The organism is Roseomonas rosulenta (assembly GCF_016106005.1).
In the GTDB taxonomy this organism is placed as follows: domain Bacteria; phylum Pseudomonadota; class Alphaproteobacteria; order Acetobacterales; family Acetobacteraceae; genus Neoroseomonas; species Neoroseomonas rosulenta.
On sequence record NZ_JACADR010000010.1, the window covers coordinates 1 to 41,698 of the forward strand.

Genomic DNA, 41,698 nt, shown 5'->3' on the forward strand with positions numbered 1-41,698 from the left:
CCGCGCTTGCCGCCGCGGCCGGACGCGCGGGGCTGCCGTTGGCGGCGACGCGGCGCGACCTGGCGCGCCAGCCGCTGAACGTCGCGGAGCTCGCCCCCTTCGCCGCGGTGGTGCTGGACCCGCCCTTCGCCGGCGCCCCCGAGCAGGCGGCACTGCTGGCGCGCAGCACGGTGCCCGTGGTGGTCTATGTTTCGTGCAACCCGGCGGCGCTGTCGCGCGACGCGCGGGCCTTCGCACAGGCGGGTTGGCAGGTATCGGCGGCCACGCCGGTCGACCAGTTCGTGCATTCCGCGCAGGTCGAGGCGGTGGTGGCCTTCACGCGGCCGCGGCGCTGAGCGGGCGGCTCAGCAGGGCTCGAGGTTCGACAGATACAGCGTGCTGACGCGCCGCGGCCCGAGCAGGTCGTCGATGGTGCAGGGCTTGGCGCGGGAATCGCCGTCGACGAAGCGCAGAGGGAAGCGCGCGGCGAGCGCGGCGAGCATCGGCCCCGCATCGCGGCAGCGATCGGCGTTGTGTTCCAACAGGATGCGCAGCTTCGGGCTGCGGTCGATCAGTTGCGGGATGCCGGCCACGATGGCATCGGCAGATGCCGCGCAGCCGATGCGCAGGAAGTCGACGCTGCCGGGCACGAGGTCCTGCAGGGCGGCGCCCGGTGCGATGCAGGTGCGGCTCGAATCCTCGACCTCGAAGCGGTCCGCGAAGGGACCATGCGCCGGGCCGCTCAGCAGCGCCGGCACCTTCACGGCGTCGCGCGCTGCCTCGGTGGCGGCGACGCGATGCACGGTCACGTTCGCGTCCAGCCCATTGACCACGACATTGCGCCGCAGCAGCCAGTGCAGCCAGGGGTTCGGCTCGAGCGCCTCGACCCGCCCGTCGGCCCCGACCAGGTCGGCCAGCAGGATGGTGTAGTAGCCATAGACGGCGCCCACATCCATCGCCGTCTCGCCACGCGCGACGTTGCGGCAGACGAATTCGGTGACCCAGTATTCCCAGTAGCCGTCCAGCAGGAGGTGCGGCGCGATGCCGCCATCGGCTGCGTCGGTGAACATCTTGAAGCGGCCGAGCGCGCGGCAGAGCACGCTGCCATCGGGCAGCGGCACGGTCTGGGTGCGGTCGCGGATCAGGGCCTCGACCTGGCGGCGGTTGCCGCCGCGCAGCAACTCATCGACGGTGGCGATGTCACGCCGGCCGACGACGCCATGGATCGCTTCGAGTTCGGCACGCAGCATGGCGAGTTCACCACGCATGCGGAACAGTTCCTCGTGCGTGCGGTGCAAGGTGCTGCGTGCAGGCCCCCCGCCGGTCGCGAACGGCCACGACACGAATCGCGGCACGAGGCCCGCCCGGCGCGGCGCCTGCTCGGACATGGGGAGATGTGTATCGTCCTTGGGCACCGGCACTCCTGGGCCAAACCGCGTTCACGTCGCGGCGTGGGCAAGTTCCCACCGGAGGGCACATGTTGCAACCCGTGGATCGAACGGGGCTTGAAGCGCCCGCCGTGATCACCACCCTGCCTGAGGCTCAACCGAATCGGAACACCGACGTCATGATCCATCGCCGCATCGCCCTACTGGCCGCCGGGAGCTCCATCGCGGCGCCGGCACTGCTGCGCCCCGCGGCCGCCCAGGCCCCCGCTGCGGCGGTGCCCGCGCAGGCGCCAGGCTTCTACCGGTTCCGCGTCGGTACGCTCACCGTCACGGTGGTGCATGACGGATTCTTCGTTTTCCCCAACCCTACGGAACGCTTCGTGCGCAATGCGACCCCGCCCCAAGTGGAAGAGGCGCTGCGGGGAGGGTTCCTCGACGCCGCGGGTATGCGGAGCCCCTTCAACGTGACCTTCATTGAGTCGCCGCGCGGACTGATTGCTTTCGATGTTGGCACGGGGGGCCAACTTTCTCCCCAGGCGGGCACGCTCGTCGCCAACATGCACGCGGCAGGGCTCGATCCCGCGCGCGTGAACATGGTGGCGTTCACGCATTTCCACGCCGACCACATCAGCGGGCTGACAACCGCGCAAAACGAGGTGGTGTTTCCCAATGCCGAGATCGTGGTACCGGAGGCCGAATGGGCCTTCTGGATGGATGACGGCGCAATGTCACGCGCACCGGAGGCCGTTCGCGGCGGTTTCATGAATACCCACCGTCGCTTCGGGCCGTATGCTGCGCGCATCCGTCGCCTACCGCCGAATGCCGAACTCATGCCCGGGATCGCGTCCATCGCGACTTTTGGCCATACACCCGGACATACATCCTACCTCGTGGCAGACGGCGCGGATCAGGTTCTGGTGATGGGCGACGTGACAAATCGACCCGAGATCAACCTGCGGCATCCGGACTGGCACATCGTTTTTGATATGGACCCGGCCACGGCAGTAGTGACACGCCGGCGTCTGCTGGACCGTGTGGTGGCAGACCGTATTCGGACGATCGGCTACCACTGGCCTTTCCCCGCGAACGGCTTCGTGGCGAAAGACGGCGAGGGCTACCGCTTCGCCCCGGCAGACTGGTCGCCGGTCGTGTGACCTTGTCGCTTGATGTCCGGGCCCGCGACACGATGTCTTGCGGGCCCAAGCCGGGCTGGGAGAGCACGCAATGACCCTGTCTCGTCGCGCCGCGATCGGCGCCGCCGCAACACTGTATGCCGCGCCGACGCTACTGCATGCGCGGCACGCCGCCGCGCAGGCCAGCGCACCGCCCGTTGTGGGTCCTGCGTTCCATCGCTTCGAGGTCGGTGCCCTGAAGGTCACCGTGGTGACCGACGGATCGAATGTCCGTCCCAACGCCACGCAGGGCCTGGTGGTGAACGCGACGCCCGAGCAGGTGGGCAGTGCGATGAGCGCGGCCGGCCTCCCGGGGCCGGCCATGCGGAACCCGTACAACGTGACCTTCGTCGAGACCCCGCGCGGGCTCGTCGCGCTCGATGTCGGCACGGGCGGGGCCGGCGGTCCGGGCACCGGCGCCCTTCAGGACAACATGCGCGCGGCCGGACTCGATCCGGCCCGGGTGCTGCTGATCGCGCATACGCATTTCCATGGCGACCACATCGGCGGGCTGACATCGAATGATGGGGCCGCGCTGTTCCCGCAGGCGATGGTGGTGGTGCCGGAGCGCGAATGGGCCTTCTGGACGGATGCCGGCGAGGAATCGCGCGCCACCGAGGCGCGGCGCCCGGGATTCGCCAATGTGCGCCGCCGCTTCGCGCCCTACCTCGATCGCATGACGCGCTTCGCGCCCGACGCGGAGGTCGCACCGGGCATCCGCGCCGTGGCGACGAACGGGCACAGCCCGGGCCACACCTCCTTCCTGATCGCCGATGGCACCGCACAGGCGCTGGTGATCGGCGACGCCATCACCGCGCCGGCCTTCTTTATGGTAAACCCGGACTGGTGCCCGGTGTTCGACATGGATCCGGCGATGGCGGTGGATACGCGCAAGCGCCTGCTGGATCGCGCCGCGACCGAGCGGATGCCCGTCGTGGGCTACCACTTCGACATGCCGGCGACCGGGCGCGTGGAGCGTGCCGGCACCGGCTATCGGCTGGTGCCCGGCGCGGCGTAACGCCGCCGGTCAGACGTGGAAGGATTCGCCGCAGCCGCAGCGGCCCTTCTCGTTCGGGTTGGTGAAGGTGAAGCCCGCGGTCATCGCCTTCACCTCGTAGTCCATCACCGTACCGATCAGGAACAGCGTGGCCTTGCGGTCGATCAGCACGGTCACGCCGCGGTCGGTGATGACCTCGTCCGAGGGCGCCGCCTCCTGCGTCCAGGACAGGTCGTAGGACAGGCCTGAGCAGCCCTTGGTCTTGACCGAGATGCGCAGAAGCTTCCCGTGCTCGCCCGTGGCGTAGAGCGCGCGCAGTCGATCGGCCGCACCCTCGGTCAGCGACATCAGCGGCGGCAGGGCGCGCTTCGTGCGCGGCGCTTCGGTGGTGGTGCTCATGGTCTGCCTCAGAACATGTTCAGGGCGAGGCGGGCGTCCTCGCTCATGCGCGAGGGATCCCAGGGCGGGTCCCAGACCACCTCGACGGTGACGTCGCTCACGCCGTCCACGGCGCGCACGGCGTCCTCGACCTGGGACGGCAGTTCCTGTGCGGAGGGGCAGGAGGGCGTGGTCAGCGTCATCTCGACGCGCACCTTGCCGTCATCCTCGATCTCGACGGCATAGACCAGGCCGAGCTGGTAGATGTCGACCGGGATCTCCGGGTCGTAGACGGTCGCGATGGCGGCGATGACGGCGTCCTCGCTCACGCGCGGCGCTGGGGGCGTGACTTCGCCGTCAGGGGTCCAGGCGGCGCGCGTCTCGGTGGGCGCGGTCTTGGTGGCGTCCTCACTCACTGCTCGCCTCCTTGGTGCCGTCCAGCGCGGCGTTCAGTGCGTGCCAGGCCAACGTCGCGCATTTCACGCGCGAGGGAAACTCGTGCACGCCCGAGAGCGGCGCGAGGCGCTCCATGTCCTCGGCCAGCGCCGCGCCGCAATCCGGGCAGGTGCCGGTCATCGCGAGTTCGCGGAACGCCGCGCCCAGCGCCCTGGCTTCCTCCGCCGTCTTGCCCTTCACCACCTCGGTCATCAGCGAGGCGGAGGCGGTGGAGATGGCGCAGCCGCGCCCCTGGAAGGCGGCGTCCTCGATGCGATGGTCGGGCGTGGTCCTGAGAAACAGCTCGATCCGGTCGCCGCACATCGGGTTGTCGCCGCGCGCGGTGGCGGTGGCGTCCTCGAGCCGGCGGAAGTTCCGCGGCTTGCGCCCGTGGTCCAGGATGACTTCCTGATACAGGTCACGCAGGTCGTCGAACAGGCCGCTCATTTGAAGAACTCCCGCGCCTCGGTCAGCGCCTGGGCCAGCAGGTCGATCTCGTCCTTGGTGGTATAGAGGCCGAAGGAAGCCCGCGTGGTGCCGTTCTCAAGGCCGAAGCGCGCATGCAGCGGCTCGGCGCAATGCCTGCCCGCGCGCACGGCGATGCCGGCGCGGTCGAGCAGCGTGGCGAGGTCATGCGGATGCGCGGCATCGAGCCCGAAGGCAAAGACGCCGCCGCGATCCTGCGCCGCACCCAGAAGCGTGAGGCCCGGCACCTGCGCGAGCCGCGCCGTGGCGTGGTCGACCAGCGCGCGTTCATGCGCCTCGATCGCGCCCATGCCGATGGCGGTGACGTAGTCGATCGCGGCATGCAGGCCGACCGCCTCGACGATGGCGGGCGTGCCGGCCTCGAACTTCGCCGGCGGCGGCGCCCATTCGGACTTCTCGAAGGTCACGACGCTGATCATGTCGCCGCCGCCGAGGAAGGGCGGCATGCGCTCCAGGTGCTCGAGGCGCGCCCAGAGCACGCCTATGCCGGTCGGCCCGTAGAGCTTGTGGCCGGTGAAGCAGTAGAAATCGCAGCCGATCGCCTGCACGTCCACGCGCCGATGCACCGCGGCCTGCGAACCATCCAGCAGCACCTTCGCACCATGCGCATGCGCGAGCGCGACGATGCGATCGACCGGCGTCACCGTGCCGAGTACGTTCGACATGTGCGCGACCGCGACAAGTCCGACCTTGCCGTCGGCCAGCTTCGCCTCGAGATCGTCCATGTCGAGCTCGCCGGCATCCGTCACGCGGCAGACACGGAGTTCGTTGCCGCGATCGTCACGCAGCATCTGCCAGGGCACGATGTTGGCGTGGTGCTCCAATTCGCTGATCAGCACCGCCTGGCCCGGCTGCAGCACGCCGCGGCCCCAGGAATGGGCGACCAGGTTCATCGCCTCGGTGCTGTTCTTCGTGAAGACGATCTCGCGCGGGTCGGCGGCGTTGAGGAAGCGGGCCGTGGCACCCCGAGCCGCCTCATACGCGTCGGTGGCGAGCTCGCTCAGCCGATAGGCTCCGCGATGCACGTTCGCGTAGGCCGTCTCCATGCAGCGGACCATGGCGTCGATAACGACGCGCGGCTTCTGCGCCGAGGCGCCCGAATCGAGGAACACCAGCGGCCTTCCGCGCGCCTGCGGCTGCGACAGGATCGGGAAATCCTGCCGGATGCGCGCGACGTCGAAGGGGGAAGCCGCCACGCCGTCCATCACGCCGCCGCCGCCTGGCGCGACCACCAGGCATCAAGGGCACGGGTCAGGGCGCCGCGCAGGGTTTCGTCTGTCACGGTGTCCACCGCCTCGTGCAGGAAGGCCTCCACCAGCATGGTCCTGGCCTGGGCCTCCGGGATGCCGCGGGCGCGCAGGTAGAACAGGCTGTCGGGGTCGAGCGCGCCGACCGTCGCACCATGGCTGCACTTCACGTCGTCGGCGTAGATCTCAAGCTGCGGCTTGCTGTCGATCTCGGCCTCCTCGCTCAGCAGCAGGGCCTGGTTCATCTGGTAGCCATCGGTCTTCTGCGCCACGCGATGCACATGGATGCGCCCCTGGAAGACCCCGCGCGAGCGGCCCGCCAGCACGGTCTTGTAGGTCTGGCGGGACGCACAGTCGGGGGCGGCGTGATCGAGCGAGGTGGTGGTGTCCACATGCTGGCCCTCGCCCGCCATCTGCGCGCCATTCATGTGGCAGGCGGCGCGCGGACCCACCAGCGCGGCGTGGATCTCGTTGCGCGTCAGCCGCGGGCCTGCGGCGACAGTGAAGTTGTCGTAGGTGCCCTCGGCGGCGATGCGCGCATAGATGGTCGAGAGGTGGAAGGCGCCCGACCCTTCCTGCAGCATCCGGCCATGCGTCAGCGAGGCGCGTTCCGCGACGTCGATCTCGAAGACCGGGTTGTGCAGGCAGGCGCCGCCGCCGGTCGCCGTCTCGATCAGCGTCAGGCGCGCGCCCTCGCCGAGCCGCACCAGGTGGCGCGGATGGAAGGCGAAGGGCCGGCCCGGATCGACCGCGACCGAGACGAGTTCCAGCAGCCCGCCATCGACACCGTCGGGCAGGTCGACCAGCAGCCCGTCCTCGAACAGCATGGTGTTAAGCGCGGCGAGCGGCTCGGCCTCGGGCTTCGCGAGGGAACCCAGATGGGATTCGGCATCGCCGAGATGCTGCGCGAGGCCGGTCGCGCGGAAGGCCAACCCGTCCAGCGTCGAGAGATCGGCACGGAAGCGGCCATCGACGAAGACCGCGCGATTCGGCGCATTGGCGGCCGGCAGGGCGATGGCGCCATCCACCATGGTCAGCGGTTCGGCGAAGCTCGCCTGCGCCACCGGCGCGAGGTCGGTGTACTTCCACTGTTCGACGCGCCGCGTGGGGAAGCCGCGTGCGGCGAAATGCGCCGCGGCGTCGGCGCGCAGCGCATTCAGCCACGGCTTGCGAGCGCCGGGCAGATGATCCTTCAGCCCCTCGTAGCGGGCGAGGAAGCCGGCCGCACCGGTCTGCGCGACGACCGTCATGCGGCCGCCTGGACGGCGCCGTAGCCCTGCGCCTCCAGCTCCTGCGCCAGTTCCGGCCCGCCCGACTTCACGATGCGCCCGCCGATCAGCACATGCACGCGGTCCGGCACGATGTAGTCGAGCAGCCGCTGGTAGTGGGTGATGACTAGCGCCGAGAAGCCCGGCCCGCGCATGGCGTTCACGCCATCGGCGACGATCTTGAGCGCATCGATGTCGAGGCCGGAATCCGTCTCGTCCAGGATTGCCATTGAGGGCTGCAGCAGCGCCATCTGCAGGATCTCGTTGCGCTTCTTCTCACCGCCGGAGAAGCCGACATTCACGCCGCGCTTCAGCATCTCGTCCGACATGGACAGCGCCTTCATGCGTTCGCGCGCCAACTTCAGGAACTGCATGGCGTCGAGTTCGTTCTCGCCGCGCCCCTTGCGCACGGCATTGAGCGCGGTGCGCAGGAAGGTGGCATTTCCCACGCCCGGCAGCTCCACCGGATACTGGAAGGCGAGGAACAGGCCCGCGGCGGCGCGTTCCTCCGGTTCCATCGCCAGGATGTCGAGGCCGTTCAGCGTGGCGGACCCGCCCGTCACCTCGTAGCCGTCGCGCCCGGAGAGCACATAGGACAGCGTCGACTTGCCCGAACCGTTCGGGCCCATGATGGCATGCACCTGGCCGGTCGGCACTTCGAGGTCGATCCCCTTCAGGATCTCCTTGCCATCGATTTCGGCGGTCAGTCCTTCGATCTTCAGCATGGTCAGCCCACGGACCCTTCAAGAGAAATCTGCAACAGCTTCTGCGCTTCCACCGCGAATTCCATCGGCAGTTCCTTCAGCACCTCGCGGCAGAAGCCATTGACGATGAGGCCCACCGCTTCCTCCTGCGTGAGGCCACGCTGGCGGCAGTAGAACAGCTGGTCCTCGGCGATGCGGCTGGTGGTGGCCTCGTGCTCGACCTTGGCGGTGGCGCAGCGGTTCTCGATGTAGGGCACGGTATGCGCGCCGCAGAGGTCGCCGATCAGTAGGCTGTCGCACTGGGTGAAGTTGCGCGCGCCGGCGGCCTTGGCACCGATGCGCACCAGGCCGCGATAGGTGTTCTGCCCATGCCCGGCGCTAATGCCCTTCGACACGATGGTCGACTTCGTGCGCGGACCGATGTGGAACATCTTCGTCCCGGTGTCGGCCTGCTGGTAGTTGTTGGTGATGGCGACGGAGTAGAACTCGCCGACCGACTCCTCACCCTGCAGGATGCAGGAGGGATACTTCCAGGTGATCGCCGAACCCGTCTCCACCTGCGTCCAGGAAATCTTGGACCGCGCGCCGCGGCAGGCACCGCGCTTGGTGACGAAGTTGTAGATGCCGCCCTTGCCCTCGGCATCGCCGGGGTACCAGTTCTGCACGGTGGAATACTTGATGGAGGCGTCGTCCATCGCGACCAGTTCCACCACCGCGGCGTGAAGCTGGTTCTCGTCGCGCATCGGGGCCGTGCAGCCTTCCAGATACGAGACCTGCGAACCCTCGTCGGCGATGATCAGCGTGCGCTCGAACTGCCCGGTCGACTTGGCGTTGATCCGGAAATAGGTCGACAGCTCCATCGGGCAGCGCACGCCCTTCGGGATGTAGACGAAGCTCCCATCGGTGAAGACAGCGCTGTTCAGCGCGGCGAAGAAATTGTCGCCCTGCGGGACGACTGAGCCAAGGTACTTCTTGATCAGCTCGGGATGCTCCTGCACCGCCTCGCTGATCGAGCAGAAAATGACGCCGTCCTTCGCCAGCCGCTCCTTGTAGGAGGTCGCGACGGAAACGCTGTCGAACACCGCATCCACCGCGATCGGCATGCGCCCGGCCGCCGGCGTGCTGCCCGCGCCTTCGACACCTGCCAGGATCTCCTGCTCACGCAGTGGAATGCCAAGCTTGGCGTAGGTCTTGAGAAGCTCGGGATCGACCTCATCGAGAGACTTCGGCCCGACCTTCTCCTTCGGCGCCGCGTAGTAGTAGCTGTCCTGGTAGTCGATCGGCGGGTACTTCACTGCGGCCCAGCGCGGCTCCGCCATGGTCTTCCAGAGCGCGAAGGCGCGCAGGCGCCATTCGAGCAGCCAGGCGGGCTCGTTCTTCTTGGCGCTGATGAAGCGGACGATGTCCTCGTTCAGCCCCTTGGGGGCGAACTCCATCTCGATGTCCGTCTCGAAGCCCCATTTGTAGCCGGACTCGGTGGCGGCCTGGACGGTCTCGATGGTTTCCGTGACGGCGGGCATGGTCTTCTGCGTCCTATTCGGCAGCGAGGTAGGCGCGCGGCTGCGCTTCGGGATGCGGGACGATCGCGGGCGCGCGAGCCAGTTCGGCGATCGAGATGCCCGACAGCGCGCGCCGGATCGCGTCGTTCACCGGATCCCAGCGGCCCCGCACCGGGCAGGTCGCCTCCGCGTCACACAGCCCGGCGGCATTGTCCACGCAGGCCGTGAGCGCGATCGGCCCGTCTATCGCGGTGATGACATCCGTCAATGGAATGTCGGCCAGGGCCCGCGCGAGGCGATAGCCGCCCGCCGCACCGCGACGTCCCTCGACCAGCCCGCCCTGCGCGAGGATCTTGAGCACCTTGGACACGGTGGGTTCCGCGAGCCCCGTCCGCGCCGCGAGGCCCGGTGCGGTCAGCACGCCCCCTTCGTCGGCCTCTTCGAGCCGGGTGAGGACGACCACCGCATAGTCGGTGAGCTTCGACAGCCGCAGCACGGCCGCATTCCTTTCCGCAATCAGGACCGATCTGGTCCGCTTTGAGATGCGCCTGCCCCCTGCCCGTGTCAAGGCGCCTGGACGTGATGGCGAAGCACTCCCATCCTGCGCCGGCAACGACAGGACTGAATGGCATGCCGATCCTTCGCACCGATGATGGCGTTGACCTCCATTACGAGGAGGCCGGCAGCGGCATACCCATGGTCTTCGTGCACGAATTCGCCGGCGACAGCCGCTCCTGGGAACCGCAGATGCGGTTCTTCTCCCGCCGTTACCGCTGCATCGCGTACAATGCGCGCGGCTATCCGCCCTCTGCCGTACCGTCCGATCCGCGCGCCTACTCGCAGGACCGCGCGACCGACGACATCGCGGCCGTGATCAAGGGGCTGGGCCTGGCGCCGGCGCATGTGGTCGGGCTGTCGATGGGCGCCTTCGCGACACTGCACCTGGGGCTGCGGCATCCCGCCCTGGCGCGCAGCCTGACCGCAGCGGGCGTGGGCTACGGCGCCGCGCCGGGCAAGCGCGAGCAGTTCCGCGCCGAGGTGGAAGCCACCGCCACCCGCATCCGCGCCGATGGCATGGAGACGATGGGCGCCGTCTATGCGCGCGGCCCGACACGCCTGGTGTTCGAGGAGAAGGACCCGCGCGGCTACGCCGAATTCCGCGCGCAGCTGATGGAGCATTCGGCGGAGGGCTCCGCCAACACGATGATGGGCGTGCAGCGCGAACGACCCGCGCTGGGCGATCTGGAGGCGCAGTTCTGCAACCTGACCGTGCCCACCCTCGTCATCGCCGGCGACGAGGACGACCCGACGCTGGAACCCTCGGTGTTCCTCAAGCGCACCATCCCGACCAGCGCTCTGCTGGTGATGCCGAAATGCGGGCACACCATGAACCTCGAGGATCCGGACGCCTTCAACCGCGCGGTGCTCGACTTCGTGACGCAGGTGGATGCGGGGGCATGGCGCACGCGCATCCCGGAGAGCAAGACCGGGGCGATCATCGCGGCGAAATCCTGAGCGGCATCAGTTCGGGAAGCGTGCCTGCCAGAGGCCGAAGGGCTCGGGCGGCAGCATGAAGACCGCGTAGTCGATCTCGTTCGGGCGCCAGCCGCTGGCCGTATAGACCGGGCGGATGCAGCAGAAGGTGCCGGGATTGGCGGCGGCGTAGCGCTCCATGCGCCGCCACAGCCCGCCGCGGTTCACGCTTGCCGCCTGGGGGAACAGGTTGATGTCCATGCCCCCGCCCATGGTGTGGGCGAAGAAATGGCCGCGGTCGTCGCCGGGATAGGTGTCGGACCAGACGCCGCCGAGGAAGCCTGCCATGCGCGACGTGTCGCGCGTCCCGGCGGGCTCGGCGCGGGAGACGCCCCAGACCGCGACGACGCGGTCCTCTGCGCCGTGGTCGAACATGGTGCGGATGAAGGCGCCGGAGCCGTCCGGGGCGTCGAAGCGCATGGTCAGCAACTCGCCCGGACTCCCCGGCATCGCGAGGTACTCGTTCGCGATCAGCGGCGGCAGGGTATTGTCCAGGTGGTCCAGCAGCGCGGCATACCCGGCCGGGTTCGGGATGCCGTTCGCGGCGTCGTCGAAGATGGTCACCGGGCCCTCCATCGCGCAGCGCGCACAGACTAGCGCGGCGGGCACCGCACCTCTGCTGAAAATGCGCCTCGCTCACGGCCGCAATGTGATCTTCATTCCTTCGTGGCTCGCGACGAAGCCGAGCGATTCATAGAAGCGCCGCGCCTCGGCGCGCGACTTGTCGGTGGTGAGCTGCACCAGGCGGCAGCCGCGGTCCCGGCATTGACCGATGGCCCAGTCGAGCATCCGGCGCCCCAGGCCGGATCCGCGCTGATCGGCGGCGATGCGCACGCTCTCGACCTGGCCGCGCCAGGCGCCGCGGTGCGACAGGCCCGGGATGAAGGAGAGCTGCAGGCAGCCCACCACGCGCCCGTCCTGTTCGGCCACGGCGAGGAACTGGTTCGGATCCGCCTCGATGGCGGCGAAGGCGGCGACATAGGCAGGATCGCCCGGCGCCTCGCGCGCCGTGCCCAGCATGTCGTCGGCAAGCAGCGCCACGATGGCCGGCAGGTCGGCCGCGGTAGCGCGGCGCAGGATCATGCGTAGAGGTCACCGCGCGTCGGCGGCAGGCCCGAGGCGCCGCGAACGCGCTTCGTCGCCACCGTCTGGAAGATGCCGATGGTGCCGCGCTCGAAGCCGAGGCATACGCCCGCCAGGTAGAGCAGCCACAGCCGCGTCCTTGCCGCGCCGACCTCGGCCTCGGCGGCGGCGCGATTGGCAAAGAGCCGCTCGGTCCAGAGCCGGCAGGTCCGGCCGTAATGCTCGCGCCAGCCCTCCACGTCGTGCACCTCGAAGCCGCCGGATTCCAGCGCATCCACCGTGCCGCCGATGTGGTCGAGCTCGCTGCCCGGGAAGACGTAATTGATGATGGCGCCGTATTCCGGCCGCTTCCTGCGGAAGTCACGCTCGGTGCGCTTCATCGGGCGCGTGATGGCATGGTGGAGGTAGACGCCGCGCGGCTTCAGAAGCGCGCGGATCTGCTGGAAATAGCCCGCGCGGTTGGCAAGGCCGACATGCTCGAACATGCCGATCGAGGCGATCTTGTCGAACTCGATTCCCTGCAGGTCGCGGAAGTCGCGCAATTCGATCGTGACGCGGTCCTGCAGGCCGAGCCGCTTCACCTTCTCCACCGCGAAATCATGCTGCGCCTGGGAAAGGGTGACCCCATGCGCGCGCACGCCGTGATGCTGCGCGGCATGACAGACAAGCCCGCCCCAGCCACAGCCGATATCGAGCATGTGTTCGCCAGGCTTGAGGCGCAGCTTGCGGCAGATCATCTCGAGCTTGGCGCGCTGCGCGGTCGCGATGTCGGCGTCCCAGTCGGGGAAGTAGGCGCAGGAATAGACCATCTCGGGGTCGAGGAAGAGCGCGTAGAAATCGTTCGACAGGTCGTAGTGGAATTGCACCAGCGCCTTGTCGTCGCGTCCCTGCCCGTGCTTCGCGGCCTGCGCGCCGGCATAGGCGTGGCCATCGCCGCCGCTGCCGGGACCGAACAGGAACGGCAGCAGGGTGCGCGCCGCAATCAGCTTGTCGATCCGCTTCGCGAGCCCGCGCGTCGATCCCCCGCCGAGCCGCGCCGAGAGGTCCAGCAGCGTGCCGCCTTCGAGATCGACCGCGCCTTCGGCGATCAGCTCCACGACGGTGGTCAGGCGCGGCCGACGCACCAGGCGCGTGAGGGCCGCCGGCGTCGCGATGGCCACCACCAGGTCGCTGCGCGCCGCGGGCGCGAGCGGCAGCAGCACCCCGTCCCACAGTCGCAGCGAGAGGTCGATGGGGGCGACCTGCGCCACATGCGCGGCGAGCCGCCGGAGAGGCGCGATCCGACGATCCGCCGCCATGGCGCTCAGATCTGCACGCGGTCGGGCGCGACCCAGCGCAGCGGGTCGGCCCAGATCACGTCGTTCGTCGTCACCGGCCGGTCGAGCCGGTTCATCCCGCGCAGCTGGTCGATGGCGAGCTGGATGTTCGCCACGCTGTCCGGCGTAAGGTTCATGCGGAACGCTACCTTGGTCATGAGCTCGGCGACCAGCGCGCGGTCCTGGCGGAGGAAGCGCGCGACCTGCTGCGCGGCCTGGTCGCGATTGCTCTCGATGAACTCCTGCGCTTGGATCAGGCTGCGCATCAGGCGTTCAGTGGTCGGGCGGTTCTGCTCGGCCCAGGCCTTGTTCATGTAGACGTAGTTGCGGACGATCTGGATCGCCTCGTTGTTGATCAGGATGTGCGTGTTGGGAATGGCGCGCTGGGCGCGGGTCGGCCAGGGCTCCCACACGGCGAAGGCGTCGATGTTGCCGCGTTCGAGTGCCGCGACCATCTCCGGCGCCTCGACATTCACGATGGTGTAGTCGGCGGGGTTGAGGTTGAGCTTCGCCACGACCGAGAGCCAGAAGGTCTCGGACCCCGTGCCACGAGCCACGCCCACGCGCTTGCCCTTCAGCTCCTCCATTGTGCGGATGTTGCGGCCCAGCACGCTGATCCAGCGCAGCAGCGCGGTACCTTCCGCCACCGCCACGACATTCGCGTCGCGCACATTGGCCGAGACGCCGGCCTGCTCCGCGCCATAGGCGGAGTTGATCTGGTTGCCGATCAGGAAGGCGATCATGGCGCTGCCCGACGGGCCGGTATTGACCGTGACGTCGAGCCCGTTGCGCTCGAAGAAGCCGCCTTCCTTCGCGACGTAATAGGGCGAGAAGGACGGATCGACGCCGGTGGCGATGGTGATGCGCGTCGGCGCCTGCGCCGAGGCCGGCAGGACATAGGCGCCCGCGGCCGCGGCCGGCAGCGCCAGGATGGAACGGCGGTTCATCTTGCTTCTCCCTGTTGCATCAAACAGTCGCGTCATGCCGAAGGTGTGCTCAAACAGTCGCATTGAAGCGCCCGGCGAAGGCGCGGATCAGTACGCGGAACACCCTGTCCGTGGTGAAGCCGAGCAGGCCGAGCGCCACGAGCGCGACAAAGATGTCCTCGATCTGCATGAACAGCCGCGCGTCCCACAGCAGCTTGCCCAGTCCGTCATTCGACGCGATGAGCTCCGCCGCGACGATGGTGACGAAGGCGTTTGCCATGGCGAGGCGCATGCCGGTCAGGATGTAGGGCACGGTCGCCGGCAGCGCGACCAGCGTGAACACCTGCAGGCGCGACGCACCCAGGCACTGCGCCGCGCGGATCTTGTCGCGCCCCACCGCGCCCACGCCGGCCGCCGTGGCGATGACGACGACGAAGACCGTGGTGTAGGCGATGAGGAAGATCTTGCTCTCCTCCCCGATGCCGAACCAGATCACCGCGACGGTGATCATCGCGACCGCCGGGATGAAGCGGAAGAACTCGGTCCAGGGTTCGAGCAGCCAGCGGACCGGCTTGAACGACCCGATCGCGAGGCCGATCGGGATGCCTATCGCGCTGCCCAGCAGGAATCCCTGCAGGATGCGCCGCATCGAGGCGATGATCTGCTCCTGCAGGATGTTGTCCTCGATCAGCACGATGGCGCGGGCCAGCACCGGCAGCGGCGGCGGGAACAGCACCGACTTCACCAGCAGCGTCGCCGCCAGGTGCCAGATGAGGAACAGCAGCGCGAAGCCCGCGACATAGCCTGCGACGGTGGCGAAGCGGTCAGTGCGCACCGTGGATCTCGTCGTGAATGAGGGCGTGCACCTGGCGGAAAGCCGCCATGAAAGTGTCCGACGTGCGTTCGCGCGGAAATGGCAGATCGACCGGGATCACGGCTTTCAGCGTGCCGCCCGGCCCGCGCTTCATCACGCCGACGCGCGTGGCGAGAGCCACCGCTTCCTCGATGTCGTGGGTGATGAACAGCACGGTCTTGCGGGTCTCGGCCCAGATGCGGCTCAACTCCCCCTGCAGCACCGCGCGGGTCATGGCATCGAGCGCGCCGAAGGGCTCGTCCATCAGCAGCATGCGCGGGTCGTTCGCCAGGGCGCGGGCGATCTGGATGCGCTGCTTCATGCCGCCCGAGAGCTCGGAGGGGTGCTTCGCACCCTGCCCCGTCAGGCCGACCATGTTCAGGTAGTGCTCCGCCTTCGCCCGCCGCTCGCCGCGCCCCAGCCCCCGCAGGCGCAACCCGAAAGCGATGTTGTCGAGCGCGGTCAGCCAGTCATACAGGCTGTCATGCCCCTGGAAGACCACGCCGCGATCCGCACCGGGGCGCTCCACGGGCCTGCCGTCGAGCAGGATCCGCCCGGCGGTCGGCTGCTCGAACCCCGCGACCATGTTCAGCACCGTGGTCTTTCCGCAGCCCGAGGTGCCGAGCAGGCAGAAGAACTCGCCCTCGGCCAGGTCAAGCGTGAAGTCGCGCACCGCTTCCCACGCCCCGGTACGGCCGCGATAGGTCTTGCCCACGCCCTCGAGCGTCACCAACGCCACGGAAGCCCCTTTCCCGAATGCCCCATGTATAGGCCCGTGCGCCGGACCGGCAACCCGGCTTCACGGCCCGCGGGGCCGGGTCTAGAACCTCCGGCGGCAAGAAACCGACGGAGGGAATGCCTGATGCCGAACATGCTCGAAGGCAAGGTCGCGATCGTGACGGGGGCCGGCAACGGCATCGGGCGCGAGATCGCCATCATGATGGCCGGCCAGGGGGCCAAGGTCATCATCAACGACGTCGGCGCCTCGGTGTCGGGCGAGGGCCAGGACGCCACGCCCGCGCAGCAGACCAAGGCGATCATCGCGCAGAATGGCGGCGTGTCGGAAATCTCCGCCGAGAGCGTCGCCACCTGGGCCAGCGCGCAGAAGATCGTGCAGGCGGCGATGGACCATTTCGGGCGCATCGACATCGTGGTGAACAACGCCGGCATCCTGCGCGACCAGATCTTCCACCGCATGACGCCGGAGGAATGGGACAGCGTGATTGCCGTCCATCTGTCGGGCTCCTTCTACGTCTCGCGCGCCGCGGCCACGCATTTCCGCCAGCAGCAGTCGGGCGCCTTCGTGCACATGTCCTCGACCTCCGGCCTGATCGGCAATTTCGGCCAGGCGAACTACTCGGCGGCCAAGATCGGCATCGTCGGGCTGTCGAAGTCGATCGCACTCGACATGGCGCGCTTCAACGTGCGGTCGAACTGCATCGCGCCCTTCGCCTGGTCGCGCATGACCGGCACCATCCCGGCCGAGACGCCCGAGCAGAAGCGCCGCGTCGAGCGCATCATGCAGATGACGCCGGACAAGAACGCGCCGCTGGCTGTATTCCTGGCCTCGGACGCGGCGAAGGACGTGACGGGGCAGATCTTCTCCCCGCGGATGAACGAGCTGTTCGTCTACAGCCAGATCCGCCCGATCAAGTCGGTGCATCGCGAGAATGGCTGGACACCCGAGGCGATCGCGGAATACGCACTGCCCTCACTGCAGCAGGGCTTCTCGAAGCTCGAGCGCTCCGGCGACGTCTTCTGCTGGGACCCGATCTGAGCCCCCCATGCGGCGGGTGCTGGCCCTGGCGCTCTGCGCCATCGCTGCACCCGCCGCAGCCCAGGCTCCGGCCGAGATCCGCGACGCCGTCCAGCGCCTGGGCGCGACGGCGGCGCTCGAGGCGCCACTGCGCGCCGCGCCCTGCGCCTTCGCACCCGTCGCGCGCCACCTCGACCGACTGCCGTCGAACCTGCCCTGGGCGCAGCCGGCGGCGATCGTGCTGTTCCACGGCCTGCCCGGCATGCCGCCCGGCCATCGCGCCGTTGTCCTGCGCCCGACAAGGGAATTGCTGGCACGCGCGGCAACGCGGGAGGTGATCGCCGCCGGCGGCGTCTCCCTGCACGCCTCCGATCTCTCGCCGCTGCCGGCGGATGCGCCCACGCCGTCCTTCCTGGCGCTGCACGTCGCTCCGCCCGCGACACCACCTGAAGGCTGCGTCGCGCAGCCAAACCGCTGAACCGGAACACTGCCCCGATGACCGCGCTCGCCCCCGCCCTGCTGAACCCCCGCCGCATCGCGCTGGTCGGCGCCTCGGCCGACCCCACCCGGCTTACGGCGCGCGCGCAGATCTACCTGCGCAAGCATGGCTTCGACGGCGAACTCTATCCGGTGAACCCGCGCGCCGAGACCATCCTCGGCGAGCGCGCCTATCCCTCCATCGCCGCCATCCCCGGGCCGGTCGACCTGGCCTACCTGCTGCTCGCGACCGAGCACGTGGAAGGTGTCATCGCCGATGTCGCGGCCAAGGGCATCCCGGTCGCCGCCATCCTGGCCGATGGCTTCGCCGAATCCGGCGGCGAAGGGCGTGCGCGCCAGGAACGGCTGCTCGCGACGGCACGTGCGGCAGGCGTGCGCATCCTCGGGCCGAACTCCATGGGCCTCGTCAACGTCAATGCGCGCAGCGCGTGCTCGGTGAATGCCGCGCTGGAGGCGGAGACGCTGCCGGCGGGCCGGCTCGCGCTGGTGTCGCAATCGGGTTCCATGCTGGGCGCGATCATGGCGCGCGGCGCCGCGCGCGGTCTCGGCTTCTCGCACCTCATCAGCACCGGCAACGAGGCCGACCTCAGCGCGAGCGAGATCGCCAGCCTGCTGGTGGACGACCCGGACACCGACGCCATCCTGCTGTTCCTGGAAGCGATCCGCCGCGCCGACCTGCTGGCCGAAGCCGCGCGCCGCGCGCATGCCGCCGGCAAGCCGATCATCGCCTTCAAGCTCGGGCGGTCATCCTTCGGGGCGGAACTTGCGAACAGCCACACCGGTGCGCTGGCGGGTTCCGACGCGGCGGCGGATGCCTTCTTCCGCGCCAACGGGATCGCCCGCGTCACGATGATCGAGGCGCTGCTCGAAGCCCCCGCGCTGTTCATCGGCCGCAAGCCGCTGGCAGCGTCCAGGCGCGCCGTCTCGGTGATGACCACGACCGGCGGCGGCGGCGCCATGGCGGTGGATGCGCTGGGTGTCGCCGGGATCGAGACGCGCGCGCCGCATCCGGTCGCGGTGGAAGGCCTGAAGGCCGCCGGCCTGCCGCATCATGGCCGCATGATCGACGTGACGCTGGCCGGCACGCGCGCCGACAAGGTGCAGGCCGCGATGGCCGCACTGTCCGCCGATCCGGATACCGACCTGGCGCTTTCGGTCATCGGCTCCTCGGCGCAGTTCCGCCCGGCGGATGCCGTCGCGGGACTGGTGGGCGCGGCCAAGGCCGGTCATGGCAAGCCGATCGCGGCCTTCCTGGTGCCGCAGGCGGATGTCTCGCTGCGCATGCTGGGCGAGGCCGGCATCCCGGCCTTCCGCACGCCGGAGTCCTGTGCGGATTCGATCCGCGCCTTCCTGGAATGGCAGGCGCCGCGCGCCGTGCCAGAGGCCGGCACCGTCACGCACACCCTGCCCGCGCGACCGGATGAGGCGGATGCCCGCCGGCTCTTCGCGGCGCTCGGCCTCGACAGCGGCGTCGCGGTGTTCGCAACGCCGGATGGCGTGCCCGATGGTCTGCGCTACCCGGTCGCGCTGAAGATCCTGTCGCCCGACCTGGCGCACAAGACCGAGGTGGGGGGCGTGGCGCTGAACATTCCTGACGCCGTGGCGCTTCGCGCGGAGGCCGCTGCCATGGCGGCGCGCGTCGCGGCGAAGGCGCCCGGCGCCGTCATCACCGGCTTCCTTGCCCAGCCCATGGCGAAGGGACTCGCGGAGGCGATCCTCGGCTTCCGGCGCGACCCCGAGACCGGCCCGGTCGTGCTGGTCGGCGCCGGCGGCGTCATGGCGGAGTTGCATCGCGACACCGCGCTGCGCTGCGCACCCGTCGGCCTCGCGGAAGCCCACGCCATGATCGCCGAGGTGAAAGGCCTGAAGCCGCTGGCTGGCTGGCGCGGGTTGCCGAAGGGCGACCTCGATGCGCTGGCGCGCGCCATCGTCGCGGTCTCGCGCCTCGCCGCCGTGACGGAGGTGGCGGAGGCCGAGATCAACCCGCTGATCATCCACGCCGAGGGCCAGGGCGTCACCGTCGCGGATGCCTGGGTGGTCCGTGCCTGACCTTCCCGCGCGCGCGCCGCGGTGCCACGCTGCCCCCATGTCCACGCACGACCTGATCACCGCCCGCTACGGCATCCTGCCCTTCGAGCCGCCGGCGGAGATCCCGCCCGCCCTCGCCGCCCTGCTCGACCGGCGCGTCACGCGCCGCTACGCCGCGCGCGGCATCGAGGACGCGCTGCTCGACACGGTGCTGGCCGCCGCGCAATCGGCGCCGTCGAAATCCGACCTGCAGCAGTATTCGATCATTGTCACGCGCGATGCGGCGAAGATCGCCAAGGTCGCCGACTGGATCGGGACCATGCCCTGGATCAAGGATGCGCCGGTCCTGCTGCTTTTCTGCGGCGACATGCGGCGCGGCCAGGCGGCCTGCACGCTGCATGGCCGCCAGCACGCCAACAACAACATGGACACCTTCCTCAACACCGCGGTGGATGCCGCGCTGGCCATGGGCATGGCAATTGCCGCCGCGGACGCTGCCGGGCTCGGCACCTGCCCGATCTCCTACGTGCGCAGCCATATCGAGAAGGTCGCGCCGCTGTTCCGCCTGCCGGAGGCGGTCTACCCCGTGGCCGGGCTCACGCTCGGCTGGCCGGAGGCACGCAACGAACCCACGCCGCGCCTGCCGCCTTCTGCCGTGATCCACCGCGAAGCCTATGACGACAGCGCCCTGCCCGCCGCGATCGAGGCCTATGACGCGCTGCGCCCGCGCCAGAAGCCGCGCTACCCCGAGGTGCATGGCCCGGCCCCCGAAGGCTGCACCTGGTCGGAGAACGCCGCGCGGCAGTTGAGCGTGCCCGAGCGCTTCGGCTTCCGCACCTGGCTGCGGCTGCGGGGCTTCGCGCTTGACTGAACCCGCGCGCGAGGACCCGGCGGCCGACAACCCCGGCGGCGCCGACGCCGAAGGCCAGACGCGGCGCACCGCCCGCCCGCGCGACGCCGCCAGCCTGATCGTCTGGCGCATCGGCCCCGCCGGGCCGGAAATCCTGATGGGCAAGCGCCACGCGCGCCACCGCTTCATGCCGGATGTCATGGTCTTCCCCGGCGGGCGCGTGGATGCCGACGACCATCGCCAGGCGGCGGTGCGGGAACTGGAACCTGTCACGCAACGCATGCTGGAACGCCGCGCGACACCTGCCCGGGCGCGCGCCATCGCCATCGCCGCGGTGCGCGAACTGCACGAGGAAACAGGCCTGGTGCTGGGGGAGCGGCGCGGCGGGGGTGTCGCGGCCGACCTCGGCGCGCTGCACTACATCTGCCGTGCCGTCACGCCGGGCCGGCGACCGATCCGCTTCAACGCCCGCTTCCTCGCCGCACCGGCCGAGGCGGTGCACGGCGACATCGCCGGGTCGGGCGAGCTCGAGCGCCTCGACTGGTACACGCCGGAAGCGGCGCATCGCCACCACGTGGCGGATATCACCGGCAAGGTGCTGGTGGAGTTCCTCGACTGGCTGGAGATGTCGCCCCGCGCGCGAAGGTCACGCCCGCTGATCGTCTTCCGCGGGATGGACAATCGCCATCAGGAACGGTGATCGAGCGGTTCCGGCCGGCGTGGTTCGAGCATACGCAACCCGCCCAGCATCAGCGCCCCGCCGCCGAGCGCGAGTGCGGCGGCCACCGCCAGCGGAATGCGCCCCGGCGCCGTCGCATCGCCGAGCAGCAGCACGACCAGAAGCAGGTTGCCCAGGAGTCCGGTGGCGATCAGCGCGATGGGTATGACTGGCATGGCGGTTGCTCCGTTCATCAGGAATAGAACACCGCCGCGGGGCGCCACCGGGACGCTCGCAAGGCAGATTTGTGGCGGTCCCTGCATGGACAGCGGGGCAGCCATCTGGAAATGTTGCAAGGCACCACGTGAACAGGAGATTTCCACCATGCGCAGGCTCCTCGCCGCCGCCCTGATTTCGGCCGCCGCCGCCGGCCCGGCCCTCGCTCAGGGGCAGCCGCCGCTGCGCTGCGGGGTGGACGGCACCTTCGCGCCCCACGCCTTCCCCTCGCTGCAGGGCGGCGTGCAGGGCTTCCAGATCGACCTGTTCCGCGAGGTCGCGCGCCGCATGGGCCGTGAGATCGTGATCGACAGCGCGGCCTTCTCCGGCCTCATTCCGGCGCTGAACGCCGGGCGCTACGACTTCCTCTGCGCGCCCACCACGGTCACGCGCGAACGCGCCGAGGCACTGCTGTTCACCGAGGGCTACCTCTGGACCGAGCTGCAGTTCGGCATCCGCCGCGGCACGCCGCCGATCCGCTCCGAGGAAGACCTGCGCGGCAAGACCATCAGCGTGAACAAGGGCACGCCTTACGAGCAGTGGGTGACGAACAACCGGGAGCGCCTGAACCTCACGCTGCTCGCCTTCGACAGCCAGGCCGATGCAGCCCAGGCCGTCATCCAGGGCCGCGCCTATGCCAATCTTTCGGGCAATACGGTGGTGCGGTATTCGGCGTCGCGCACACCGCAATACGTGGCGGACTTCGTGCTTCCGGGCTCGCGGCTGCACTGGGGCACGCCGTTCCGGCGCGACAGCGCGGCCCTGCGCAACCAGGTCGAGGATGTGCTCACCTGCATGAAGCGCGACGGCACCGTGGCACGCCTGTCCGAGCGCTGGTTCGGCGATGCCCCCGGCCCCGACCAGGCCGAGCGGGTCGAGTTCCCTGGGTACGGCCCGCCGGACATGCCGGGCTACGACCCGACGCCGCAGAACCCGAATTGCGGCTGATGCCCGACGCCCCGATCGTCGAGGCGCGTGGGATCCACAAGCACTTCGGCCATCTCCATGTGCTGAAGGGCGTGGACCTCGTGGTGGCCGAGAAGGAACTCGTGTTCCTGATCGGACCGTCGGGGTCGGGGAAGTCGACGCTGCTGCGCTGCCTGAACCGGCTTGAGGACCCGTCCTCCGGCTCGGTCATGGTGGACGGGATCGACATGCTCGACCCGCGCACCGACATCAACAGGGCGCGGCAGCGCATCGGGATGGTGTTCCAGTCCTTCAACCTCTACCCGCACATGACGGCGCTGGGGAACGTGGCGCTGGCGCTGCGCAAGGTGCAGGGGCTGGGGCGGGCCGAGGCCGAGGCGAAGGCAGCGGCGGCGCTCGACCGCGTGCACCTGGGCGACCGTGCGGACCACTACCCGCTGCAACTCTCAGGCGGGCAGCAGCAGCGCGTCGCCATCGCGCGCGCCATCGCGCTCGAACCCCGCGTGATGCTGTTCGACGAACCGACCAGCGCGCTCGATCCCGAACTGGTCGGCGGCGTGCTCGCGGTGATGCGAGAATTGCGCGAGGACGGCATGACCATGGTGGTGGTCAGCCACGAGATGGGCTTCGCCAAGGCCGCCGCCGACCGCGTGGTGTTCATGGCCGATGGCGCGATCGTCGAGACCGGCGCGCCGGAGGAGCTCTTCGCCGCCCCGCAGCACGAACGCACCCGCAGCTTCATCCGCCAGATCGAGCGGCATTGATGCCGCGCCATGGCTTCGGGGGCGAGGCGCCTCGCCCGTCCTCAGGTGTCGCGGCCCTCGCATTCCCGCGCCGGGCGTGTGAAGGCGATCCAACCCTGCGGCGTACGCAGGCAGCCATTCGTCCAGTCGCCTTCGACGACGCGGCCGCGGATGACCAGGCGCCCGCGGCCATTCGGATGCGCGATGCTCCAGCCGCCCTCGTAGACGATGCCCGTACCCGGGAATTCGACGCGGCCCAAGACGAAGTAGTCATCGCGGAAGGTGCCTTCCTGGCGCAGGCGGATCTCCTTGCCGGTGATCAGCGTGAGCGTGCCCTGGCCGTCGTTCTTGCCCCGCCGCAGGTCGCCCTCGTAGATCATCGCCCGCTCGACGCCGTCCTCCTGCCAGCGAACCTCGGCGCGGCCCTCGCCCTCCGCAGGCCCCTCCGGGCAAGGGCCAGTCCAGGAGGCGGTGAGGTTCTGCACGCCGGCGCGGATGCCGCTCGCCCAGAGCCAACAGCCATCGGCCCCGTCGCTGACGAAGCCGCCGCGCCCGCCGGGGACCATGCGCTCGGCCTCCGGCGGCGGTCCGGCGGCGGCGCAGAGCACGGCCAGCACGGCCAGGGCAGCGGTCTTGGGCAGGGTCATTCGGCGCGATCCTTCATCGGCACTGCGGCGCAGCATAGCGTAAGCCGTGGCAGGAGTGGCGCGCCATGACCGGCTGGGAGCGCTTCACCGACAGCTTCTTCAACGCGCGCGTCATGGCGCAGTACCTGCCCAAGATCATCGAGGGCTTTGGCCTGACCGTGATGCTGGCGCTGTGCATCATCGCCGCCGGGCTGGCGGCGGGTCTCGCGCTCGCGCTGCTGCGCGCCTTCGGAATCCGGCCGTTGAACTGGCTGATCATCTTCGTGGTGGACCTGTTCCGCGCGCTGCCGCCGCTGGTGATCATCGTGCTGCTGTTCTTCGGGCTGCCCAATGCGGGGGTGGAATTGTCGGGCTTCGTCGCCTCCTGGCTGGCGCTGACGCTGGTGCTGATGGCCTTCTCCGAGGAGGTCTTCTGGGCCGGCATCACCTCGGTGCCGAAGGGCCAGTGGGAGGCAGCGCGCTCCACGGGCCTCGGCTTCCTCCAGACCCTGTCCTACGTGGTGTTGCCGCAGGCGCTGCGCATCACCATCCCGCCGCTGACCAACCGGACCATCGCCATCACCAAGGGCACGGCGCTGGCTTCGGTGGTGGCGGTGCCGGACATCCTGGGCGCGGCGAATGCGGGGGTGTCGTTCTCGTTCAATCCCTCGCCACTGACGCTGGGGGCCATCGCCTACCTGGTGCTGTTCTTCCCGGTGGTCGTGCTCGGTCGCTGGATCGAGACGCGCTTCGCGTGGAAGCGCTGATCCCGATGGATATCTTCCTCGACACCTTCCTGAACTGGCAGATCGTCCAGGATGCCTGGCCGATCCTGTGGCAGGGGCTGCAGGCGACGCTGCTGCTCTCGGCGCTGGTCGTGCCGCTGGGCATCGTTGGCGGCGTGATGATCGCGGTGCTCTCGACAGTGCATTCGCCCTGGGTGAAGTGGCCGCTGCGCGCCTGGGTGGACACCTTCCGCGCGCTGCCGCCGCTGGTGCTGCTGATCTTCATCTTCGCCGGCCTGCCCTTCATCGGCCTCGACGTCGGCGCATGGGGGGCCGTCGCGATCGGCTTCTTCCTCAACACCGGCGCCTACTACGGGGAGATCCTGCGCGCCGGCATCGAGAGCATTCCGCGCGGGCAGATCGAGGCGGCGCGATCGACCGGCCTCACCCGCGGGCAGACCATGCGCTTCGTGGTGCTGCCGCAAGCGGTTCGCAACGTGCTGCCGGACCTGATCTCGAACACGCTGGAGGTGGTGAAGCTCACCTCCATCGCGTCCGTCGTGGCGCTGCCGGAACTGCTGTTCCAGGCGCGCCAGGCGCAGAGCGTGACCTACAACGCGACGCCGATCATGGTCGCCGCGGTGGTGTACTTCATCCTGCTCTGGCCGGTGGTGCGGGTGCTGAGCCGGCTCGAGAACCGGCATCTGGCCGGGCGGCGCTGAGGCTCACAGCACCGCGTAGACGTCGTAGGTCGGCCCGCTGGGTGGCCGCTGGCCCACGCCGATGGCAATCACCCTGTTCATCCACGCCAGGTCCGCGGCCCCCGTCTCGAAGCGCGCCGAGATGCGGAAGTAGTACTCCGACGGATCGACCGGCTGCCCGCCATTGAGCCGCGCCAGCACCTCCGGCGCGCCGGTGCGGATACCACTGTAGTGCATGTAGGCCAGGCTTCCCGAGGCCGCCTTCAGCGTCAGGCGCACATCCATGTGCGCGGTGCCGTCCGGGTCCACGCGCAGCCAGTCGGCGGCGGTGCCGGGCAGCACCTCGCCATTGAAGCGCGGGCCTTCCAGCGTGCCGCCGGTGACCGGAACGATGCGCAATTCGCCGTTGCGCGCGGTGCCGACCATCTGCGGCGCGCCGGTGGACAGCACCATGCGGAACAGGAACTCGGACTTCAGCGGCAGTGGCGCCATGGCGTTTCCCCATCATTGCGGATGATGGGGGCAGGATGCCCGTGCTTCAGCGTTGCCGCCAGGGCAGCCCCTCGGCCTTCCAGCCGGCGACGATGCCGCGATGGCCCTCGGCATCGACCGGGCCCTCGAAGCCATCCGCGACGTTGAAGACGTGCGGAAAGCCCGCCGCCTGTGCCGCCTGGCCCGCAGCCAGCGATCGCGCACCCGACCGGCAGATGAAATAGATGCGGTGCAGCGGCGTCAGCCCCGCCTTGTGCAGCTGGTCGGCAAAATGCCCGTTCATCTGCATGCCCGGGTAGATCTGCCAGGGTATCAGCACGGTCTGCTTGGCGATGGACGCCAGGTCGGGCAGGCCGACGAAGTTCCATTCCGCATCGGTGCGCACATCGACCAGAGCGGCCTGCGGGTCGTTGCGCAGCGCCTCCCAGGTGTCCTTCGGGCTGATATCGGGCACGCCTGCCACGGCTGAACTCCTCCCGGGCGCTACGCCCGCGGTGGAAAAATGGTGCAGCGCGTCAGGCGAGGCAACCGCCCTGCCGGCATCGGCGCGCCGCGCGGTGCGGCCGCGGCCCGGGAGTTCCCGATTCGCCCGGGCATGACTCCCCGCGAGGCGCCCGAGCCGCCCTGCCCCCGCCGGGACCGTGCACGCGCCAATGCCGCCGGCGGGGTCCTGACGCGACGCCCGATTGGTGTAGCCTTCCCGCCTACGACGACCTGCCGCCCGGGGGCAGGACGGGTCGCGCAACGGAGGGACCGTGATGCTTGGCTTGATGCAGGATTGGCCGCTGCTGATGCACACGGTGCTGGACCACGCGGCGATCCAGCACCCCAGGCGCGAGGTGGTTTCGCGCTCGGTCGAGGGCCCCTTCCACCGCACCGACTACGCCACGGTGCGCGGCCGCGCGCTGCGGGTGGCGCAGCGCCTGGTGCGCGACGGGATCAGGCCGGGCGACCGTGTCGCCACGCTCGCCTGGAACACCTGGCGGCACCTGGAAGCCTGGTACGGCATCACGGGCGCCGGGGCGGTGTACCACACCGTCAACCCGCGGCTCTTCCCCGAGCAGATCGCCTGGATCATGAACCATGCCGGGTCGCGGCTGCTGCTGCTCGACCTGACCTTCGTGAAGTTGGTGGAGGCGCTGGCGGCCAGGCTGCCTGCGGTCGAGCGCTACGTGATCCTGACCGATTCGGCGCACATGCCGCAGACGACCCTGCCCAACGCCGTCGCCTATGAGGACTGGATCGCCGAGGTGGATGGCGACTTCGCCTGGATGCCGGTGGAGGAGAACGCGGCGGCGGGCATCTGCTACACTTCGGGCACCACGGGCGATCCGAAGGGCGTGGTCTATTCGCACCGGTCCAACGTGATCCACGCGCTGGTCTGCAACCAGGTGGATGCCTTCGGCCTCGGTGCGGCGGACCGGGTGATGCCGGTGGTGCCGATGTTCCACGCCAATGGCTGGTCGCTCGCGTTGTGCGCGCCGATGGTCGGCGCGGCGCTGATCATGCCGGGGGCGAAGCTGGATGGCGCCTCGGTGCACGAACTGATCGAGCGCGAACGGGTGAACTTCTCCGCCGCCGTGCCGACGGTGTGGATGATGCTGCTGCAGCATCTTGAGAGCACCGGATCGCGCGTCGATTCCATGCAGCGCGTCGCGATCGGCGGATCCGCCTGCCCGCCCGCCATCACCAAGGCCTACCAGGAGAAGTACGGCGTGCAGGTAATCCATGCCTGGGGCATGACGGAGCTCTCGCCCGTCGGCACGCTGTTCTCGGTGAAGCCGGAAGTGGCGCATCTGCGCGGCGAGGAGATGCTCCGCCTTCAGGCCAAGCAGGGCACCCCGCCCTATACCGTCGAGATGAAGATCACCGACGATGCGGGCAACGCCCTGCCCTGGGACGGTGCGACCTTCGGCCGGTTGAAGGTGAAGGGCCCCGCCATCACCCGCCGCTACTTCCGGCGCGAGGAGGAGGAGGTGCTGGACGAGCACGGCTTCTTCGACACCGGCGACGTCGCGACCATGGACGAGCACGGCTACATGGAGATCACCGACCGCTCGAAGGACGTTATCAAGTCCGGCGGCGAGTGGATCTCCTCCATCGCGCTGGAAAACGCCGCGGTCGCCTATCCCGGCGTGGCGGAAGCCGCGGTGGTCGCGATGCACGACCCGAAATGGGACGAACGGCCGCTGCTGATCCTGGTGATGAAGCCTGGCGTGCTCTCGCCCTCACTCGACCAGATGCGCGACTTCCTGGCAGACAAGGTCGCGAAGTGGTGGCTGCCGGACGACCTGGTGGTGGTGGACGAGATCCCGCACACCGCGACCGGGAAGATCCTGAAGACGAAGCTCAGGGAGATGTTCAAGGATCATCGGCGCGCGGACTGACAGCCAAGGCGGCCTGCGGCCTCGCCGCAGGCCGGGAGCGCACGGCGCGAAGCCAAGGCGGCCGGACGGCCGCCGCCCGGCGTCTGAGGGTCAGGTAAACAGACTCCAGAACATGCGCAGGCTCGTCACCGCCAGGAACACCGCGAAGGCGCGCTTCAGCCAGAGCGGCGAGATCGTATGGGCCAGTTTCACGCCCCAGGGCGTCGCCAGGATCGAGGTCGGCGCGATGAGCGCGAAGCCGATCAGGCTGACATAGCCGAGCGAGAAGGGCGGCACCCGCGCATCGTTCCACCCGCCCAGCACGAAGCCGATCGTGGCGGGAATGGAGATGATCAGCCCGAAGGCCGAGGCCGTCGCGACCGCCTGGCGGATCGGGTAGCCGAACATCGACAGCAGCGGCACGCCGAGCGTCCCGCCGCCGATCCCCATCATGGCACTGACCGACCCGATGCCGATGCCAAGCGCCGCGCGCGGTGGGCCGGAGGGCACGCTGTCAGTGATTTTGAAGTCCACGCCGGTGAAGCCCATGTTCAGCGCCACCAGCAGCGCCACCATGGCGAAGACCGCCGTCAGCCCCTCGCCTTTCACGTACACGCCGATGAAGGTGCCGAACGCCACGCCTGCCAGCATAGCCGGCCAGATGGAGCGCAACAGCGCCACATCCATCGTACCCGTCGCATGGTGCTTGCGCGCCGACTGGATCGAGGTGGGGATGATGGTGGCGAGCGAGGTCGCCACCGCCACCTTCATTTGGATGCTCTCCGGGATGCCGAAGAGCGGGAACACGTTGAACAGCAGCGGCACGATGACGATGCCTCCGCCCACCCCCAGCAGCCCTGCCAGCGTGCCCGAGACCAGCCCCGTCGCAGCCATGGCGGCGGCCAGCGCAAGCAGCGAGAAGGGATCGGTCAGGTGGTCCATGTCGCGGCGTCCGGGATGGGCGAGTGAAAGGGGATGTGGCATACACGCTGACCTTTCGAGCGTCACCCCGCCTTGGCCTTCGTCACCGACCCTTGGTTCTACGCCCTCGCCATCCCGGCCGTGCTGATCACCGGCATCAGCAAGGGTGGCTTCGCCTCGGGCGCGGGCAACCTGCTGGTACCGCTGATGGCGCTGACGGTCCCCGCGCCCGTCGCCGCGGGCATCGCGCTGCCCGTGCTGTGTGCGATGGATGTCTCGGGGCTGCGCGCCTGGTGGGGCAAGTGGGACAAGCGGGAGATGCGCGTGCTAATCCCCGGCGCGCTGGTCGGCATCCTGGTCGGCGGTCTGGTCTTCACGCTGATGTCCGACCGGGCGATCAAGGCGATGGTCGGCATCACGACCCTGGCCTTCCTGGCGCGCACGCTGTGGCTGGCGCGGCACCGCGAGCCACCCGCCCCCGCGCCGCACAACCCGGTCAAGGGCGGCCTCTGCGCGGCGGCCTCGGGCTTCACCAGCACCATCGCCCATGCCGGCTCGCCGCCGCTCGCGATCTACCTCTATCCTCGCCGGCTCGACCGCCAGGTGATGGCCGCGACGACCGTGGTGTTCTTCGGTATCGTCAATTATGTGAAGCTGGTGCCGTATTTCTTCCTGGGGAATCTCAGCATCGGCAACCTGACGACCAGCCTGGTGCTGCTGCCCCTCGCACCTGCTGGCGTGTACCTCGGAATCTGGATGCAGCGGCATGTGTCGGATGCGCTGTTCTACCGCATCCTGTATGCCCTGCTGCTGGTGACGGGCGTGAAGCTGACCTGGGACGGAGTATTCGCAGGATGACCGAGGCCAGGATGCTGGGTGTGCTCGGTGGCATGGGTCCGCTGGCCGGCGCCACCTTCATGCAGCGGCTGACCCTGCTCACGCCGGCGCAACGCGACCAGGACCACATCCCGACCATCCTGTGGTCCGATCCGCGCGTACCTGATCGTACCGCCGCGCGGCTGTCGGGCGGGGAGGACCCGCTGCCGGCGCTGATGCGCGGCATCCGCGGGCTCGAGGCCGCCGGCTGCGGCGCGATCGCCATCCCGTGCAACACCGCCCATGGCTGGTTCGAGGCGATGCAGGCGCAAACCCGCCTGCCCATCCTGCACATCGTGGAGGCGGCGGCGGACGAGTTGCTGCGCCTCGGTGTCACGCAGGGCCCGATCGGGCTCATGGCGACCAAGGGCACGCTGGCGATGCGCCTGTATCAGGACCGCCTTGAGAGCCGCGGCTTCGAGGTGCTGGTGCCCTCGGCCGAGGAGATGGACCGCATCGTCATGCCCGCGATTGACGGCGTGAAGGCGAACCGCGTGGCGGAGGCCTATGCGCCGCTCGCCGAAATGGCGGTGGCGCTGGCCGCGCGCGGCGCGCGGGCGGTGGTGCTGGGCTGCACGGAAATTCCGCTCGGGATCTCGGCAGGACCGCCCCTGCCCTTCCCCGTGGCGGATACCATCGATGCCCTGGCGCGCGCGGCGATCGCCTGGGCGAAGCCGGCGGGGTAGCGCTCAGTCGCAGTCGCAACCGGGGGTGGGGCCGGCCTCGGCGCGGATGATGTGATGGTCGATCCATTCCGCCACCAAGCGGCGCGCCTCGCTGACAGAGGCCTCCGGATGATGGATCCGATACAGCGCCGTGCAGGCCCCGAAGGCGCTGAAGTCGCCCGCGCCCTGCTCGCGCAGTTCGCGATAGGCCGTCACCACTGATCGCTCGCAGCGGCGGGCGATATGGCTGAAGTCGCGGCCCATGGCCGAACCCTCCGAGGCGTCAGTTGCGAATCACTCGCAACGGACCGCTACGATAGCGAGACACCCCAGGGGGTTCAAGTGACAGGCGCGTCAGGCGGGACCGTCGACGCGCGGGGTCAGCCGCGCGCCACCGCCTCGGCAATCGCCTTGCCCACATCGACCGTGCCCGCCTGGCCGCCCATGTCGCGGGTGCGCGGCCCACCCTCGGCCAGCAGCTTCTCGATGGTCTGCACGATGCAGTCGGCCGCCGCCTTCTCGCCGAGATGCTCGAGCATCATGGCGCCGGACCAGATCTGCCCGATCGGGTTGGCGATCCACTTGCCGGCGATGTCCGGCGCCGAGCCGTGCACCGGTTCGAACATCGATGGTGCGGTCTTCTCGGGATTGATGTTGGCCGAGGCCGCGATGCCGATCGACCCCGCCACCGCCGGGCCGAGGTCCGACAGGATGTCCCCGAACAGGTTCGAGCCCACCACCACGTCAAACCAGTCCGGGTGCTGCACGAAATGCGCGCAGAGGATGTCGATGTGGAACTGGTCGGTGGTCACGTCCGGATAGTTCTTCGCCATCGCGGCGAAACGCTCGTCCCAGTAGGGCATGGTGAAGGTGATGCCATTCGACTTGGTGGCCGAGGTCACCTTGCGGCGCTTGCGGGTCATGGCGAGCTCGAAGGCATATTTCATCACCCGGTCGCAGCCGATGCGCGTGAGGATCGACTGCTGCGAGACGAATTCGCGATCGGTGCCGGGGAACATGCGGCCGCCGACCGAGCTGTATTCACCCTCGGTATTCTCGCGCACCACGTAGAAGTCGATGTCCGCAGGACCGCGATTGGCGAGCGGCGAGACCGATCCGGGCAGCAGCTTGCACGGGCGCAGGTTCACATACTGGTCGAAGCCGCGGCGGATCGGGATCAGCAGGCCCCAGAGCGACACGTGGTCGGGCACGCCCGGCCAGCCGACCGCGCCGAGGAAGATGGAATCGCTGTCGCGCAGCTGGTCCATGCCGTCGTCGGGCATCATCTTGCCGGTCTGCGCGTAGGTCTCGCAGGACCAGTCGTAGTAGGTCAGTTCCAGGTCGAAGCCGAAGCGCCGCGCGGCGGCATCGAGCACGCGCAGGCCCTCGGGCGTGGTTTCCTTGCCGATGCCATCGCCGGGGATGACGGCGATGCGGTGCTTTCGCTGGGCCATGGGGCGCCTCCTCGTGCCGAGCCGCACCCTAAGGGTGCCGGGACTGAGCGCAAGGTCACGGCGCGGGACCGTTCCGCGCATGGTAGCATTCCCGCGACTCGTCCCCCCGGGGGCGAGCGGGAGGACCCACCCATGACGCTCCGCCCTATCGCCGCGCTGCTCGCCCTCGCGCTCATCGCCTGCGGCGACGACATGACCGAGACCAAGCCGCCCGAGCATGGCGGCGACCGGTCGCTCAGCCGCGCCGAACTGCGCTGGTGCATGTTCAACGACATCCGCATCGAGGCCGCGCGCCCCGACATGCGCTCTGCCAAGCAGGGCCAGGTGCAGGCCTTCAACGCCGCCGTCGCGGAATGGAACCAGGGCTGCCGGCGCTACCGCTATTCGCGCTCCGACCGCGACGCCGTGCAGCGCCAGATCAACGACCGCCGCGCCGCGCTGGAAGCCGAAGGCAAGGCGCGATTCGCCGTGACTCCGGTGCAGTGATTCAGCGACGCAGCCCCGGCGCTTCCACCGGCAGCCCCTGCGCCCGCGCGGCGAGGTAGAGTTCCAGCGCCAAGTACTCCGGCGAACCGAGCGAGAGCTGCGTTGCGCGCACACCGAGCGAGCAGGCCCGCAGCCGCCGATGCAGTGACCCCAGCGTGTTCCATTCCAACCGATAGGCTGGATAACCCGTACCCAGTCCGTTCGAGATCACGTCCCCGCGCAGCCGCCGCCCGGCATTGTCGTCGTGGCATTGCCCGCAGGCGAGGTTGAGCTGCCCCTGCCGCGTCTCGTAGAAGGCGCGCCCGCGTTCGAGGAACGGCGCCGCCGCGCCGTCCGTCGCGACACTCATGGGCATGCCGCGCGAGCGCTGCGCGATGGCGGCGGTCAGCGAGAGCAGCGGCTCGCTCTCGTAGCCGAAGGGCGCCTCGCCCTGCTGTTCCGTGCGGCAGCGCTCGATCCGGCCCTCCAGGTTCAGCAGTGCGCCATCGGTGGCCACGGCGGGATAGCGCGCGGCGACACCGGCCATCGATTCGATTCCGCCATGGCAGGACTGGCAGGACCGTGCGCCGCGCGCCCACAGCGCCTCGCCTTCCTCGACCCAGAGCCAACCCGGATGGCGAGAGGGATCATCCTGCTGCGCGCGCAATTCGGGCGAGAGGAAGTCCCGCGAAGGGCGGATGTCCGCCGCCGCAGCGACGCCGGCCAGCAGCAGCAGCGCGGCCGCGGCGCGGCGGATCACGTCACCACCAGGCGGGCCTCCCGCCGGTAGGTCGCGCCGCCGTCCTCCTCCCATTCGAAGACCAGGTCGCCGGTCTCGACGGCGAGGGTGGTGAATTCGATGTAGGGATTCGCGGTAATGCCCTGCGAGAGCTCGGCGCGGAACACCTCCGCCCCCGCATAGGTCACGCGCATGCTGTGCAGAATCTTCCGCGGCAGGGGTGTGAGGCCCGGCGCGTCGATCGCGCGCTCCATCGGGTGGCGCACCAGCACGCGGATGGTCACGACCTCGCCGCGCCGGGCGCGCTCGGGAAGGGTGATGCGCGCGACGATGGGGCTCGCCATGTCAGCCGCCCTCCACGCAGGCGCCGAGCACGACGATCACCTCGCGGGCGGCGCGATGCACCTCGCCCGCGCTGGTCTCGGCCAGCACGATGATCTGCTGGGAGGTGGCGAGGCGGATGCGCGTGGCGACCTCGGCGCGTCCGGCGCGCGGCGTCAGGAAGAAGGATGCGACCCGCGGCACCGGGTTCTTCTCGGACAGGATATGGATGGCACGGACATGGTCGGCGGCGGTCATGGGGCTGTCCACGCGCACCGCGACATCGACCGAATTGCCGTTCTCCGACAGGCGCGGCATGTCGAAGGCGATGCCGGCCTCGCGCGGGGTGCGGCCGGCGAGGATGGCGCGCTCGGCCGCGGCCATGTCGCCCTCCTGCGCCATGGCGGCGGAGGCGGCGACGGGCAGCAGCAGCACGGCGCGGCGCGTGGCGGTGGTCATGCCGCTACTCCCGCAGGGTCACGAGCCAGGCGACGACATCCTCGATCTCCTGGGCGCCCAGCACCGGCCGGCCGGCGAAGCGCGGATCGACGCGCAGCAGGTCGTGCGTGCGGTGATAGGCCGGCATGATCGCGCCGGGATTCACCCGCGTCGGATCGACCAGGCGCAGCCTGATCTGCCCTGGTGACAGCCGCCCGCCCACGCCGGCGAGCGGCGGGCCGATCTCGCCCATGAAGGGCTCTCGCGGGTCGGGGATGCTGTGGCAGATCAGGCAATTCGCTGTCTCCCGGTTCTTCACCACGGCCTCGCCGCGCGCGGCGTCGCCAACCAGGCCCGCAAGCGGCGCCTCGATGGCATCGCCCCGCACGACGAAGCCCGCGACCTGGCCCGCCGCGGGCGATGCCGCGGCGAGCAGCAGGGCCAGCACCACGCGCACGCTACGCGCGGCGCAGGTCCTGGTTCTTCAGCGGCACGGAGCGGATGCGCTTGCCCGTCGCCGCGAAGATCGCGTTCAGCACCGCGGGCGCGGCCACCATGATGGTCGGTTCGCCCACGCCGCCCCAGAACCCGCCCGAGGGCATCACGATCGTCTCGACCTGCGGCATCTCGTCCATGCGCAGCACGTTGTAGCTGTCGAAGTTGGTCTGCTCGATCGCACCGTCCTTCACGGTGCACTCGCCATAGAGCAGCGCCGAGAGGCCATAGACGAAGGACCCCTCGACCTGCATCTCGATCTGCCGCGGGTTCACCGCGACACCCGGGTCGGTCGCGGCGACGATGCGGTGGATGCGCAACTCGCCGCGGTCGCTGACGGAGACCTCGGCCGCGGCCGCGACATACGACCCGAAGCCCATCTGCTGCGCGATGCCGCGGAAGCGCCCGGCCGGCGGCGCGGCTCCCCAGCCGATGCGCTCCGCCACGGCATTGAGCGTGGCCAGGTGCTTCGGGTGGTTTGCCATCAGCTTGCGCCGCAGCGCCAGCGGATCCTGGTTCGTCGCATGCGCCACCTCGTCCAGGAAGCATTCCAGGTAGATGGCGTTCTGGTTGTGGTTCACGCCGCGCCAGAAATGCGGCGGCACGTGCGTGTTGCGCATCGCGTGGTCGATCAGCAGATTCGGGAAGGTGTACCCGATCGCGCTCTCGGCCCCGCTCGCGTTGAGCCCCTGGAACTGCACCGGATCGCGCCCGTTCTGCAGCGCCGTGGGGAACACGAAGGACAGGATCGACTGGCCGGAGATGCGCATGTGCAGCCCGGTGATCTCGCCATTCGCGTCGATGCCCGCGGTCATCTTCGCCTTGGTGATGGGGTGGTAGCGCCCCTGCACCATGTCTTCCTCGCGCGTCCACATGGTCTTGATGGGCACGCCCGGGACCTGCTTCGCGGTCAGCACCGCGTCGATCAGCCAGTCATGCGTGGTGCGTCGGCCGAAGCCGCCGCCGAGGTCCATCCGATGCACGTCGCATTGCTGCTGCGGCAGGCCGGCGGCCTGGGCAGTCGCGACCAGCGCGGCTTCGCCGTTCTGCGTCGGGCACCAGACATCGCAGCGCTGCGGCGTCCAGACCACCGTCGCGTTCATGGGCTCCATCGGCGCGTGGTTCTGAAAGGGGTAGGAATAGACCGCCTCGACCTTGCGCGGCGCTGCGGCGATCGCCGCGCGGGCATCGCCGTTGCTGTTGCCCACGAAGGCCTCGGCGGCGTTCAGCCCTTCATCCAGCATGGCGTCGATGGTGGATTGCTGGACGCGACCATTCTCGCCAACGTCCCATTCCACCGGCAGCGCATCCAGCGCCACCTTGGCCTGCCAGAAGGTGTCGGCCACCACGGCCACCGCACCCTCGCCCACCTGCAGCACGTGCCGCACGCCGGGCATGCCCCGCACCCGCGCCGCATCGAAGGAGCGCACGCGCCCGCCGAAGACCGGGCAGCGTTTCGGCACCGAGACCAGCATCCCCGGCATCTTGAGGTCGGAGCCGTAGACCAGCGCACCGGTCGTCTTCGCCGCGGTGTCGAGCCGCGGCCTGGACTGGCCGATCAGCGTCCATTCGCGCGGGTCCTTCAGCGGTACCGGATCGGGCGGCGTCAGCCGCGACGCCGCCGCCGCGACCTCGCCGTAGCGCAGCCGGCGGCCGCTCGGCACATGGGTGATGACGCTGTCGCGCGCGCTGCACTCGGCGGCCGGCACGCCCCACTGGTTCGCCGCCGCCTGCACCAGCATGATGCGCGCGGCGGCACCGCCGCGGCGCACATAGTCCTGGCTCTGGCGGATGCCCTGGCTGCCGGCGGTCAGGAAATTCCCCCAGGCGCGGTTGCGCGCCAGGCTCTGGCCGGGCGTGACGTATTCGGTCTCGATCTTCGCCCAGTCGCAGTGCAGTTCCTCGGCGATCATCTGGCACAGGCCGGTGCGCGTGCCCTGGCCCATCTCGCTGCGCGCCATGCGCAGCACCACGCGGTCATCGGGGTGGATCACCACCCAGGCGTTGATCTCGGGCGTGGCGGCGGGTGCCGCGGCCTGCGCCAGCGCGCCCTTCGGCGCGATGTGGAAGCCCAGTACGAAGGCGCCGGCACCGGCGAGGACGGCGCGGCGCGAGGGGCGGATGGTCTCGGTCGTGGTCATCGCTGCCTCCCTCAACCCGTCGTGCCGCCGCGCACGGCGGCATGGATGCCGGCGCGCACGCGGTTGTAGGTGCCGCAACGGCAGATGTTGGTCATCGCCTGGTCGATGTCGGCATCGGTCGGGCGCGGCTTCTCCGCCAGCAGCGCCGCCGCGGCCATGATCATGCCGGACTGGCAGAAGCCGCATTGCGGCACGTCGAGCTCGCGCCAGGCGCGCTGGATCGGATGGTTGCCGTCGGGCGAGAGGCCCTCGATGGTCACGATGCGCTGCGTCTCGCTGAAGGCCGAGACCGGCATCGAGCAGGACCGCAGCGCCTGGCCGTCGACATGCACCGTGCAGGCGCCGCAGGCCGCGACGCCGCAGCCATACTTCGTGCCGGTCAGCCCGACATGGTCGCGGATCGCCCAGAGCAGCGGGGTATCCGGGTCGACCGCGACCTCCACCACCCGCCCATTGACGTTGAGCTTCGCCATTCGCGGCTTCTCCCTGTTGGCCTCGTGCACAGCATGCCATGCCGACACGCCCTGCGCGAAGACGACATGGGCGGCTCAGCCGAAAGTTACAGCCCCGCCCGCATGCGCCCGGGGTTGAGGATGCCGGCCGGGTCGAGCGCCGCCTTCACCCGCGCTCCGATCGCCGCCAGCGGCGCGGGTTCGGCCGGCAGCACGGCCACGGCGAGGCGCAGGGAATCCGGCCCGCGGAACAGCGTACAGGTGCCGCCCGAAACCGCCGCCGCCGCGACCAGCGCGTCATGCGAGGCAACGCTGGCAGGTGCCGCGACCCAGACCAGCCCCCCGCCCCAGTCGAGCAAGGCGCGCCCGCCAAGCGCCTGCGCCGCGGCAGCCGCGGCCGGGCCGGCCGATGGCCGCACCGAGACGCGCCACACCGCATCCTCCGGCTGCGCGCCGAGCGGCGCGGCGTCGCGCACGTCGCGCCAGAAGGCGCGGCTTTCCTCCGCCTCGATGACGCGGGCATCGCCGAAACGCCCGAGTGCCTCGCGCAGCCGGCCCATGCGGTAGGCGACGGAGGGCGCGAAATCCTCAAGGCGCAGCGCTGCCAGGTTCGGCGTGCCGGGCAATAGCGCCGCGCCGCTCACGCCGTAGGGGCTGCCAAGCCCGGCCGAGAGAGCACCCACGCCCGCGGCAAGGTCCGGCACCTCCAGCAGCAGCGTCGCCGTGGCCTCCGGGGCGGGCAGCACCTTGATGGTGATCTCGGTCATCACGCCGAGCGTGCCGTAGGACCCTGCCAGCAGCTTGCACAGGTCGAGCCCCGTCACGTTCTTGAGCACGCGCCCGCCCGAGCGCAGCACCTCGCCGGTGCCGTTCACGAAGCGCACGCCGAGCACGTGGTCGCGCATGGCACCCCAGGCGATGCGCCGCGGTCCGGACAGGTTCGCCGCGACGATGCCGCCAAGCGTCGCCGGTTCGCCGCTGCCGAAGACCGCGCGCAGGTCGGGCGGCTCGGCGATCACCTGCTGGCCCTTCTCCGCAAGCGCCGACGCGATATCCGGCATCGGCGTGCCGGCGCGCGCCGACAGCACCAACTCCGCCGGGCGATACAGCGTGATGCCGCTCAGGTTGCGCACCGAGAGCGTGCGCGCCGCCTGCACCGGGCGCAGCAGCCCCCGCTTCGACCCATTGCCTTCGATCGCGAGCGGCTCGCGCGCCGCATGGGCGGCAGCGACCACGGCGGCCACGCCAGCCTCGTCGGGCGGTGCGAGCGACGCGCTCATTCGGCGGCGATCGCCGCGGGCGTCTCCTGCAGCGGAAACACCTTCGACGGGTTCAGCAGCCATTGCGGATCGAAGGCGGTCTTGAGGGCCCGCTGCTGGTCGAGCTCGCGCGCGGTGAACTGCACGCTCATCAGGTCCCGCTTCTCGACGCCCACGCCGTGCTCGCCGGTCAGGCAGCCACCCACTTCCACGCAGAGCGTCAGGATTGCCGCGCCGAATTCCTCGGCGCGGCGGAAGCTGTCGGCGTCGTTGGCGTCGAACATGATCAGCGGATGCAGGTTGCCGTCCCCGGCGTGGAAGACATTGGCGACCTTGAGATCGAACTGCGCGCTCATCTCGCCGATGCGCTTCAGCACGAAGGGCAGCTCGCTGGTCGGAATTGTGCCGTCCATGCAGAGGTAGTCGGGGCTGATGCGACCCACCGCGCCGAAGGCACCCTTGCGGCCCTTCCAGATCGCGAGCGACTGCTCGACGCTGTCGGCCACCTTGAGGCTGATCGGGTCGAAGCGCTCGCAGATCGCCTTGATGCGGTTGAGCAGGTCGTCCTGCTCGGCAGTGCTGCCCTCGACCTCGATGATCAGCATCGCCTCGGCATCCAGCGGATAGCCGGCATGGGCGAAGGCCTCGCAGGCATGGATGCAGGGCTTGTCCATGAATTCGAGCGCGACCGGGATGATGCCCGACCCGATGATGGCATCGACGGCCGCACCCGCGATCTCGGTGCCCTTGAAGGCGGCGAGCATGGCGCGGGCACCCTCGGGCCCGCGCAGGATGCGCACGGTCACCTCGGTGACGATGCCGAGCTGCCCCTCGCTGCCCGTGATGAGCCCGAGCCAGTCATAGCCCGCGGCATCGAGATGCGCCCCGCCGATGTCGATCACCTCGCCCTCGATGGTGACGAACTTCAGGCCGAGCAGGTTGTTCGCGGTGACGCCGTACTTCAGGCAATGCGCGCCGCCGGAATTCATCATCACGTTGCCGCCGATCATGCAGGCAAGCTGGCTCGACGGGTCGGGCGCGTAGAAGAAGCCGTCATCCTCGACCGCCTTGGTGATGCCGATATTGGTCACCCCCGCCTCGACCACCGCGAAGCGATCCTCGAGGTTGATGTCCAGGATGCGGTTCATGCGCATCAGCCCGATCACCACAGAATCCGCCAGCGGCAGCGCGCCGCCGGACAAGGAGGTGCCGGCGCCGCGCGGCACCACGCGCAGCCCGGTCTCGTGGCAATAGCGCAGCACCGCCGCGACCTGCTCCGTGGTGCGTGGCAGCACGACGGCGAGCGGCACCTCGCGGTAGGCCGCCAGGCCGTCGGTTTCGTAGGGCTTGAGCCGCGTTGCGTCGCCGATCACGCCATCACCGGGCACCAGGGCCGACAGCGCGGCCAGGATCTCAGCGCGGCGCGCGAGGATCTCGGGCTTGGGGGCGGGTTGCGCGATCACGGGCGGCGTTCCTTTGTCCGTCGCGAAGATGCGCACGACCCCACGCCTGGGCAAGCGCGATCGAGCGTTGCACGCAAGGATCGACCGGCGCAGCATCGCGTCCCGGACCCGGCGCCCTGCCGGGCACAGAGGGACACGCCATGCGATACCTCCTGCTCACGGCCGTGCTCCTGGCGGGCCACGCGGCATCGGCCCTGGCGCAGCAAGCGGGCACCTATAGCGTCGAGGGACAGGGCGCGGACGGGTCGCGCTATGATGGAACCGCGACACTCGCGCCGCTGGGGCAGAACACCTGGCGCGTCACCTGGCGTGTCGGCGGCGATACCGCGCAGGGCGTGGGCATCCTGATACCGCAGGGTCCGCTGCTGGTCGTCGGCTACACGCTAGCCGGGGAAACCGGCGTCGCGGCCTATGCCGTCCAGGCGGATGGGCGGCTCCTCGGCACCTGGACGCAAGGCCAGGGCGGTGGAATCGGGACCGAGATCATGACGCCCGGCGGCGGCGGCGGCGCCCCCCGGAAATAGCGAAGGGGGCCGAAGCCCCCCCTCAAGGCAGCAGGCGTCTGGCCCGCGGCGCGATCAGCCCTGGCGGGCCTTCAGGCGCGGGTTCTTCTTGTTGATCACGTAGACGCGGCCGCGCCGGCGCACCAGGACGCAGTTCTTGTCGCGGGTCTTCGCGGTCTTCAGGGAATTGCGGATCTTCATGGTCAACCTCGTGGAGGCGCGCTTCTAGGGGGGTGCGCCGGGCAAGTCAACCGGCTGCGCACGGCCATGGCCCTCGGCCCGGCGCGCCGGTACAAGCCGCCGGGCCCAAGGCCGGCGGCGCCTAGCCGTCGCGCCCGGCATGGCCTTGCCCCCGGACGTGATGACCCAAGACAGCGACTTCGAGATCTTCCTTGCCACATTCCCGGGCCTCGAGCCCGTTCTGGCGGAGGAAGTGCGCCTCAAGGGCTTCAAGCGCCCGACAGTAGTGCCCGGCGGCGTGGTGACGCGCGGCGGCTGGGCCGATGTGTGGCGCGCGAACCTGTGGATCCGCGGGGCGGGCAGCGTGCTCGCACGCATCGCATCCTTCCGCGTGGTGCACCTGGCGCAACTCGACACGCTGGCGCATCGCGTGCCGTGGGCGGCGTTCCTGCGCCGCGACATCCCCTTCCGCGTCGAGGCGTCCTGCGCCGGTTCGCGCCTCTATCACAGCGGCGCCGTGGCGCAGCGCATCGCCACCGCGATCCGCGACACGCTGGGCGCGCCGGAATCGCCCGAGGCCATGGTCATGGTGATGGCGCGGGTCGAGAAGGATGTCTGCACCCTCAGCATCGACACGTCGGGTGAGCCGCTCCACAAGCGCGGCTTCAAGGCGGCGGTGAATGCCGCGCCGCTGCGCGAGACCATGGCCGCGCTGTTCCTGCGGCAATGCGGCTACGACGGCGGCGAACCCATGATCGACCCGATGTGCGGGTCCGGCACCTTTGTCATCGAAGCGGCGGAGATCGCCGCCCGGCTCAACCCGGGCCGCGACCGCAGCTTCGCCTTCGAACACCTCGCCACCTTCGACGCCGAGGCCTGGGCCCGCATGCGCGCGGTGACGCGCGCGCGCCCAGCCGGCATCCGCTGCCACGCGCGCGACCGCGATGCCGGTGCGATCGCCATGAGCCAGGCTAATGCCGAACGCGCCGGCGTCGCCGACATCACGGAGTTCCGGCAGGGCGCGATCAGCGAGCTGCAGCCGCCCGAGGGTCCGCCGGGCCTCGTCATCCTAAACCCGCCCTATGGCGCGCGGCTCGGGGACGGCGGCAGCCTCGTCCCGCTCTATCGCGCGGTCGGCCAGGTGCTGAAGGCGCGCTTCGTCGGCTGGCGGGTGGGCCTGGTGGCGCAGGATGCGAAGCTGGCCCATGCGACGGGCCTGCCCTTCCTGACGCCAGGCCCGCCCGTGCCGCATGGCGGGCTTCGCGTGACGCTGTTTCACACAGGGCCGCTGGCCTGACCACGGATCGACGGCAGCGGAACGAGGCGCCGGCCCCAGCCCTGCCCGGCGCGGCCGCGGCTTCGAAGCCGCGGCTGCCCCACCCGGCGCCGTCGCGCCCGCCGAGGCGCGTTCAGTCG

At 69.8% G+C, this 41,698-nt stretch carries 49 protein-coding genes and 1 pseudogene; 19 read left to right on the top strand and 31 right to left on the bottom strand.

Annotated elements, in window-relative coordinates; translation table 11 throughout:
* Window positions 1–335 (top strand): annotated as a pseudogene (locus HW578_RS03025) (class I SAM-dependent RNA methyltransferase); the annotation flags it as partial.
* Between the two features lie 9 nt (window positions 336–344).
* Here HW578_RS03025 and HW578_RS03030 read toward each other — a convergent pair.
* Window positions 345–1,247, bottom strand: a complete 903-nt coding sequence (locus tag HW578_RS03030) for a class I SAM-dependent methyltransferase (RefSeq protein WP_198369053.1) — start codon at window positions 1,245–1,247, stop codon at window positions 345–347.
* Window positions 1,248–1,498: 251 nt separating this feature from the next.
* Here HW578_RS03030 and HW578_RS03035 point away from each other — a divergent pair, with 251 nt between their 5' ends.
* Together HW578_RS03035 and HW578_RS03040 are read left to right on the top strand one after the other, a co-directional pair.
* Window positions 1,499–2,521, top strand: a complete 1,023-nt coding sequence (locus HW578_RS03035) for an MBL fold metallo-hydrolase (RefSeq protein ID WP_369407803.1) — start codon at window positions 1,499–1,501, stop codon at window positions 2,519–2,521.
* A 70-nt stretch (window positions 2,522–2,591) separates the two neighbouring features.
* Entirely contained in the window at window positions 2,592–3,557 is a 966-nt protein-coding gene (locus HW578_RS03040; protein WP_198369054.1) for an MBL fold metallo-hydrolase, read from the top strand.
* A gap of 9 nt (window positions 3,558–3,566) precedes the next feature.
* On the opposite strand, the gene HW578_RS03045 is transcribed toward HW578_RS03040, so the two are convergent.
* From HW578_RS03045 to HW578_RS03080, 8 genes are read right to left on the bottom strand one after another with little or no spacing between them, the layout of a single operon-like run.
* Window positions 3,567–3,935, bottom strand: a complete 369-nt coding sequence (locus HW578_RS03045) for a HesB/IscA family protein (RefSeq protein WP_198369055.1) — start codon at window positions 3,933–3,935, stop codon at window positions 3,567–3,569.
* Between the two features lie 8 nt (window positions 3,936–3,943).
* Window positions 3,944–4,330, bottom strand: a complete 387-nt coding sequence (locus HW578_RS03050; RefSeq protein ID WP_198369056.1) for an SUF system Fe-S cluster assembly protein — start codon at window positions 4,328–4,330, stop codon at window positions 3,944–3,946.
* Window positions 4,323–4,796, bottom strand: coding sequence for a Fe-S cluster assembly sulfur transfer protein SufU (sufU, locus tag HW578_RS03055; RefSeq protein ID WP_456308262.1), 474 nt, complete (start codon window positions 4,794–4,796; stop codon window positions 4,323–4,325). Before sufU ends, HW578_RS03050 begins: the two co-directional genes overlap by 8 nt.
* On the bottom strand, window positions 4,793–6,040 hold the full coding sequence (locus HW578_RS03060) for an aminotransferase class V-fold PLP-dependent enzyme (RefSeq protein ID WP_198369097.1): 1,248 nt from the start codon (window positions 6,038–6,040) through the stop codon (window positions 4,793–4,795). The genes sufU and HW578_RS03060 overlap by 4 nt, the downstream gene beginning before the upstream one ends.
* The gene (sufD, locus tag HW578_RS03065) at window positions 6,040–7,332 is read right to left on the bottom strand and encodes a Fe-S cluster assembly protein SufD (protein WP_198369057.1); all 1,293 of its coding nucleotides are present in this window, start codon (window positions 7,330–7,332) and stop codon (window positions 6,040–6,042) included. The genes HW578_RS03060 and sufD overlap by 1 nt, the downstream gene beginning before the upstream one ends.
* Window positions 7,329–8,075: a Fe-S cluster assembly ATPase SufC gene (gene sufC, locus HW578_RS03070; RefSeq protein WP_198369058.1), complete on the bottom strand. Its 747-nt coding sequence runs from the start codon at window positions 8,073–8,075 to the stop codon at window positions 7,329–7,331. The genes sufD and sufC overlap by 4 nt, the downstream gene beginning before the upstream one ends.
* 2 nt (window positions 8,076–8,077) lie before the next feature.
* Window positions 8,078–9,574 carry a Fe-S cluster assembly protein SufB gene (gene sufB, locus HW578_RS03075; protein ID WP_198369059.1) on the bottom strand — a complete coding sequence of 499 codons (1,497 nt, stop codon included), beginning with the start codon at window positions 9,572–9,574 and terminating at the stop codon, window positions 8,078–8,080.
* 13 nt (window positions 9,575–9,587) lie between these two features.
* On the bottom strand, window positions 9,588–10,049 hold the full coding sequence (locus HW578_RS03080) for an SUF system Fe-S cluster assembly regulator (protein ID WP_198369060.1): 462 nt from the start codon (window positions 10,047–10,049) through the stop codon (window positions 9,588–9,590).
* A gap of 134 nt (window positions 10,050–10,183) precedes the next feature.
* Here HW578_RS03080 and HW578_RS03085 point away from each other — a divergent pair, with 134 nt between their 5' ends.
* Entirely contained in the window at window positions 10,184–11,068 is an 885-nt protein-coding gene (locus tag HW578_RS03085; protein WP_198369061.1) for an alpha/beta fold hydrolase, read from the top strand.
* 6 nt (window positions 11,069–11,074) lie between these two features.
* Here HW578_RS03085 and HW578_RS28395 read toward each other — a convergent pair whose 3' ends face one another.
* The 6 genes from HW578_RS28395 to HW578_RS03115 form a co-directional block, all read right to left on the bottom strand.
* On the bottom strand, window positions 11,075–11,650 hold the full coding sequence (locus tag HW578_RS28395; RefSeq protein WP_198369062.1) for a DNA/RNA non-specific endonuclease: 576 nt from the start codon (window positions 11,648–11,650) through the stop codon (window positions 11,075–11,077).
* Between the two features lie 72 nt (window positions 11,651–11,722).
* Entirely contained in the window at window positions 11,723–12,169 is a 447-nt protein-coding gene (locus HW578_RS03095; protein ID WP_198369063.1) for a GNAT family N-acetyltransferase, read from the bottom strand.
* A complete protein-coding gene (locus HW578_RS03100; protein ID WP_198369064.1) occupies window positions 12,166–13,467 on the bottom strand; it encodes an SAM-dependent methyltransferase in 1,302 nt (433 codons plus the stop codon). Before HW578_RS03100 ends, HW578_RS03095 begins: the two co-directional genes overlap by 4 nt.
* Before the next feature lie 5 nt (window positions 13,468–13,472).
* The gene (locus tag HW578_RS03105; RefSeq protein ID WP_198369065.1) at window positions 13,473–14,432 is read right to left on the bottom strand and encodes an ABC transporter substrate-binding protein; all 960 of its coding nucleotides are present in this window, start codon (window positions 14,430–14,432) and stop codon (window positions 13,473–13,475) included.
* Between the two features lie 49 nt (window positions 14,433–14,481).
* Window positions 14,482–15,246: an ABC transporter permease gene (locus tag HW578_RS03110; protein WP_198369066.1), complete on the bottom strand. Its 765-nt coding sequence runs from the start codon at window positions 15,244–15,246 to the stop codon at window positions 14,482–14,484.
* Window positions 15,236–16,003, bottom strand: coding sequence for an ABC transporter ATP-binding protein (locus HW578_RS03115; RefSeq protein WP_198369067.1), 768 nt, complete (start codon window positions 16,001–16,003; stop codon window positions 15,236–15,238). The genes HW578_RS03110 and HW578_RS03115 overlap by 11 nt, the downstream gene beginning before the upstream one ends.
* 123 nt (window positions 16,004–16,126) lie before the next feature.
* Here HW578_RS03115 and HW578_RS03120 point away from each other — a divergent pair, with 123 nt between their 5' ends.
* The 5 genes from HW578_RS03120 to HW578_RS03140 are packed head-to-tail and all read left to right on the top strand — an operon-like array spanning window position 16,127 to window position 21,096.
* Window positions 16,127–17,041 carry an SDR family NAD(P)-dependent oxidoreductase gene (locus HW578_RS03120; protein WP_232478554.1) on the top strand — a complete coding sequence of 305 codons (915 nt, stop codon included), beginning with the start codon at window positions 16,127–16,129 and terminating at the stop codon, window positions 17,039–17,041.
* A 7-nt stretch (window positions 17,042–17,048) separates the two neighbouring features.
* A complete protein-coding gene (locus tag HW578_RS03125; RefSeq protein WP_198369068.1) occupies window positions 17,049–17,498 on the top strand; it encodes a hypothetical protein in 450 nt (149 codons plus the stop codon).
* A gap of 17 nt (window positions 17,499–17,515) precedes the next feature.
* Window positions 17,516–19,567, top strand: a complete 2,052-nt coding sequence (locus tag HW578_RS03130; RefSeq protein ID WP_198369069.1) for an acetate--CoA ligase family protein — start codon at window positions 17,516–17,518, stop codon at window positions 19,565–19,567.
* 37 nt (window positions 19,568–19,604) lie between these two features.
* A complete protein-coding gene (locus tag HW578_RS03135) occupies window positions 19,605–20,417 on the top strand; it encodes a nitroreductase family protein (protein ID WP_198369070.1) in 813 nt (270 codons plus the stop codon).
* Complete coding sequence (locus tag HW578_RS03140; RefSeq protein WP_232478555.1) at window positions 20,410–21,096, top strand: NUDIX hydrolase; 687 nt, start codon at window positions 20,410–20,412, stop codon at window positions 21,094–21,096. Before HW578_RS03135 ends, HW578_RS03140 begins: the two co-directional genes overlap by 8 nt.
* Here HW578_RS03140 and HW578_RS03145 read toward each other — a convergent pair.
* Window positions 21,084–21,290 carry a hypothetical protein gene (locus HW578_RS03145; RefSeq protein WP_198369071.1) on the bottom strand — a complete coding sequence of 69 codons (207 nt, stop codon included), beginning with the start codon at window positions 21,288–21,290 and terminating at the stop codon, window positions 21,084–21,086. The genes HW578_RS03140 and HW578_RS03145 overlap by 13 nt on opposite strands.
* 148 nt (window positions 21,291–21,438) lie before the next feature.
* Between HW578_RS03145 and HW578_RS03150 the strand changes: the two genes are divergently transcribed.
* Both HW578_RS03150 and HW578_RS03155 read left to right on the top strand, forming a co-directional pair.
* Window positions 21,439–22,278 carry a transporter substrate-binding domain-containing protein gene (locus tag HW578_RS03150; RefSeq protein ID WP_198369072.1) on the top strand — a complete coding sequence of 280 codons (840 nt, stop codon included), beginning with the start codon at window positions 21,439–21,441 and terminating at the stop codon, window positions 22,276–22,278.
* The gene (locus tag HW578_RS03155) at window positions 22,278–23,021 is read left to right on the top strand and encodes an amino acid ABC transporter ATP-binding protein (RefSeq protein ID WP_198369073.1); all 744 of its coding nucleotides are present in this window, start codon (window positions 22,278–22,280) and stop codon (window positions 23,019–23,021) included. Before HW578_RS03150 ends, HW578_RS03155 begins: the two co-directional genes overlap by 1 nt.
* Before the next feature lie 41 nt (window positions 23,022–23,062).
* Here HW578_RS03155 and HW578_RS03160 read toward each other — a convergent pair whose 3' ends face one another.
* Window positions 23,063–23,647: a hypothetical protein gene (locus HW578_RS03160; protein ID WP_198369074.1), complete on the bottom strand. Its 585-nt coding sequence runs from the start codon at window positions 23,645–23,647 to the stop codon at window positions 23,063–23,065.
* 65 nt (window positions 23,648–23,712) lie between these two features.
* On the opposite strand from HW578_RS03160, the gene HW578_RS03165 reads away from it, so the two are divergent.
* Together HW578_RS03165 and HW578_RS03170 are read left to right on the top strand one after the other, a co-directional pair.
* Window positions 23,713–24,393: an amino acid ABC transporter permease gene (locus HW578_RS03165; protein ID WP_198369075.1), complete on the top strand. Its 681-nt coding sequence runs from the start codon at window positions 23,713–23,715 to the stop codon at window positions 24,391–24,393.
* Window positions 24,381–25,073, top strand: coding sequence for an amino acid ABC transporter permease (locus HW578_RS03170; RefSeq protein WP_369407804.1), 693 nt, complete (start codon window positions 24,381–24,383; stop codon window positions 25,071–25,073). Before HW578_RS03165 ends, HW578_RS03170 begins: the two co-directional genes overlap by 13 nt.
* Before the next feature lie 3 nt (window positions 25,074–25,076).
* On the opposite strand, the gene HW578_RS03175 is transcribed toward HW578_RS03170, so the two are convergent.
* Window positions 25,077–25,544 (bottom strand): DUF3237 domain-containing protein, encoded by a 468-nt coding sequence (locus HW578_RS03175; protein ID WP_198369076.1) that lies wholly within the window; start codon window positions 25,542–25,544, stop codon window positions 25,077–25,079.
* Window positions 25,545–25,590: 46 nt separating this feature from the next.
* Window positions 25,591–26,007 carry a rhodanese-like domain-containing protein gene (locus tag HW578_RS03180; RefSeq protein ID WP_198369077.1) on the bottom strand — a complete coding sequence of 139 codons (417 nt, stop codon included), beginning with the start codon at window positions 26,005–26,007 and terminating at the stop codon, window positions 25,591–25,593.
* A 295-nt stretch (window positions 26,008–26,302) separates the two neighbouring features.
* On the opposite strand from HW578_RS03180, the gene HW578_RS03185 reads away from it, so the two are divergent.
* Complete coding sequence (locus HW578_RS03185; protein WP_198369078.1) at window positions 26,303–27,931, top strand: long-chain-fatty-acid--CoA ligase; 1,629 nt, start codon at window positions 26,303–26,305, stop codon at window positions 27,929–27,931.
* Window positions 27,932–28,021: 90 nt separating this feature from the next.
* On the opposite strand, the gene HW578_RS03190 is transcribed toward HW578_RS03185, so the two are convergent.
* Window positions 28,022–28,852: a sulfite exporter TauE/SafE family protein gene (locus HW578_RS03190; RefSeq protein WP_198369079.1), complete on the bottom strand. Its 831-nt coding sequence runs from the start codon at window positions 28,850–28,852 to the stop codon at window positions 28,022–28,024.
* 72 nt (window positions 28,853–28,924) lie between these two features.
* Between HW578_RS03190 and HW578_RS03195 the strand changes: the two genes are divergently transcribed.
* Entirely contained in the window at window positions 28,925–29,689 is a 765-nt protein-coding gene (locus HW578_RS03195; protein WP_198369080.1) for a sulfite exporter TauE/SafE family protein, read from the top strand.
* A complete protein-coding gene (gene cuyB, locus HW578_RS03200) occupies window positions 29,686–30,393 on the top strand; it encodes a cysteate racemase (protein ID WP_198369081.1) in 708 nt (235 codons plus the stop codon). Before HW578_RS03195 ends, cuyB begins: the two co-directional genes overlap by 4 nt.
* 3 nt (window positions 30,394–30,396) lie before the next feature.
* Here the strand turns inward: cuyB and HW578_RS03205 are convergent, their stop codons facing one another.
* Complete coding sequence (locus HW578_RS03205; RefSeq protein ID WP_198369082.1) at window positions 30,397–30,636, bottom strand: hypothetical protein; 240 nt, start codon at window positions 30,634–30,636, stop codon at window positions 30,397–30,399.
* Between the two features lie 116 nt (window positions 30,637–30,752).
* Window positions 30,753–31,826, bottom strand: a complete 1,074-nt coding sequence (locus HW578_RS03210; protein ID WP_198369083.1) for a tartrate dehydrogenase — start codon at window positions 31,824–31,826, stop codon at window positions 30,753–30,755.
* 132 nt (window positions 31,827–31,958) lie between these two features.
* On the opposite strand from HW578_RS03210, the gene HW578_RS03215 reads away from it, so the two are divergent.
* A complete protein-coding gene (locus HW578_RS03215) occupies window positions 31,959–32,312 on the top strand; it encodes a hypothetical protein (RefSeq protein WP_198369084.1) in 354 nt (117 codons plus the stop codon).
* Window position 32,313: 1 nt separating this feature from the next.
* On the opposite strand, the gene soxA is transcribed toward HW578_RS03215, so the two are convergent.
* The 8 genes from soxA to HW578_RS03255 form a co-directional block, all read right to left on the bottom strand.
* Entirely contained in the window at window positions 32,314–33,051 is a 738-nt protein-coding gene (gene soxA / locus HW578_RS03220; protein WP_369407805.1) for a sulfur oxidation c-type cytochrome SoxA, read from the bottom strand.
* Window positions 33,048–33,374: a thiosulfate oxidation carrier complex protein SoxZ gene (locus HW578_RS03225; RefSeq protein WP_198369086.1), complete on the bottom strand. Its 327-nt coding sequence runs from the start codon at window positions 33,372–33,374 to the stop codon at window positions 33,048–33,050. Before HW578_RS03225 ends, soxA begins: the two co-directional genes overlap by 4 nt.
* 1 nt (window position 33,375) lies before the next feature.
* Window positions 33,376–33,810 (bottom strand): thiosulfate oxidation carrier protein SoxY, encoded by a 435-nt coding sequence (locus HW578_RS03230; RefSeq protein ID WP_198369087.1) that lies wholly within the window; start codon window positions 33,808–33,810, stop codon window positions 33,376–33,378.
* A 4-nt stretch (window positions 33,811–33,814) separates the two neighbouring features.
* Window positions 33,815–34,240 (bottom strand): sulfur oxidation c-type cytochrome SoxX, encoded by a 426-nt coding sequence (soxX, locus tag HW578_RS03235; RefSeq protein ID WP_198369088.1) that lies wholly within the window; start codon window positions 34,238–34,240, stop codon window positions 33,815–33,817.
* Between the two features lie 7 nt (window positions 34,241–34,247).
* Window positions 34,248–36,425: a xanthine dehydrogenase family protein molybdopterin-binding subunit gene (locus tag HW578_RS03240; protein ID WP_232478557.1), complete on the bottom strand. Its 2,178-nt coding sequence runs from the start codon at window positions 36,423–36,425 to the stop codon at window positions 34,248–34,250.
* Between the two features lie 11 nt (window positions 36,426–36,436).
* Window positions 36,437–36,898, bottom strand: coding sequence for a (2Fe-2S)-binding protein (locus tag HW578_RS03245; RefSeq protein ID WP_198369090.1), 462 nt, complete (start codon window positions 36,896–36,898; stop codon window positions 36,437–36,439).
* Window positions 36,899–36,984: 86 nt separating this feature from the next.
* Entirely contained in the window at window positions 36,985–38,157 is a 1,173-nt protein-coding gene (gene glcE, locus HW578_RS03250; RefSeq protein WP_198369091.1) for a glycolate oxidase subunit GlcE, read from the bottom strand.
* Window positions 38,154–39,599 (bottom strand): FAD-linked oxidase C-terminal domain-containing protein, encoded by a 1,446-nt coding sequence (locus HW578_RS03255; RefSeq protein WP_198369092.1) that lies wholly within the window; start codon window positions 39,597–39,599, stop codon window positions 38,154–38,156. Before HW578_RS03255 ends, glcE begins: the two co-directional genes overlap by 4 nt.
* Before the next feature lie 140 nt (window positions 39,600–39,739).
* Between HW578_RS03255 and HW578_RS03260 the strand changes: the two genes are divergently transcribed.
* On the top strand, window positions 39,740–40,123 hold the full coding sequence (locus HW578_RS03260) for a hypothetical protein (RefSeq protein WP_198369093.1): 384 nt from the start codon (window positions 39,740–39,742) through the stop codon (window positions 40,121–40,123).
* 54 nt (window positions 40,124–40,177) lie between these two features.
* Here the strand turns inward: HW578_RS03260 and ykgO are convergent, their stop codons facing one another.
* A complete protein-coding gene (ykgO, locus tag HW578_RS03265) occupies window positions 40,178–40,303 on the bottom strand; it encodes a type B 50S ribosomal protein L36 (RefSeq protein WP_137125466.1) in 126 nt (41 codons plus the stop codon).
* Window positions 40,304–40,463: 160 nt separating this feature from the next.
* On the opposite strand from ykgO, the gene HW578_RS03270 reads away from it, so the two are divergent.
* Entirely contained in the window at window positions 40,464–41,579 is a 1,116-nt protein-coding gene (locus HW578_RS03270) for a THUMP domain-containing class I SAM-dependent RNA methyltransferase (protein ID WP_198369094.1), read from the top strand.
* Window positions 41,580–41,698: the final 119 nt, after the last annotated feature.

Excerpts from the sequence above, each read along its gene's own strand:
- HW578_RS03030 (WP_198369053.1), bottom strand. The coding sequence starts at position 1,247 with ATGCGTGGTGAACTCGCCATGCTGCGTGCCGAACTCGAAGCGATCCAT.
- HW578_RS03040 (WP_198369054.1), top strand. The coding sequence starts at position 2,592 with ATGACCCTGTCTCGTCGCGCCGCGATCGGCGCCGCCGCAACACTGTAT.
- HW578_RS03045 (WP_198369055.1), bottom strand. The coding sequence starts at position 3,935 with ATGAGCACCACCACCGAAGCGCCGCGCACGAAGCGCGCCCTGCCGCCG.
- sufU (WP_456308262.1), bottom strand. The coding sequence starts at position 4,796 with ATGAGCGGCCTGTTCGACGACCTGCGTGACCTGTATCAGGAAGTCATC.
- HW578_RS03060 (WP_198369097.1), bottom strand. The coding sequence starts at position 6,040 with ATGGACGGCGTGGCGGCTTCCCCCTTCGACGTCGCGCGCATCCGGCAG.
- sufD (WP_198369057.1), bottom strand. The coding sequence starts at position 7,332 with ATGACGGTCGTCGCGCAGACCGGTGCGGCCGGCTTCCTCGCCCGCTAC.
- sufC (WP_198369058.1), bottom strand. The coding sequence starts at position 8,075 with ATGCTGAAGATCGAAGGACTGACCGCCGAAATCGATGGCAAGGAGATC.
- sufB (WP_198369059.1), bottom strand. The coding sequence starts at position 9,574 with ATGCCCGCCGTCACGGAAACCATCGAGACCGTCCAGGCCGCCACCGAG.
- HW578_RS03085 (WP_198369061.1), top strand. The coding sequence starts at position 10,184 with ATGCCGATCCTTCGCACCGATGATGGCGTTGACCTCCATTACGAGGAG.
- HW578_RS03095 (WP_198369063.1), bottom strand. The coding sequence starts at position 12,169 with ATGATCCTGCGCCGCGCTACCGCGGCCGACCTGCCGGCCATCGTGGCG.
- HW578_RS03100 (WP_198369064.1), bottom strand. The coding sequence starts at position 13,467 with ATGGCGGCGGATCGTCGGATCGCGCCTCTCCGGCGGCTCGCCGCGCAT.
- HW578_RS03105 (WP_198369065.1), bottom strand. The coding sequence starts at position 14,432 with ATGAACCGCCGTTCCATCCTGGCGCTGCCGGCCGCGGCCGCGGGCGCC.
- HW578_RS03120 (WP_232478554.1), top strand. The coding sequence starts at position 16,127 with ATGCCGAACATGCTCGAAGGCAAGGTCGCGATCGTGACGGGGGCCGGC.
- HW578_RS03125 (WP_198369068.1), top strand. The coding sequence starts at position 17,049 with ATGCGGCGGGTGCTGGCCCTGGCGCTCTGCGCCATCGCTGCACCCGCC.
- HW578_RS03130 (WP_198369069.1), top strand. The coding sequence starts at position 17,516 with ATGACCGCGCTCGCCCCCGCCCTGCTGAACCCCCGCCGCATCGCGCTG.
- HW578_RS03135 (WP_198369070.1), top strand. The coding sequence starts at position 19,605 with ATGTCCACGCACGACCTGATCACCGCCCGCTACGGCATCCTGCCCTTC.
- HW578_RS03145 (WP_198369071.1), bottom strand. The coding sequence starts at position 21,290 with ATGCCAGTCATACCCATCGCGCTGATCGCCACCGGACTCCTGGGCAAC.
- HW578_RS03150 (WP_198369072.1), top strand. The coding sequence starts at position 21,439 with ATGCGCAGGCTCCTCGCCGCCGCCCTGATTTCGGCCGCCGCCGCCGGC.
- HW578_RS03155 (WP_198369073.1), top strand. The coding sequence starts at position 22,278 with ATGCCCGACGCCCCGATCGTCGAGGCGCGTGGGATCCACAAGCACTTC.
- HW578_RS03160 (WP_198369074.1), bottom strand. The coding sequence starts at position 23,647 with ATGACCCTGCCCAAGACCGCTGCCCTGGCCGTGCTGGCCGTGCTCTGC.
- HW578_RS03165 (WP_198369075.1), top strand. The coding sequence starts at position 23,713 with ATGACCGGCTGGGAGCGCTTCACCGACAGCTTCTTCAACGCGCGCGTC.
- HW578_RS03175 (WP_198369076.1), bottom strand. The coding sequence starts at position 25,544 with ATGGCGCCACTGCCGCTGAAGTCCGAGTTCCTGTTCCGCATGGTGCTG.
- HW578_RS03185 (WP_198369078.1), top strand. The coding sequence starts at position 26,303 with ATGCTTGGCTTGATGCAGGATTGGCCGCTGCTGATGCACACGGTGCTG.
- HW578_RS03190 (WP_198369079.1), bottom strand. The coding sequence starts at position 28,852 with ATGGACCACCTGACCGATCCCTTCTCGCTGCTTGCGCTGGCCGCCGCC.
- cuyB (WP_198369081.1), top strand. The coding sequence starts at position 29,686 with ATGACCGAGGCCAGGATGCTGGGTGTGCTCGGTGGCATGGGTCCGCTG.
- HW578_RS03205 (WP_198369082.1), bottom strand. The coding sequence starts at position 30,636 with ATGGGCCGCGACTTCAGCCATATCGCCCGCCGCTGCGAGCGATCAGTG.
- HW578_RS03210 (WP_198369083.1), bottom strand. The coding sequence starts at position 31,826 with ATGGCCCAGCGAAAGCACCGCATCGCCGTCATCCCCGGCGATGGCATC.
- HW578_RS03215 (WP_198369084.1), top strand. The coding sequence starts at position 31,959 with ATGACGCTCCGCCCTATCGCCGCGCTGCTCGCCCTCGCGCTCATCGCC.
- HW578_RS03225 (WP_198369086.1), bottom strand. The coding sequence starts at position 33,374 with ATGGCGAGCCCCATCGTCGCGCGCATCACCCTTCCCGAGCGCGCCCGG.
- HW578_RS03230 (WP_198369087.1), bottom strand. The coding sequence starts at position 33,810 with ATGACCACCGCCACGCGCCGCGCCGTGCTGCTGCTGCCCGTCGCCGCC.
- HW578_RS03240 (WP_232478557.1), bottom strand. The coding sequence starts at position 36,425 with ATGACCACGACCGAGACCATCCGCCCCTCGCGCCGCGCCGTCCTCGCC.
- HW578_RS03245 (WP_198369090.1), bottom strand. The coding sequence starts at position 36,898 with ATGGCGAAGCTCAACGTCAATGGGCGGGTGGTGGAGGTCGCGGTCGAC.
- glcE (WP_198369091.1), bottom strand. The coding sequence starts at position 38,157 with ATGAGCGCGTCGCTCGCACCGCCCGACGAGGCTGGCGTGGCCGCCGTG.
- HW578_RS03260 (WP_198369093.1), top strand. The coding sequence starts at position 39,740 with ATGCGATACCTCCTGCTCACGGCCGTGCTCCTGGCGGGCCACGCGGCA.
- ykgO (WP_137125466.1), bottom strand. The coding sequence starts at position 40,303 with ATGAAGATCCGCAATTCCCTGAAGACCGCGAAGACCCGCGACAAGAAC.
- HW578_RS03270 (WP_198369094.1), top strand. The coding sequence starts at position 40,464 with ATGACCCAAGACAGCGACTTCGAGATCTTCCTTGCCACATTCCCGGGC.